General features: G+C 39.0%; 30 protein-coding genes and 1 pseudogene. 16 read left to right on the top strand and 15 right to left on the bottom strand.

Going from position 1 to position 40,540, the window contains the following annotated elements:
• Window positions 1-121: 121 nt before the first annotated feature.
• Both IQ247_RS06055 and IQ247_RS06060 read right to left on the bottom strand, forming a co-directional pair.
• Window positions 122-3,073 (bottom strand): cation-translocating P-type ATPase, encoded by a 2,952-nt coding sequence (locus tag IQ247_RS06055; RefSeq protein ID WP_193918044.1) that lies wholly within the window; start codon window positions 3,071-3,073, stop codon window positions 122-124.
• A gap of 116 nt (window positions 3,074-3,189) precedes the next feature.
• Complete coding sequence (locus tag IQ247_RS06060) at window positions 3,190-5,316, bottom strand: serine hydrolase domain-containing protein (RefSeq protein WP_228059515.1); 2,127 nt, start codon at window positions 5,314-5,316, stop codon at window positions 3,190-3,192.
• Window positions 5,317-5,680: 364 nt separating this feature from the next.
• Here IQ247_RS06060 and IQ247_RS06065 point away from each other — a divergent pair, with 364 nt between their 5' ends.
• From IQ247_RS06065 to IQ247_RS06075, 4 genes are all read left to right on the top strand, one after another.
• Window positions 5,681-6,112 carry a peptidoglycan-binding domain-containing protein gene (locus tag IQ247_RS06065; protein ID WP_228059516.1) on the top strand — a complete coding sequence of 144 codons (432 nt, stop codon included), beginning with the start codon at window positions 5,681-5,683 and terminating at the stop codon, window positions 6,110-6,112.
• Between the two features lie 639 nt (window positions 6,113-6,751).
• Complete coding sequence (locus IQ247_RS33065) at window positions 6,752-6,883, top strand: hypothetical protein (RefSeq protein ID WP_265579668.1); 132 nt, start codon at window positions 6,752-6,754, stop codon at window positions 6,881-6,883.
• A gap of 157 nt (window positions 6,884-7,040) precedes the next feature.
• Window positions 7,041-7,811 (top strand): fasciclin domain-containing protein, encoded by a 771-nt coding sequence (locus IQ247_RS06070; protein WP_193918047.1) that lies wholly within the window; start codon window positions 7,041-7,043, stop codon window positions 7,809-7,811.
• 96 nt (window positions 7,812-7,907) lie between these two features.
• Window positions 7,908-8,849: an amidohydrolase family protein gene (locus IQ247_RS06075; RefSeq protein WP_193918049.1), complete on the top strand. Its 942-nt coding sequence runs from the start codon at window positions 7,908-7,910 to the stop codon at window positions 8,847-8,849.
• Between the two features lie 281 nt (window positions 8,850-9,130).
• Here IQ247_RS06075 and IQ247_RS06080 read toward each other — a convergent pair whose 3' ends face one another.
• On the bottom strand, window positions 9,131-9,466 hold the full coding sequence (locus tag IQ247_RS06080; protein WP_228059517.1) for a hypothetical protein: 336 nt from the start codon (window positions 9,464-9,466) through the stop codon (window positions 9,131-9,133).
• A 394-nt stretch (window positions 9,467-9,860) separates the two neighbouring features.
• Here IQ247_RS06080 and IQ247_RS06085 point away from each other — a divergent pair.
• Window positions 9,861-10,045, top strand: a pseudogene (locus IQ247_RS06085) (IS701 family transposase); the annotation flags it as partial.
• Between the two features lie 129 nt (window positions 10,046-10,174).
• Here IQ247_RS06085 and IQ247_RS06090 read toward each other — a convergent pair.
• The 3 genes from IQ247_RS06090 to IQ247_RS06100 form a co-directional block, all read right to left on the bottom strand.
• The gene (locus tag IQ247_RS06090; protein WP_193918053.1) at window positions 10,175-10,798 is read right to left on the bottom strand and encodes a DUF5132 domain-containing protein; all 624 of its coding nucleotides are present in this window, start codon (window positions 10,796-10,798) and stop codon (window positions 10,175-10,177) included.
• Between the two features lie 312 nt (window positions 10,799-11,110).
• On the bottom strand, window positions 11,111-11,800 hold the full coding sequence (locus tag IQ247_RS06095; RefSeq protein WP_193918056.1) for a DUF5673 domain-containing protein: 690 nt from the start codon (window positions 11,798-11,800) through the stop codon (window positions 11,111-11,113).
• A gap of 119 nt (window positions 11,801-11,919) precedes the next feature.
• Complete coding sequence (locus IQ247_RS06100; RefSeq protein WP_193918058.1) at window positions 11,920-12,336, bottom strand: GerMN domain-containing protein; 417 nt, start codon at window positions 12,334-12,336, stop codon at window positions 11,920-11,922.
• Between the two features lie 1,153 nt (window positions 12,337-13,489).
• Between IQ247_RS06100 and IQ247_RS06105 the strand changes: the two genes are divergently transcribed.
• The 5 genes from IQ247_RS06105 to IQ247_RS06125 all read left to right on the top strand — a co-directional run bounded on the left by IQ247_RS06105 (window position 13,490) and on the right by IQ247_RS06125 (window position 18,200).
• A complete protein-coding gene (locus IQ247_RS06105; protein WP_193918060.1) occupies window positions 13,490-14,611 on the top strand; it encodes a methyl-accepting chemotaxis protein in 1,122 nt (373 codons plus the stop codon).
• A gap of 800 nt (window positions 14,612-15,411) precedes the next feature.
• Entirely contained in the window at window positions 15,412-16,002 is a 591-nt protein-coding gene (locus IQ247_RS06110) for a YtxH domain-containing protein (protein WP_193918062.1), read from the top strand.
• Window positions 16,003-16,046: 44 nt separating this feature from the next.
• The gene (locus IQ247_RS06115) at window positions 16,047-17,327 is read left to right on the top strand and encodes a hypothetical protein (RefSeq protein ID WP_193918064.1); all 1,281 of its coding nucleotides are present in this window, start codon (window positions 16,047-16,049) and stop codon (window positions 17,325-17,327) included.
• Window positions 17,328-17,772: 445 nt separating this feature from the next.
• Window positions 17,773-17,976 carry a hypothetical protein gene (locus IQ247_RS06120; RefSeq protein ID WP_193918065.1) on the top strand — a complete coding sequence of 68 codons (204 nt, stop codon included), beginning with the start codon at window positions 17,773-17,775 and terminating at the stop codon, window positions 17,974-17,976.
• A 5-nt stretch (window positions 17,977-17,981) separates the two neighbouring features.
• Window positions 17,982-18,200 (top strand): hypothetical protein, encoded by a 219-nt coding sequence (locus tag IQ247_RS06125; RefSeq protein WP_193918066.1) that lies wholly within the window; start codon window positions 17,982-17,984, stop codon window positions 18,198-18,200.
• Here IQ247_RS06125 and IQ247_RS06130 read toward each other — a convergent pair.
• Together IQ247_RS06130 and IQ247_RS06135 are read right to left on the bottom strand one after the other, a co-directional pair.
• Window positions 18,197-19,099, bottom strand: coding sequence for a UbiA family prenyltransferase (locus IQ247_RS06130; protein WP_193918067.1), 903 nt, complete (start codon window positions 19,097-19,099; stop codon window positions 18,197-18,199). The genes IQ247_RS06125 and IQ247_RS06130 overlap by 4 nt on opposite strands.
• Before the next feature lie 14 nt (window positions 19,100-19,113).
• A complete protein-coding gene (locus tag IQ247_RS06135) occupies window positions 19,114-19,863 on the bottom strand; it encodes a hypothetical protein (RefSeq protein ID WP_193918068.1) in 750 nt (249 codons plus the stop codon).
• 407 nt (window positions 19,864-20,270) lie between these two features.
• Here IQ247_RS06135 and IQ247_RS06140 point away from each other — a divergent pair, with 407 nt between their 5' ends.
• The 3 genes from IQ247_RS06140 to IQ247_RS06150 all read left to right on the top strand — a co-directional run bounded on the left by IQ247_RS06140 (window position 20,271) and on the right by IQ247_RS06150 (window position 23,153).
• Window positions 20,271-21,464: a site-2 protease family protein gene (locus IQ247_RS06140; RefSeq protein WP_193918069.1), complete on the top strand. Its 1,194-nt coding sequence runs from the start codon at window positions 20,271-20,273 to the stop codon at window positions 21,462-21,464.
• A gap of 81 nt (window positions 21,465-21,545) precedes the next feature.
• Window positions 21,546-22,409 (top strand): HAD family hydrolase, encoded by an 864-nt coding sequence (locus IQ247_RS06145; RefSeq protein ID WP_193918070.1) that lies wholly within the window; start codon window positions 21,546-21,548, stop codon window positions 22,407-22,409.
• 141 nt (window positions 22,410-22,550) lie between these two features.
• Window positions 22,551-23,153: a DedA family protein gene (locus IQ247_RS06150; RefSeq protein WP_193918071.1), complete on the top strand. Its 603-nt coding sequence runs from the start codon at window positions 22,551-22,553 to the stop codon at window positions 23,151-23,153.
• 219 nt (window positions 23,154-23,372) lie between these two features.
• Here IQ247_RS06150 and IQ247_RS06155 read toward each other — a convergent pair whose 3' ends face one another.
• The 4 genes from IQ247_RS06155 to IQ247_RS06170 all read right to left on the bottom strand — a co-directional run bounded on the left by IQ247_RS06155 (window position 23,373) and on the right by IQ247_RS06170 (window position 30,861).
• Window positions 23,373-25,484, bottom strand: coding sequence for a hydantoinase/oxoprolinase family protein (locus IQ247_RS06155; protein WP_193918072.1), 2,112 nt, complete (start codon window positions 25,482-25,484; stop codon window positions 23,373-23,375).
• Entirely contained in the window at window positions 25,444-25,812 is a 369-nt protein-coding gene (locus tag IQ247_RS06160; protein WP_193918103.1) for an Rpn/YhgA-type helix-turn-helix domain-containing protein, read from the bottom strand. Before IQ247_RS06160 ends, IQ247_RS06155 begins: the two co-directional genes overlap by 41 nt.
• Before the next feature lie 236 nt (window positions 25,813-26,048).
• Window positions 26,049-29,681, bottom strand: coding sequence for a pyruvate:ferredoxin (flavodoxin) oxidoreductase (nifJ, locus tag IQ247_RS06165; RefSeq protein WP_228059518.1), 3,633 nt, complete (start codon window positions 29,679-29,681; stop codon window positions 26,049-26,051).
• Window positions 29,682-30,294: 613 nt separating this feature from the next.
• Window positions 30,295-30,861, bottom strand: a complete 567-nt coding sequence (locus tag IQ247_RS06170) for a peptidoglycan-binding domain-containing protein (RefSeq protein WP_193918074.1) — start codon at window positions 30,859-30,861, stop codon at window positions 30,295-30,297.
• Window positions 30,862-31,763: 902 nt separating this feature from the next.
• Between IQ247_RS06170 and IQ247_RS06175 the strand changes: the two genes are divergently transcribed.
• Complete coding sequence (locus IQ247_RS06175; protein WP_193918076.1) at window positions 31,764-32,609, top strand: SDR family NAD(P)-dependent oxidoreductase; 846 nt, start codon at window positions 31,764-31,766, stop codon at window positions 32,607-32,609.
• Window positions 32,610-33,137: 528 nt separating this feature from the next.
• Here IQ247_RS06175 and IQ247_RS06180 read toward each other — a convergent pair.
• Both IQ247_RS06180 and alaS read right to left on the bottom strand, forming a co-directional pair.
• The gene (locus tag IQ247_RS06180) at window positions 33,138-33,647 is read right to left on the bottom strand and encodes a hypothetical protein (RefSeq protein WP_193918078.1); all 510 of its coding nucleotides are present in this window, start codon (window positions 33,645-33,647) and stop codon (window positions 33,138-33,140) included.
• A gap of 128 nt (window positions 33,648-33,775) precedes the next feature.
• Complete coding sequence (gene alaS, locus IQ247_RS06185; protein WP_193918080.1) at window positions 33,776-36,418, bottom strand: alanine--tRNA ligase; 2,643 nt, start codon at window positions 36,416-36,418, stop codon at window positions 33,776-33,778.
• Between the two features lie 431 nt (window positions 36,419-36,849).
• Between alaS and IQ247_RS06190 the strand changes: the two genes are divergently transcribed.
• Together IQ247_RS06190 and IQ247_RS06195 are read left to right on the top strand one after the other, a co-directional pair.
• The gene (locus IQ247_RS06190) at window positions 36,850-37,053 is read left to right on the top strand and encodes a heavy-metal-associated domain-containing protein (protein WP_193918082.1); all 204 of its coding nucleotides are present in this window, start codon (window positions 36,850-36,852) and stop codon (window positions 37,051-37,053) included.
• Between the two features lie 1,257 nt (window positions 37,054-38,310).
• Entirely contained in the window at window positions 38,311-39,444 is a 1,134-nt protein-coding gene (locus IQ247_RS06195) for a diguanylate cyclase (RefSeq protein ID WP_193918084.1), read from the top strand.
• A 196-nt stretch (window positions 39,445-39,640) separates the two neighbouring features.
• On the opposite strand, the gene IQ247_RS06200 is transcribed toward IQ247_RS06195, so the two are convergent.
• The gene (locus IQ247_RS06200) at window positions 39,641-40,351 is read right to left on the bottom strand and encodes an ATP-dependent Zn protease (protein ID WP_193918086.1); all 711 of its coding nucleotides are present in this window, start codon (window positions 40,349-40,351) and stop codon (window positions 39,641-39,643) included.
• Window positions 40,352-40,540: the final 189 nt, after the last annotated feature.

The raw sequence follows: 40,540 nt of genomic DNA on the forward strand, positions 1-40,540 counted from the left end.
TATTTATGGTGATTTTTTGGCGTTGATATGGGAATGATTCAACATTAATCCTAAAATCTCTGCGTTCCTCTGCGTATCACTCCGTGTCCCTCTGCGTTGAAAAAATGTAATTAGGGACAACTTATAAACTACTGCTACTAGTTTTTGTACTTTCATTGATGATTAAAGGCAAACCAGCACTACTAGCAATTACCAACCAATCAAGAGGATCGAGAGGAGCTAGTTGCAATAGATTACCCAATCCTGGAATAAACAAAGGTAAAAGCTGTAAAGCAGCTGAACCGACTACTGCTCCATCTACATAGGGATTATCCGGTAGTCTTTCGCGATCAAAAATACTATGGGTTTCGGAACGACAGCTAACCGTATGCAGCACTTGTGCCAAAGTTAAACTCATAAACAAGATTGTGCTGGCTTGGGGTTTTTGTCCATATTTGAGCAAACCATAACTATAAGCAGTTAGTGCGCTAGTGGAAATTACTCCCGATTCTACGGCAATACGTTCAAAGTCAGACCGTTTAATAATCGGTTGATCGGGGTTGCGGGGAGGACGGTTTAAAACTTCTGGTTCTGGAGCTTCCATTGCTAAAGCTAGTCCGGGAAAAATATCCGAAACTAAATTCAGCCACAGCAATTGCATGGTATTGAGAGGTTCTCCCAGTCCTAAAGCAGTTGCTGCTGTAGTCACAATGATTTCACTAAGATTAGTAGAAAGCAGGAAATGAACGGATTTTCTGATATTGCTATAAATGGTTCGTCCCCGACTAACGGCATTAATTATCGTTTCTAGTCGGTCATCTTCAATAACTACATCGGCAACCTCCCTAACTACATCGGCTTTACCCGAACCCATTGCTACTCCGACATCAGCTGCTTTTAAAGCGGGGGTATCGTTAATACCATCCCCAGTCATAGCAACAATTTTACCTTTTCCTTGTAATGCTTGGACGATTTGCAGTTTATCCGCAGGACTAACACGAGCAAAGACATCTACCTGTTGGCAAAGAGCTTGTAACTTTTCTGACCCAACTTCAGCGAGGTCGGAAGAATCAAGGATTTCTAACTTATGGTTGCGGTTGAGATTTAATTTTTTGGCGATCGCATAAGCTGTAGGACTTTGATCTCCGGTAATCATGACTGTATCGATTCCCGCCTGATGGAATTGTTCCATTAACTGGGCTACTCCTTGCCGAATTGGGTCTGCCATTCCGGTTAAGCCAAGCCAAATTAGGTCGTGTTCGGGGTTTTCATTCCCGTTATCCACATAAGCATAAGCAACTCCTAATACCCGTAGTGCTTTACCTGCCATGCGCTCATTTTCTAATTCTAAAGCTTGTTTATCTTCTTGTGTTAAGCTTACAACTTCACCATTTTTACTCACCCTGGTGCAGATTTTGATTACTTCTTCGGGACTACCTTTAACCGCGATTAAGATTTGCTCACCTTCGGTTTTATGAACCGTAGTCATAATATTGCGGTTTTCGGTGCGGGGATAAGTTTTAATTAGAGGATGTTTGGCTTTGAAAGCTGGAATATCCATACCCGCAGCTATTGCCATGTAAATTAAGGCATTTTCGGTAGCAGAACCTTTGACCTCGTATTTTCCATCTTCTCCTGGAATTACTTCAGATTCGCTACAGAGAACTACTACCTGTAATAGTTTAGACAAAGCTTCAGATTCCGATGGATTAAATTCTATATTATTATTATTGTTATCTTTAATAAAACCATTGTCAGATAGGGTAATAATACCAATATCAATATGCACCTCGGCAACTATCATTTGATTTTGGGTAATCGTTCCCGTCTTATCCAGACAAATAGTCTGAACCGAACCCAGCGCTTCTACCGCATTCAAACCACGAATGAGAATATGACGCTTTCTCATATCATGCATTCCCAAAGCGAGAGTAGTAGTTGCAATGGTTGGTAAGCCTTCGGGTACCGAAGCCACAGCTAGGGAGATAGCAGTTTTGAGCATCGGTAAAAAACCATAACCCCGCAGCACCCCAAGAGCAAAAGTAAATCCGCAGACTCCGCTACAAAGCAAAACCAATTGGGAGCCAACTTCATCTAATTGTTTTTGTAGGGGAGTTTGACTCGATTCCGCTTGACTAACCATCCCCTGTATTTTTCCCATTTCGGTAAATTTGCCCGTGGCTACCACTACAGCTTTTCCTTTACCTGCGGTTACAAATGTTCCTTTGTAAACCATATTGGTACGTTCTCCCAAAGGAATATTCTCCCCTGTAAGAGTTTCCGTATTTTTACTAACGGCAATACTTTCTCCTGTTAAAGCTGATTCATCTATACTCAGATTATCGGTTTCAATGAGCCGAGCATCGGCAGCGATATAACTGCTATTCTCGATAATTAGAATGTCTCCAACAACTATTGCTTCAATCTCTATTTTCTGCTGTTCGCCATTTCTAATAACTAATGCTGATGGTATTTCATCGCTTTGTAGAGAATTAATAATTTTTTCTGACTGGCTTTCAGTAATATAGCCAATCACAGAATTGGTCAAAATTACTCCAGTAATCGCGACTGCATCCGCAAATCCTCCACTAATAAGAGAAATTCCCGATGCTACACCTAGTAAAGCTACGGGTAGAGATTGAAACTGGTCAGCAAATATACTCCAATCAGAACGTGATTTGGATTTAACAAGGGCATTTCTACCGTATCGTTCTAGATTTTGACTAACAGTATCGCTATCTAATCCAGAATCTTGAGAAGATGAGAATTTTTCTAAAACTGAATTTGAATCTAGTAGATGCCAATTTTCTGTGGGCTGTTCTTCTGCTTCAAGAGCTTTTTGGCGCGATTCCGGTTTTTGTTGTTGATAATTAGCAATGCTTTTTTCAATTAGAACCGCAATTTCCGCATCTGATTTATCGGGCTTAAATTTAACCAACAAGTTACCCGTCAAAGAGCTAGCTGTTACCCCGATTATTTCTGTATATTGGGAAAGCGATCGCTCTAAATATTTTTGCAGCGATACCGAACGATAAAGTTCTCGAACATAATATCTCGCCCTTCCTTTAATAGAGGTATGTATTGCTTGTACCATAAAAAATCTTTGAACACTTTTACCGAATCTTTGGAAGCGTTTAAAACAGCTATGTCTATATTAATGTTTTTTCACTGGTTTGAATTTAGATGCGTTTGCCCTATACTCAACGGCGATTAAAACTTGAACCCCAACAAATTCCAATAGTTCAGAACTGGAATGAAAATCACTGCGGCTATAGTAACTATAGAGTAGAGCGATCGCCCCCAGAAAGACCAAGAGCGGCTTGTCCAAGCTAGGACGGTAAATACTAACAATCCTACCGTCACAAAGGCGGATATCAACGGAAGACAAAGTAAAGCCACAACAACAGCTGGTACACCATACACAAGCTTCCACAAGCCTATTATCCACAGTGATAAAGGCAAGCCAACGATGAATACTAGATTTAAAGTACCAACTAAACCTGCTATTGCCCATGCAGTATTATGTCGCCCATTAGGAAGAAAAGACTTTCCTCTGAAACGACGAATCAAAGGGCGTATAGTCCAGATGATAGAAGCTAACAAGAAAACTATTGTACAAAAGGCAATAATTCCCAACTGCATCCAAGTAGTTTCATACCAATGAACTTTCTCATAAGCTCCTATTTTAGGCCAAACTGGATTAAATGCAAATGCGATTTTACCATCAACTGCACCAAAAGCAGTATATGCATCATCATCAGACCGCTTAAATAACAAAGGTTCTACAGGCAATAACCGTATTTTTGAAGGAGATGTTAGAAAAAACAGACTGGGTGACGAAACCACCAAAGCCCCCTTACCATCTTTCTTGATATTAAGATGCTCAAATGGTGCAGATACTTTAGCGAGGGTATGGTGGGGGTACTCTAAATCCCAATAAGTTCCTGTAAACTGATTGAGTTGTTCCTCAGTCAAGGAAATAGTTTTCGGAGGAGCAGGTTTTTTAGCAACAGGGAAATAGGTGTCTAAAAACGGAGTGAGGAATTCGCTACTCACCCCAGTAAAGCTATTAGTAGCAATAAAAATACCAATATTTTGGTCGGGCATCAAAGTTAAAGAGCTAGAATAACCACGCAAACTGCCCAAGTGTCCTATCATCCGCATATTGTTTTCTAAACGTTCCCGAAAACTATAGCCAGTTCCAGGTAGTTTGGGATGGTGGGTGAAGTGCTGTTCGTGCATCAATCGTACAGTATCTTCCTCAAGTATCCGTGAATTTTCAAAACGATCAAGAAGTAGATGGGCAATCATAAAGTTAGCCATATCTGTAGCCGTCGCACTCATTGCTGCACTAGGAGCAATATTCAAATAAAGATACGGAACGGGCTTTAATTGACCGCTTTGATACTGATAACCTACAGCTAAATCATCCGCTAACTCTGGGGGCGGTGGCTGAAGGAAAGTGCTGCGGTTCATGTTAAGCGGCTGGAAGATGTTTTTATCAATGTATTCAACAAAAGGTGTACCAGAAATTTTTTCTACTAAGTACCCTAACAAGGCAATACTATGGCTGCTGTAGCTGTATAATTCCCCCGGTTGCCAGATTACAGGTGGCATATATTTTGCCAAGTAATCACCTAAAGGCATCATTTCGGTTTCAGTGCGAGCTGCAATGTGAATGCGTCGTTTCGTGGTACCGTCGGTATGAGTCATCATCCTTGCAGCGGTGACTGGCTCCGGGAAGGGATTATCTATCTGAAAATCTGTTAAGTACTTGTTGACATCAGCATGCAAGTCCAACTTTCCCTGTTCGTACAATTGCATTGCTGCTGTACTTGTGAAGAGTTTGGAGAGGGAAGCAACGCGAAAGAGCGTTTTATCTGCAACAACTGGAATCTTTTTGTCTACATTGGCATAACCGTAGCCTTTGGCGAAAAACAGTTTCCCATCTTTTACCACTGAGATAACAGCACCAGGAATACGGGCTTTTGATACCTGTTCATACATGATATCGTCTACAAAAGCCTCAAATTTCTTTGGATCATTTAATTCCCGTGCAGGTAAAGGTGTTTCCGGTGATTCAGGCGGATCAATGGGTTCCTGCTGCTGGGGTTGTGTCAGAGGGAATTGAGAGCCTGCATCGTTTTGAGCCAGAATCGGTAGACCCGATAGTGATAAAAATAGAACAAACCCGATTAACCCAGCAATCAAACGTTTTATCCACAACATATCACGACATATAAATTGTGATTTAAATAGTACCGCCCGAACGCGATCTAAATATCTAACTCTCGGACTATTTGTTGAAGGTCTTTCTTGAATTTTAAAACGAAACAACCTGTAGGCTGATCTCTAATATGTTTCGTTCGGTTGTGGTCAGCAACTGTGTCTCAAGTTTTATGTACTTTTATATATACATCATACATATATCCCCTAATTGGAGGAAAATACCCAAAGCAGCAATATTCAATCAGGACGGTTATTAGCAATCAATAACTCTGACATATGATTGATGTTTTCTTAACAATGCCTTCATAACATTGAAATATAACAAAACACAAAGCAAGCACCACAAGCTAGTTGAGTAACTATCAGGGTGGTTTCAATAACAGCCACTTGCTCCCGAGGTACTTTCACAAGTTTGAGCGAATTGTACCTGTAGAACTAAGCCATTAAATGGAAGTTGGATTTTCATTATCTAATGGCATCAGTTGTGGCTTGTTTTGAATTGATTTTGTTGTGTTGTTACCAAGAGGTTTTTATCATCATGTCTACTAACTTTCTCCGTTCTGGTCTTATTGCACTCGGAGCCGCTTCTTTCCTAGGTGTAGGTTCAATATTTATGGGCGGTTTACCAGCCAAAGCTCAAATCCTAGCTGACGGTAGTCTTGGCGAATATAACGCTGCGACAGCCCCTACATTAGAGTATGGTGAAGTGGGCCCAGCTGTTAGAGATGTTCAACTTTTCTTAGAAAACGCCGGATACTATGACGGTCCTATTGACGGTATCTACGGTCAACAGACCTATGGAGCTATCCAAAAATATCAGCGAGCAAATAACCTTGTAGCTGATGGCATCGTTGGCGAAGAAACTTGGGGTTGGTTTGAGAACGAAGAGGACGAGATTCTGTAAATAACGTTCTTAAATTCAACTAATTTGTACCAGTGCCGTATTGCTTTATGATATGGCACTGATATTTCTAGTATTTCCTAAAGCTACAACTCAGTACTGTTGGGTCATTTTGTCTTTGGTTATTCTAAACTTCTACCAAGACAAAAATGTCCTCTATCTATCAATCAATAACCTTTAAAAGTGTATTATATGGGAGAAAACTACGGCGAACACGAGCGTACAAAGGCTGATCCAAAATCAATTGAGAAGACTATTTGATGATTAATAGATTTAATAAGCTCTGTATTCCCAAACACCACCAACTTAATCATGATGACTTAGTTGAGGCTTTTTGGAAGACTAGCGGAGCAATTGCTCTATAGTTTTTTACGCTAATTCTTCCTGCATGCAACTCTTCAGAGGGTCCCGAAGCTGGTACAACTACAAGCGATGTCGCTCAAGAAGTAGGTGCCGACCTTATAGGCGAAACAGTCACTATTAGTGGTGAAGTTGGAAGAGTGATTAGTCCAAATGCTTTCACGGTCGTATCTAATGAGTTCTTGAACAATCAAGCTGCGTTAGTTGTGGGTGTTATTCGGAGTTTCCATATTTGCACTCCAACCGAATACCCTCGTCCGCGTAACAGGTACTGTCCGCCAATTGGTTATAGCTGAGATCGAGAAAGAGTACGATCTAGATTTATCTTCCGAATTGGAAGCGGAATTGAACAATAGACCTTATATTGTTGCTTCAGCAGTAACAGTTGCCGTACCAGGAGCAGCAGCACCGTAGCAACCGCAGCAGCAATAGCAACATTTGCATTTACTACAAAATTCCACAAACCAGAAATGGTTGCGTCAGTAATCCCCTTGCTCCCGATTCATCTTTGTATCGTTCATTTTTCTTACATCCTTAAACAACTAGTCAAAGCATAGAGGAGATAATCCATATGAAACTGTCACTTAAATTATTTGCTGGTCTTGCTAGTGCTGTAGGTTTTACATTTGGAAGCCAGATTCCTACCCTAGCTCAAGTTATCCCCAGCCCAAATCAAGTTACTCCCAACCCAACTCAAGTCAATCCCAGCCTAAACCAAGTTACCCCTACCCCTGGAGCTGTTCCTACTCCTAATATAAATAATGCACCTGCATCCACCCTCCCCTTCTTCACCAGTGCAAACACTATTGTTATACCCCGTGATTCCCAGTCTATGACTGCTGCTGAGGTTGTGTCCTTAAGTCCATCATTCGAGATGCTCAACTCTCTTTTGCGAGTAGCTGGACAAAACTCCGATCTCATCTATGAATTTAATAACGATGATGATTTTTACAGAGTTTATGCTCCTACCGATGAAGCTTTTGCAGCTCTGCCAATCGGCACTATTAAGCTTCTAGTACAACCGGAAAACCGAGATTTACTCAAACAAATTCTCTCTTATCATATTAGACAATCAGAAGGAGAAGCAGAATTTGAACAAGTTGGTATTGGAGACACTTCTACAGCCTTATCTCAAGAGCCTGGATTAACCGGAGAAGTGAATGAAGGGTTAGATGCACAGACCTCTGAGGAGTTAGTCAGGTATCAAGCTCGTGTCATTGGTGCACCCGTTGGAGTAGATAACGGTGTGATCTACCCTATTAATCGCTTGCTGATCCCACCCGAACTGCAAACTCAGCTGAATTTAAATACTGTAAATACTCAGCCTACTATGAGTAACTAGATTTCTTCGTAGTTTAGGGCGATTACCGTAAGGCAATCGCCCTAAAAATGTTAACTCTCTATCCGAGTTTGTTTCCAACAATTCAATAAAATTAAGATGTCTTCATCTAAATATGTTATCTTCGATGCCCATTTACATGGCGTTAATTTTATTCAGCAAACTGACGGCTTTGACGCTTTACTTCGAGAGATGGACAAAGCACGTGTAGAAAAATGCATCGTTTTTGGATTGCCAGTTTCTAAACAATGGCCCGAGTGGGAGAATGAAGAACCAACCTACTATCTTTCTAACGAAAGTCGTTGTTATTATTACTCGCTTACAGATGCAATTATTGCTCAAGCATACATGAATCTAACTGCTGAGAATAGGAAGCGTATTATTCCTCTCATATGTGGTTTTTCGCCTGTAGATAGGTATGCAATTAAACATATTGAACGGATTATGGACTTGTATCCTAGCGTTTTTAAAGGCATTGGTGAAATTCTTTGCAGGCATGATGACCTGACTAATCTAACCTATGGACAACCAGCACGCGTTAATCATAAAGCTTTGTTTCCGATATTTGACTTTGCAGGTCAACATCAGCTTCCTATTTTAGTTCATCAAAATGCCACATCGGTTGGTCGTACAAATCAACTATCTTATACTGATGAAATTATTGAAATGCTGGAGGCTTTTCCTCATACCACGCTAGTATGGGCACACTGCGGCGTTTCTCGTCGGGTGAGGATAGAAAAATTACATGAAGTCATAGACAACCTTTTATGCAAGTATCACAATCTTTATGTCGATTATTCCTGGCTGGTTTTTGACCATTATATTTGTCCTCAAGGACAACCTGATGAGAATTGGCTCAAATTAACAGAAAAACATAGCCACAGAATTTGTTTAGGTTCAGATATATTTGGTCATTTTGAAAGCCTTGGAGAACGTTTAGGAAGATATACACCATTCCTTGATTGTTTAAGCAAAGAAACTTGTGAAAACGTTTGTACAAAAACTGCTAATCGGCTTTATGCATCTGTGTTGCCTGTGTAGGCTTTATTTTTAGATGCGGGCAGAGAAATATTTTTTCTAAATATTGTTTCTAAAAAGCTAAAAAAGTACTGTTTTGTCACCCAGACAAATTATCGTCTGGGTGACAAATGTCATGTTCGCTAATTTTTTCCTCAAAACCCCGCAATATGGTCTGAAAAGGCTTGATTCTTCGTGATTGGATTGGCATTTTTTAATGATGAAGTAGCAGAGTATTAAACCCTAATATGACAAGTCTTTTTAGCCCACCTTGCAGAAAAGATACAAGGTTCTCGGTTAAATACCTAATAGGTTTCATTGGGGTAATCACGGTATGGTGCTCCCATCACACCTGGAGTTCCTGTTTGTGTCGTTCTGGTGCGAACATCATCAAGTAGTTCAAGGGTAGCTAGTCGCTGAGTAATGGTATTAGCGGGACAAGCCGCAGGAACCACAACCCTTTGGCTATAAGGTCTTTCGTACCATATGCTTGGGCAAGGATTGCGTGGGTAGGGCGCAAGGTCAGCTACTCTGATTTGCGATAACGGTAACACTGCACGTATATTGGAAGTATTCTGCCGCACAGGTAATTGAGCTACTGTTTCAGCAGAAGCAGCATGGGGAACGGCTGAAATACCCATGACGATGCTACCAAGCGCTGTTCCAATTAGCCCCGCATATTGTGTCAATTTCTTGATGAAAACCTCCTATTGTCGTCAATTGATGGTTGCAAAACAAACTTCAAATCAGTTTTTCTTTAACTGATTTCACTGATTTTCAACAGCTTGCCAAACATTTAGCTTGAAAACGAATAATTACAGTTGTTAACTGTTAATTCAATGCTGCTTTCATTTCTTGTGTTATGTTAATTCAAAGATAAATGATTTCATTCACTTTCTTCCTCATGCTATGGAGTCATAAGTCAATCTACCCCAAGGAAGAAGAGCAAGCAGGCTCACACAGGACTTAAACAAAAAATCAAGTAAAAACACGGTATAATGCTTTGCCAAACCAGGTTTTACGTTAAAACACCCTATGAAAGAGACAACCCCCGCAGCAATACCACCATGTTTTGAAAAATTGTGTCAACAGTTTGATGAAGCGTTTACGCATAAAGCCCAAAAAAAAGGGTTTAGGAATTATTTAGGGGAATTATTGGGGAAAGTGAGCGAAAAAAGCTATATCAGATGGCAGAGAACGCCATAGGGGTAGAATACCATATCTTTGGAAGCGTTTAGAACAGCTATGTCTTTTCGCTTTTTTGATTGGTTGACTCATAATTGTGACGTGTTTGCAGCTTATAAAGCCAGTTTGGGTTACATTTGGGCTTAATTTTTGTTTAAGTTCCACTAATCGTTATCGTTAGCAATTTCATCTTTTCTTGACATCTTAACAGGTGTTAAAGCTTGTCTTTCTTCACCTAGCCATTGCGACTTGGATTCTGGTTGATTGAGCTTGTTAAAACTATCAAAGGCATACCAAGCTAAGTTATACCAGGGAATTTTATCTAATTGCGGTCCTTGAGTTATCAATTGTCCTAAAGCTAGAGTTCCCAAACCCAAAGGCATCAATAGCCGTAAATCCACATAGCCATTAGTAAGCCAGCCAACTTGGTAATTCAATTCTGACACTGCATCAAGCATTTCCCCCGCCACTTCCGATGTTCCTTCCGAGACATGGGTGTGATATCTGGAAGAATGGGGACGAAGAGGTTCTGAATCTAACTCTGGCTGTTGTTCTTGGTCTAATTCTGCCTGTGCTTCTGCTAAAACGTCTTCAAATCGCTCTTTGGCATCGGCTACTGCTTCCTTACACCTTTGAGAAAAGGCGATCGCTTCTTTAACAGTTTTTTTGGCTAATGGCTGATTAATCCCAGCAGCCAGAGGTAGCACTAATGGTGCAACCATAACTGCCGTCAGCCCTTCGAGGATTTCTGATACTTCAATCTCATCCCAATCAAATTCTGCTGCCATTTTTTTGCCGCCGATAATCGTTGCTATCGATTCTATAGATTACTCTTTATCTAAAAATTATTCTTCTTTCTTTAGACAGGTACAAGTAAACAAAATCAAATCCCAATAAATATCAGGAATGGCCGCAACTGGCATATTAAACTTGTAGAGTGCTGTGACACTTAATTAAATTTTTAACGCAATAATATGGGTTGTGGTGTAACGCACCACCCGTTACTTGTGACAATTGCGGCTATTCCTAAATATAAATCCTGCTGCTGTCGTTGTTTAAAAAATAATAAAATAAGAATAGATTAACTGTCTGCAACTTCCTTAAGACAGATGTTCGCTTAAAATGGCTTCAACAGCAGCTTTCTTACTAAGGGGAATTGGTAAAATTTTAAAATTAGGAAGCCCAAGAAATCGCTTTTTCAGCCAAATTGTAAGGATATTTTGTTGTTTCCCTTCCCATTTATAAGATTTTATCTCATCCCATCTTATAACTGCGGTCATAAAACAAATAGCTTTTTCTCGCAACTCTAACTTAGATAGTCCACTTACTAATAACAAGATAGCTAAAGCCCAATTAATAACTAAATTAAATAATAAAATATTATTGTCTTCAGAAAAAAACTCAGATGTCTGAGTAATTAATGTGTAAGTTTGTCCAACTGCTAACAAAAGAAAAATTATCCCAGTCCCCAATATTAACCAGTGACTGCGAGTTCGTCCGACATTTAACAATAGCGAACCAGTCTTTTGTTTGCGCCAAAACCAGATAACAAGGCTACCTATTATAAAGATAAGTGATAGAACTGCTAGGACAAGCAAGAGAAATTCTATATTGGACAAATAATAACCCGAAAACGCTATTAAAACTCCTATGAAAACACCAATAGGAAGAACACTTCGTAAGTTTCTTTGAGCAGCTTCCTTGCCGACAATGAAACTGGCAATAAAGTAACCAAAACCTAAACCAATAATAGCTGCTACCAAAGTGCCCACAACAACGAACCAATTCATCAGCTTTTCCCTCGCCACTCGGCTTTATGATAATTTTGTATATTCATTCTTCAAATTACGTTATCTAAAATCGAGATAAAGATGCATCCAAGCAGCGAAATATATTTATGCTTATAATATTAGCTTAAACACAAATTTCTACCGCTTGCATCCTTGAAACAATTACCGTTTTTATCCAAAATTACTACTTGATTTACTGTAGAAAATTGTGCCAAAGTTTTGTTAATAGCAGTTTTTATCCGGGCATCATCTCCGATTCCTGCTGTCGGAACATTACGGCAAAATTGTAATATTGCAACTCCAGAATTAATAGAAATCTGGAAATCTTGTCCGCAAGTTGATTCTCCTGTGAAATCGAGTACGTCAGTCAAACCATTTTGTTTTTCGCTGTTGGTAGGACCTGCGATAAGTTGATTAATAGCAAAGCGAGCAACAGCTAAATTATCAGTTGTCCTAGTTACTACTTGAGCAGAACTAAATCCAGAAATACCAGTAGTAAGCCAAAGTAAACTGCCAAAAATAGAAAATTTAATCATTGTTTGAAGTCAAAATAATTAAAATCATCGTGCTTGTGTAAGTCCTGAGTCCGTCGGGGAATGAATTCCCCGGCTAATAGCCTAAGTCCTCTTCTTTAGGACTAAAATGCAACTCATCATAATTAATGAAATGGACTACTAGTGGTCCACCACATTAATTTTGAGGAGTTAAAATACCTCTTCGTAGGTTGGGTTAAGCGTTGGCGAAGCCTGTCCGACAGGACATAGCGCAACCCAACGCGGGTGCCGAGGCTCCACTACGTTTTGCTTCGCAACGCTTGCGCGAACAGCCCAACCTACAATATTACATTGATTACCCCTCATAACTTATGTGGCGGAGTACTAGTGGTCCACCACATTAATTTTGAGGAGTTAAAATACCTCTTCGTAGGTTGGGTTAAGCGTTGGCGAAGCCTGTCCGACAGGACATAGCGCAACCCAACGCGGGTGTTGGGCTTCATTACATTCAGCCCAACCTACAATATTACATTGATTACCCCTCATAACTTATGTGGTGGACCACTAGTACTCCGCAATTTTGAATGGTTAGTTTTTCCCAAAATTGTCTAGAGACGTTATACATAACGTCTCTACAGCACGTCGGTAGACGAACAAACCCCTTCTAACTTGTGTGGTGGACTACTAGTTCACCACCTTAATTGTGATGGGTACTTGGTCTAGATTTTCTGATTGATTATAAATCCGTCTAAAATATCCAAATTATTCCTACAAAGGCGGAATTGGGACACTAATGATTGGTTCTATTGTAGTTTTGAACAATTGGATGTTACATCTTTCAGGTGTAAGATTATATTCTGTTTTATGTCTATCAATAGTTAGATTTATTTATTTGATTTCTTATTGGCACAATTTTCCCCACAACGGGTACTTAACAAAGCCAGAACCAAAACCGTGCAATATTGGCTTCTGAGAATTTCCTGGTGGTCTTTTAAAGAAAGTGCTTTGCACAGACTGCTTTGTGGCAATTCCGTAAGTCTTGCTAAATTCAAAAATTATCACTTGGGATAGAGCGTTTAATTGAGTATGTCTGACTTTAGTACAGTTTAGAAATTATCTGTAACCGTATGATAAAAGTATACAAACAATTAACTCAACTAGGCATTAAAGCTTTTTGATTCAGGAGACAATTGACATGATTGAAAGTAAGCAGAATCTGGATAAACAAAGTTTAAATAACAACGATAAGAGTATAAGTCAACCTCATAGTGATTCTTTAAATACAAACCCAAGTGTTGATGTATATAAAGTCCAAAACGATAACTCTGTGACCACAACTCAACCATTAAATCGTTCGGTAGGTACAAACACAAGTGTTGAGGAATCGAAGGAATTTAGGAACGAAGTTCGTTCTTCAATTCCAAATACAGGTGTTAAGACTACAAATGAGTCCCAATCCGGTGATGGTTCTTCACAAAAACAATCCCAATCCAATGGTGGTTCTTCACAAAAACAAGGGATGAATTCCACATTGGGTAGAGCATTGATAGGTGGACTTGTTGGTGCGACATTAACAACATTAGTTGGCGCTTTGGCTAGTAAAAGAACATCTCAGGGGATGAACCATTCTTTAAAAGGTTTAAAAGGTGCTGCAAAGTCTGTAGGTGAAGGTCTTAGCCAAGCAGGAAAAGGTGTAGGAGATGGAGCCAAGAGTGTTGCTGAGGGTGTTGGTTATGTTGTTGTAGGTGGTACGATAGATGCCGCTAAAGGTATTACTCAAGGTGTTCAGCAAACTGCAAAAGGTGTATTGCAAGCAGCAGGAAATACAACGACAAATCTTAACCAAGTCGTACAAGGTGCAACAGAGATGGTTAAGGATACAGCCAACAATCTTGCTGAAGGTGTTGAGCAAGCCGCAACAGATACAGCCCAACGTATTAACCAAACTGTAGAGAATGTAGCTGATAATACTAAGCAGACTAGCGAACAAGCTAACCAGGCTGTACAAGATGCAGCCGATACAGCCAAGAAGAAAACCGAAGATGTTAACCAAGCCGTACAAGATACAGCCGAAAAAGCCAAGAATCAAGCTGAAAACATGAAACCTTCTGACGATGGGGAAAACCAAAGTCAGCAGCAGACGATTGCAGACAACGAGCAAGATCATGATTATGAAGTTAAGATAGCTAGTACTCCGATAGTCTACGCTTCACCCTCTGACCCCACAGAACAATCTGTTGTTAATTCAACCCTACCAGATGTCGATCCTAGTCTGGCAACAAATCAAGCAGATCCGTTTAAAGAAGAAATTATTTGATTAGATGGCAGTCCCAAGTTATCACTTTTGACTAAAAAAACTGATCGCTAATAATTTGCCGTGTAACTAGTACTCCACCACATTAATTATGAGTGGTAATAAAGGTTCGTAGTAAGTGGCTCAGCCCTTAATTTCAGGATTAAAGTCAAAACGAAAACCAATCATAATGAATATGGTGAACTACTACTACTTGACCACACAAGTTTTGAGGTGTAGAGGTAGTGCGACCCGAAAAAGTCGCTAGCTACTACCAGCGAGCGAGACCCGAACACTACGAACGCATTACCCATCAAAATTAATGTGGCGGAGTACTAGTAGCCCTTTGCATTAGTTCTGAGGGGTAATCAATGTAATATTGTAGGTTGGGCTGTTCGCGCAAGCGTTGCGAAGCAAAACGTAGTGGAGCCTCGGCACCCGCGTTGGGTTGCGCTATGTCCTGTCGGACAGGCTTCGCCAACGCTTAACCCAACCTACGAAGAGGTATTTTAACTCCTCAAAATTAATGTGGTGGACCACTAGTAGTCGATTGCATTAGTTCTGATGGGTTAAATATTTGTAGTGCGTTAATCTCACCCGGAGGGTGAGATTAACGCACTACGAATTACCAATTTATTACCCCGCATAACTAATGAAAAGTACTACTAGTTGTTAGCAAAAAGCTAGATCCGGACACTACAAATATTTAACGAGAGCATAACTAATGAAAAGGATTACTGATTTAACCAACCCGTAGCAAGAGTTTTAGGCAGTAAAATCACTACTTATTCATCACCACGAATTTTGATATAAAGGACACAATTATGGTAAATGGGAACCAGGAGCATTCGGAGCAACCTGATAATTATCAAGCAGGTAGCGAAAGTAATAATGGGTTATCTAGAGTCGCAATTGGAGCAGTTATTGGTGCAACATTAGGTGCGATCGCTGGGGCTTTAACTACTAAAGGTACAGCCCAAAAGGTTAATCAAACTGTAAAAAGTGTAGGAAATACGGTAAAAAGTGGAGCCCAGAATGTTAACCGAACTGTAGAAGATGTGAGTAACTCAATAAGGATAATAGCTGAAGGCTTTAACGATACTGCAAAAGATGTAGGGGATAGTGTTAGGAATACAGCCCTAGGTGTTAACAACTCTGTAACAAATGCGGTAGATGCGATGACAGCTACAGCAGTAGGAGTTAACGACACCATGACCAATACAGTGGATGTTGTTCAAGGTGCAGCTCAAGGTATTAATCATAACATCCAACGTAAAGTCAATATAGCTACAAGTGCAATTGAGAATGTCCAGCCGTCTGAAAATCAAAGCTCCAACATCGTTAAGATAGGTAATAGTCAAAAGGCTTATATTTTAGTTCCAATGGAAGATATGCCAATCGAAAACCAGGAGTAAAGTAGAGGGTGGTAATCCCCACCCTACTGTAACAGGATAGTATTATGAGCGAAAACAAGCAGCCTATTGATGAATGTGAGGAAAAGCCAGATCATAATCAAGCGGGAGCAGATCGAACAGGCTCTTCTGGTATAGGTGGTGGATTAGTTGGAGTTGCAATTGGTGGTTTACTCGGTCGCCGAGTTGGAGGAATTTTTGGTGCTGTGGTGGGCGCAACAGCTGGCGGTTTGGTTGGCAGAGGTACGGCTGTGTGTGTTAACCGCACTGTAAAAAGTATAGAGAACGCAGCTAATAGTGTATCTGAGACTGTTAACCACAATGTTAACAGTGTAGGCACTGTTTTAAAAGATACGATACAAGAAATCAAGCCCTCTGTAATCAGTGTATTAGATGCAGTAAAAGATACGGTTGATGAGGTGAAGCCCTCTGTAGTAGGTACAGCCAACAATGTAGCTGAAGGAGTTAACTATAGTATCCACGGTGTCAATAATGTAGTGGATACAGTAAAAGATACAGTTGATGAAGTAAAGCCTTCTGTAATCGATGTAGTAGATACAGTAGTTAATACAGTAAAAGATACAATTGAGGAAATAAAGCTCTCTGTAGACAGTGATGAGGACACTACAAAAGATACAGAGAATCAGGCAAAGTCATGCGATCGCGACAATAGCGATTTAGATCAAAAGTCTGTGGTAACAGAGCCGCCTTTGACAACCCAAGCAACTAAACTTGAAAATAAAAATATTCAACCAACCCCAGAAGAACTTGAAACTGATAATCAAAAAACTGCTCAACAATTCGAGCCAGAAAAGCCACAAAGAATTGAATTCCAAATTGGCAAAATCCCAACACTCATAGGAGCAATTATAGGAGCAGTTGCTTTCATTTCTCTAGGTTCAATCTCCGGATTTAGTCCAAAAGAAAACTATGAAGTAATAACATTAAGGCAACCAGCATCTAATCAAAGTCTAACTTCAACAGGAGAAATTGCCGATGGGTGGATTTTTATAGGTAATATCAACAATACCTCAACGCCAGCATTTTCTGGAAAGTCTTTAGTTAAAGGTTCGCAATCTACCGATTCACCTATTGTTCCATCAGTAGGGACGATAGTCACTGTCAATGTTGAACCAGGCTTGACTTTGAGGGAGAATGTACCACAAAAACCTAACTTCTCTTATCAAGAACAAAAAGTTTTAGATGTTCTTCAGCCTCCAGAGAAGCTAAAGATTCTTAAAGTAGAATTTATTACATCTTCTAGAACCACTAAACCTGTCACATCCGTTTGGGCGAAAGTTTACAGATGTGGTAGCGGTTGTTATTAATACTATAACCCCTCTCCAAACCTCTCCCCTCAAAAAGGGAGAGGCTTTTTTATAGTTTTCATTTAGTAATATTTTTAGCTTTCATTTTGCGATTGTATACATCTAACTAAAGTAATAAATTATTTTTCTATCACTCGAAGTATACACAATATTTTTATTTAATTTTAAACGGCAATTTTGTTTACATAATTCAACAGTTCAATATACTAATTTGAAAATTTTTTATATAAATCTGATGAATATTTATTTTTGTTTTTGCATATTATTATGTAGTGTGTTGAATATTTTTGAAATCATCCAAAAATATTTAATTATGACTTTGGATAGAAACCATGTAATTCATAATTGAATAGCATGAATACAAGCAATTGAAGTAAGTACTAAAAAATTGCTTTAATTCCTTAATTAATAGAAAGTTAGAAATACTTTACTGAGAAGAATGTAAATGAATCAACTAAAAAGTACGGTAAATTTTCCTTTAACTCTAAAAAAAGGAATTTGGATTTTTGGTACGAGTTGTTGGTTATTTGGTATTAGCGACCGTATACTTGCTTCCTTGGCTGATGGTTATTTATCTGCTATAGATATCATTCAGCTATTTACTGCCTCATTTTTCTTTGTTAGTTGGTTGTTTTTGAAGCCAGAGTAATATTTATGAGTGTTAATTGTCTTACTAAACCCAAATTTCGTCAGCAACAAAAAGTTTACTTTATTGGTGGTACTGGCAAAATTAAAAAACTTCAAAAAGAAGTTCATACCTGGATTTATACTGTTGAAATGAATATGGGTCCGGAACCCGATTTTGGGCGAGTAGGTGCAGAGACAACTATTCTTTTGGAAGAACAAGACATTCGCATAGAAAATGCCAATTAAAAAATAGTTGCAATCGCCCAGTTTGCTAAAAGTGGTACGAATAAACATCCCTCAATCCAAATACTGTAAACCGAACGGGGTGTTTCTGCTTTAACCGCCCAGATATAGCTGATAGTAACTGCTGTAGCCAGGATTATTTCTGGATGGAAAGTCATTGTATCGGTTATCCATGCACTAATTATTATTAGCAACATCAATAGGTTAATAGTAGTCAAAAGAGTTTTTGTTCCCTTGATTCCGACCATAATTGGTAATGTAACTACACCCTTTTCGCGGTCAGATTCTATATCCCGAATATCAAAAACATGGGCATTAGAAACAATAAACACAAACATAAACAAAGTTGTGAATGCTGCAACAAGATTAAATTTCGCTCCAGCATAAGCTAAAGGTAAAGCAATAACCGCATAGGTTAACGTGCTACCAACAATCCAGGCTTTTGAGCCGGGGATATCCTTCAAGCGATACCAATGCAGTCCCGATTTAGTTTTCCAGGGAAATAAAGGCGTACCATAAACTAAGGGAATAATACCAGCAAAACTTACATAACGGACTCTTAAAGGCGCATAGTAGAGTAATGCAGCAGTCGCTGCGATCGCTGAAAATAATAAAACAAAAATATAAGGTTTTCGGAAAAATAACTGCGCTTGAGCTTCGGGTATTTCCTGTATGTAGGAGTCAAAAATGCGGTCTAAATTGTAAGGAATTAAAGCAGTGACAAATATAAAAGCAATGGGTTGCCAATTATCCCCCAATTCTAGTACCCTCTGGGTAAACATTCCTAAAGATGCAATCCCCGCAGCAACCCAAATACTAGGATAGATAAAAAAATTCAAAAAAAGTTGGTACAGCCATTTAGAAACAGAAAATTTTCCTCGTTCAAGGTGGTTAAATGTCATTACAAAAATCAAAATTATTGTGTTCTTATTGCAATAGTATAAGAATATCTTTGTTTTGCTTGTCGCCTGCTTTTCACTAAGCGAAAATCATTATCTATATATAAATGCTCGAATTGAGGAGTAGCGCCCAAAGCCGTTTGATATTTTTTAGCAGTACAACTATCTAAGTTTTTCAATTCCACTTGAGTAGAAGTATTTGTTGTTTCGCCAGTCTGTTGAGAATAAGATTGAACTACTTCCGTAAACCAGCTATCTGCTTTTTCAATCGTTAAAGGAATTCCTTGCCATCTTAATGCTTGTTTGATACTAATATTTTCAATCAGCCATTCACCTTCTTTGATTTGATACTTTTGTACAATCATCAGGTCAAAAGCCAGTAATACCGATGCTATTTTTTGCAACCAGCCTAATTTAAGCTTATTACCGGGCGCATAGCGAGCGATATTTGCATAAAACCCATCATCATGAAATATTTGATAAGATTGCCAGGGTAAACGTCCCGGTAAAGTGTCTTGAAAGGGAATTGTGGACCAAACGGGTTTCCAGACACCCAAAATCAGCGGTATTTGCTCTTCTGTTTGAGGAAAAGGATTGCGCTGGCTTAACTCGGTGAAAATCGGTGCTAAACAATCTTGATAAAATTGTACTTTTTGCTTCAGTGGTTGAATATCTTTGTCTTGAGTCACTTGCAATAATTCTTGCTTTAATTCTTCTGTAGTTTTTTGATTTAGTTCTTGGGGATTTAATGGTGTATTTTTAATCATAAAAAATAGTTCCGTGTATTTATGAGAATAAAAGGGAATAGGGAACAGTAGAAGATCAGGTTAATAATTCATATTTTACACCTGCCAGGAAGTAACTATGGTTGGTGGAGTTGCAATGATGCAAGTATTTAAGTAAATTACGACCGGATGGTGCCTCTAACCTAAGACATAGCTGCTTGAATAGTTTTTCTTTGCCGATAATCTATTGATTGATAGATGTAATTATTTTTCAAAATAGATAAGTTATAAATGATTCGCATCGATTACGGATAGTGAAAGGGAGTTTGGCTATTTTTTTAGTGCAGGTGGTGGGTGACGCGACAAAACTTATAATTACGTACAACATTTATTGAAACATTAGCCAACGGCAATAGTTATTAAAATTACATTACAATAGGCTTAAGTTTATGCAAGGTTTTCGATTAGGTTCCCTTTTTGGGTTTGAGATTCGTATTGATTTATCGTGGCTATTAATTTTCTTTTTGATTTTATGGACATTGACAGTAAATCTATTTCCAGCTAATTATCCTGGTCTTTCTGGAAGTACCTATATATTTATGGGTATAACGGGTACTGTATTATTCTTCGTTTCGCTAGTGTTGCACGAGTTGTCTCACTCACTAGTCGCTAGAACAAAAGGAATTCCGGTTGAAGGTATTACTTTATTTGCCTTTGGTGGAGTATCGCGGACTAGAATGGACGCTGAAACCCCTGGTGATGAGTTTCAAATTGCGGGTATTGGACCATTAACGAGTCTAGGGCTTGCTGGTTTATTTGGGTTGATTTCCTATATTGGTGAAGGTGCTGGCTGGAGTGTTGTAGTAACTGGGATTGCAGCTTATTTGGCTTGGATTAATATCATCTTGGCTGTGTTTAATCTGCTCCCTGGATTTCCCCTTGATGGAGGACGCTTGTTTCGTGCCACTCTTTGGAAATTTACCAATAATCTGAAAAAAGCCACTCGTATAGCCTCTATCGGTGGCCGTTTATTAGGATTTGGACTGATTACTTGGGGATTCTTACAACTGTTTAGTCCCGTTCCCGATTTTATCGGCGGACTGTGGTTAATTGTAATTGGATGGTTTTTAAATAATGCCGCAGAGTCTAGCTATCAAGACCTACTTATTCGCTCAATGTTAGAAGGATTGCGAGTGCGGGAGGTAGCAACATTTAATCCAGAAACTGTACCCGCAAATTTGACTCTGCAAGAGTTGATGGATGGATACTTTTTCAACCGTAGTTATCAATCATTTCCAGTTATGGAGAACGATCGCCCTATCGGTTTAGTCACTTTGAATCAGGTGAAGCAGATTCCGCGAGACGAATGGAATCGACGCACCGTCAGAGACATTATGCTTCCCGTAGGGATGGGAATTACCGTTCATCTTGGTGACAACATGATGCAAGTTGTAGAAAAAATGAGAGAAGCGCGATCGCAACGTTTGCTTGTTACTAATAATGGCAATTTACAAGGAATTATCTCAGCTACTGACCTTGCCAACACTTTACAGCGACAGCGCGAGTTTGGAGAAGATATTCCTCGTCCAAACACTTTTAGCGAGCAAGCAAGGAATAATTTTCGTCAAGAAACCAAGGTTTGATTTAGTAGAGACGTTGGGCTGCAACGTCTCCAGATATTTTAATTTATATCGATAATTTTGTGAAACTGTCCTTAAAATCCTATGACTAAAGCAACCAAGCATTTCTCTAACCGGATTGCGATTGTATTTGATTTCGACGATACCTTAGTACCCGATAGCTTTGACAGCCTTCTAGAAAGTTGCGATATTAATGCTCATCAATTTCGGCAACAACGAATCCAACCTTTGATTAATCAAGAATGGGACAAAATTTTAGCGCGATTTTATGCATTAATTGACGAATCAATTAAACAAAATAATCAGATTACTCAAGAATATCTCTGCTGTTTCGGTAAATCTTTAACTCCTTTTGAAGGAGTATCGCAGATGTTTAAAACTTTGCGAGAAAAGGCTCGTGTTATTAACCCCAAGATAGAAATCGAATATTATTTAATTACTTGCGGTATGGCAGAAGTCGCCCGTCACAATCCTATCGCATCAAACTTTAGAGCAATATGGGGTTGCGAATTTGATTATAACAAAGATGGCGGTATTCATTTCATGAAAAAGCTGGTCACTCATACTGAAAAAACTCGGTATCTTTTTCAAATAGCTAAAGGGATTGACCAAGTGGAAGATGACGAAAAAATGTTTCTTTTTCGCGATATACCGCAAGAGGAAATGCACATTCCTTTGTCTCAAATGATTTATGTCGGTGATGGTGCGTCCGACATACCTTGTTTCTCGGTGTTGAATGAAGAAGGAGGAATTGCTATCGGCGTTTATAAAGATAGCAGCACCCCTGAAGAATGGAGTAAACAAGTAAATATTTTTCGTAACCAAAGAGTAGCAAATATAGCATCTGCTAACTATAGCGAAAACTCAGAATTAATGCAATCTTTGAAGTTAGCAGTAGAGGGAATTTGTAAGAAAATATCGTTGTATCAGTTAAGTGTTGGTGAATAGTTGAATTTAACGTATTGCACGTTACATGACTTAAATTATTAATGATTTAGTTTTTGATATAAATCTCTCTAAATGTTGCACAACGATTACATTTAGTTTATATTAAATATTTATTTGATTTGACCAAACATAATATAATATATGCTCAATTGGATTACTAACATAATTTCTTCATTGGGTTACGTGGGTATTGCTTTATTAATGTTTTTAGAAAACCTCTTTCCACCAATACCTTCCGAATTAATTATGCCCTTAGCGGGATTTACAGTAACCCAAAGTAAGCTAAATTTACAGGCTGTAATTTTAGCAGGTACCTTGGGTTCCGTTTTAGGTGCATTACCTTGGTATTACATCGGTAAACTTGTGAGTGAAGAACGTTTGCGAAACTGGATAAATAAACATGGAAAATGGTTAACTTTATCAACTTCGGATATTGATAAATCAAAAAGATGGATGAGGAAATACGGAAAAGCAGTAATATTTTTTGGTCGTCTTGTTCCCGGTATTCGGACTTTTATTTCTGTCCCCGCTGGTTTAGATAAAATGCCTTTGATACCGTTTATACTATACTCTTTTGGGGGTAGTTTGTTATGGACAGCAATTTTAACTTATGCAGGTTTCATATTAGGAAATAATTTTCAATTAGTAGAAAAATATGTAGGTCTGTTATCTGGAATTATTATTGCTGCGATTATTCTTTTTTTAATAATTTCATTCATTCGTCGTAAAAGCAGACAGAATTAGACTCTTAGGTTTGTAGTCAGCAATAAATCTCTGAATACAAACCGAAAACATCATTTAACAGTTATCAGTGATCAGTTATCAGTTATCAGTCACGTTTATACAATAAAAGTTTAAGTCCCCCACCATCATAGAGGTGGGAGCGCGTTGGTGGCGGGTTTAAATAGAACACCATACTAGGATGTTCACTGTATGACGCTGCGTGCTTCACTGTTCACTGTTTTAAACCCGCTCCAAAATCAAATGATTCTGCTCGGTTAACTTCGCATCCCAATTTGGCTCAACTACAATCGTACTAATCTTTTCCACAATAATTGCAGCACCTTTAATAACATCCCCCGGTTGTAAATCTTCCCTTTGATAAACAGGTGCAGAATACCATTTATCATTAGTAAACATCCTCACCGTTTCTACAGGAATTGGAAATAGATTTAAATCCCGAATACGACAAATCAAAGCTTCTTCTGGAGTATCCATTTTCTGAACAACTTCCACAGAAACCGACTCCACAATCAAATTTTTCTCAGCTTGAACAAAACCATATCTTAACTGATGCTCCCGCTCAAACTCTTGCCGCATCATTCCCACATCAGCAACAAAATCAACTCCTAAAATAGAATCAGTCCCCTCATACTTCATATTCACCTTCCTCACCACCTCTTTGCGCTCCTCTGCGTTTACCTCCGCGCTCCTCTGCGTTTCTAACTCACCCCTCCCTTGAACTTCCAAACCCTCCATCAACCCCCGCAATTGCCCCACCAACTCTTGATCCAAAACCTGCTCCACACCCGCTTCTCGAATAGCACTCACATCAGCCAAACCCATACCATAAGCAGAAAGCACCCCCGCATAAGGATGGAGAAAAATCTGCTTCATTCCCAAAGTATCAGCGATTAAACAAGCAACCTGCGCTCCAGCACCCCCAAAACAACAAAGTACGTAATTGGTAACATCATAACCGCGTTGTAAACTGATTTTTTTAATTGCATTTGCCATACTTTCCACAGCGATCGCCATAAATCCAGCGGCAACCTGTTCTGGTGTACGATGATTTCCACTAACTGTTTCTATATCCTGAGCTAGCTGGATAAATTTTTCGGTAACAACATCTTTATCCAAAGGTAAATTCCCATCCTTACCAAATACCGCAGGGAAATATTGGGGATGAATCTTACCCAACATCACATTAGCATCCGTCACCGCCAACTTACCACCGCGACGGTAACAAGCAGGGCCAGGATTTGAACCAGCAGAGGAGGGCCCCACACGGTAACTCGAACCATCAAAAGATAAAATCGAACCACCACCCGCAGCGATTGTATGTATTGCTAAAACCGGAACCCGCATTCTGGCTCCAGCAATTTCGTTTTCTAACTGTCGTTCGTACTCTCCTTTAAAATGAGCTACATCAGTACTAGTTCCACCCATATCAAAAGTAATTACTGAGTTGAAACCAGCCCTCAAACTAGTTTGTACTGCACCAACAATACCCCCCGCAGGCCCGCTTAAAATGCTATCTTTACCTTGGAATTGTTGAGCATTTATTAATCCGCCATCGGACTTCATAAACATTAATTTAACACCGGGTAATTGACTAGCTACAGAGTCAACATAGCGACGTAAAATAGGAGTTAAATACGCATCAACAACCGTTGTATCTCCCCGACTAACTAACTTGATCAACGGACTAACTTGGTGAGAAACCGATATTTGCGTAAATCCGACTTCACGGGCAACTTTAGCTACCTGCTGCTCATGTTGCGGATAATTATAACTGTGCATCAACACAATTGCACAGCTACGAATTCCCGTATTATAAACTGCTTGTAAATCTTTTCTTACTTCTTCAATCTCTACCGCGATTAACTCATTACCTTTGGCATCATATCGCTCGTTTACTTCAATTACCTGCTCGTACAGCATACTTGGTAAAACAATATGACGAGCAAAAATATCGGGACGATTTTGATAACCAATTCGCAACGCATCTTTGAATCCCTTGGTAATTACAAGTAAAACGCGATCGCCTTTTCTTTCCAACAGCGCATTTGTCGCGACAGTAGTACCCATTTTTACCACTTCAATTTCTGCGGTGGAAATAGGTTCGTTTAATGAAAGTCCAATAATATCGCGAATACCTTGAATTGCTGCATCTTGATAACATTCGGGATTTTCGGAAAGTAACTTATAAACGATTACCCATTGTTGATGAGGAAGAGGAACAATTAAAAAGCGCTGGGGATGATTTGCGAGTTGATTAATTGTGGCTTGATTGTCAGTAACAGCGACAATATCAGTAAAAGTTCCACCCCTGTCTGCAAATACTTTTAACATAATTTTGGTTTTTGGATGTTGTAGAAGTAGGTTTTATCAAAGAATAGATGATGTAGAGAGGCAAGGGTATCGCGTCTATATAAGAGTTATCGTTATTTAACAAACATTTTACGGGAAGGGGGTATTTTGTATTATTGTAGGGTGTGTTAGACGCACGACTATATGGTGAATTATTGACTTTTTCAACTGATAGTCCGGTTAGTTTTGCAACTAAAGTTAAATCGATTCCTTCATATAACATATTTTCTGCAACTTGGATTAATCCTTGTTGCAAACCTTGTTCCCATGCTTCACGTAACGTTTTAGCTTCGATTACTCCCTCAGACATAATGTTTTATTGTTTGTGTTCTGTTTTTATATTAGCTTGAGAGATGAGGAGTTTTATCAAGCAGCTAAAATGGCTTGTATAGCTTTACACAAGACAATCAGCGATGAAAATTAAAGCGGTAATATTTTTATTATTTCCAGCTTCACGAAAAATATATCAAACTTCATAACAAAACAAAAATGGTGCCGTACTTTTCTACTAACAGCACCCTACAAAAATCAAAAATACAATTGGTGTTAAAAATATTCTTCTTTCTCAACTTTCCTCGCTGCTAAATATTCGTACATCTTCCACCGCTGATTTACTTCTACCTGTGCTTCTTCCATCAACTTTTTGGCAATTTCCGGGTTACTTTTTTTCAACATCTTGAAGCGATTTTCTTTGTACATCGATGCTTCTGGAGAACTTTTCGGTTGAAGCATATCCAATTGCAACGGATTTTTACCTTGTTTAACTAAGTCGGGATTATAACGATAAAGTAACCATCTTCCCGATTCCACTAAAGCTTTTTGATTGCTCATTGCTGTCGTCATATCTATTCCGTGAGCAATACAATGACTATAAGCAATAATTAATGATGGTCCCTCATATGCTTCCGCTTCTAAAAATGCTTTGAGGGTATGTTCGTCTCTGGCTCCTAATGCAACACTCGCTACATAGATATTCCCATAAGTCATAGCCATCAATCCCAAATCCTTCTTCGCTGCGGGCTTACCACTAGCGGCAAATTTAGCGACTGCCGCTTTAGGAGTAGATTTCGATGATTGACCGCCAGTATTAGAATACACCTCAGTATCCATCACCAAAACATTAACATTGCGACCGCTGGCAAGTACGTGATCCAACCCTCCAAAGTCAATATCATAAGCCCAACCATCACCCCCAACTATCCAAACACTCTTCTTAACCAGATAATCAGCAAGCGATTTTAGATTTTGGATTTTGGATTTTAAACTGTTACTCCCAAAACCCTCTTTACCTCTTACCTCAGCGCCCTCAGCGTCTCTGCGGTTTTTTAATCCTTCCTCCAACCATTCCTTTAACAACCCAACCCTTTCCCTCTGCTGCCAAATATCAGCTTCGTTTTTCTGAGATGCATTCAAAATCGATTCAACTAAACCAGGAGCAATCAAACCTTGAGCAGCTAATTCTCTTAACAACTCCGCAGCATATTCAGCTTTCTTATCCACCGACAACCGGAAACCAAACCCGAATTCAGCATTATCCTCAAACAAACTATTAGACCAAGCCGGACCTCTACCTTCAGCATTTTTCGTCCAAGGAGTAGTCGGCAGATTCCCCCCAAAAATAGACGAGCATCCCGTAGCGTTGGCAATAATAGCGCGATCGCCAAATAGTTGGCTAAGTAATTTTAAGTAGGGTGTTTCGCCACATCCAGCACAAGCTCCGGAAAATTCAAATAAAGGCTCTTGTAATTGCTGTTGACGAATTTGAGTTAATTTCAGCTTGTTTCTATCAGGATTGGGTAAATCAAGAAAATAATCCCAGTTTTCTGTCTCCTGCTTCCGTAAAGGCAATTGTGGTTTCATATTAATTGCTTTACGTTCGGGATTATTCTTATCTTTAGCGGGACAAATATCAACACAAATAGTACATCCGGTACAGTCGGAAGGTGCTACTTGAATGGTAAATTTCTCTCCTGCAAAGGCTTTATCTTTAACATCAGTAAATTTAAAAGTTGCTGGAGCATTACTCAATTCACTTTCCTGATAAACCTTAGCGCGAATCGCAGCATGAGGACAAACCATGACGCATTTAGCGCACTGTACGCAGACATCAGCTTCCCAAACGGGAATCTCTTGAGCTACATTACGTTTTTCTAATTTGGATGTACCAGTAGGAAAAGTACCATCAGGGGTTAATACGCTTACGGGTAATTCGTCTCCTCTTCCAGTCATCATTTTTTGCAGCGGAGATTCTGGAAGACGTAGCATTGCTACGTCTCTACATTGAACAACGTCAAATTTATTAACCTCGATTTTGTGCAAATTCTTTAGGGTATTATCTACCGCTTGCAGGTTCATCTCAACGACTTTATCGCCTTTTTTACCGTAAGTCTTTTTAATCGCGTATTTAATCTTTTGTATCGCTTCATCTTGCGGTAAAACACCTGCCAAAGCAAAGAAACAGGTTTGCATTATCGTGTTAATTCGTCCATTCATACCGCTTTCACAAGCGACTTTATTAGCATCAATAACGTAAAATTTCAGTTGCTTGTCGATAATTTGCTGTTGTACTTTTGCGGGAAGATGTTGCCATGTAGTATCGGCATCGTAGGGACTGTTTAATAAAAATGTTGAGCCAGATACAGCATTTTTCAAGACATCAACTCGTTCTAAAAACGTCCATTGATGACAACCGATAAAATTTGCTTTATCAATTAAATATGTAGAACGAATTAACTGAGAACCAAAACGCAGGTGAGAAACCGTCATCGAACCAGATTTTTTGGAGTCGTAGACAAAATAGCCTTGAGCGTAATTGTCTGTTTCCTCACCAATAATTTTGATAGAGTTCTTATTTGCTCCTACTGTACCATCGGAACCCAAGCCGTAAAACATTGCTCTAACAACGTTATCCGGCTCTGTCGAAAAGCTGGCATCATAAGTTAAGGAACGATGAGTCAAGTCATCATTAATACCAATTGTGAAATCAGATTGTGGTTTTTCCTGAGCTAAATTATCGTAAATAGCCCGCACCATTGCCGGGGTAAATTCCTTAGAAGAAAGACCATAACGACCATTGACGATTTTAGGAAAACAGGACTTATCCCAAGCTTGATAAATAGCCGTCACAACATCCAAATACAACGGTTCACCAACACTACCAGGTTCCTTGGTGCGGTCGAGAACGGCAATTGATTTTACCGTATTAGGTAAAGCTTTAACAAATAACTCCGCGTCGAAAGGACGGAACAACCTGACTTTGACAACCCCTAATTTTTCTCCACGAGCATTGAGATAATCGATAGTTTCATGTACCGTTTCGCAACCGGAACCCATTAACACTATTAACTGTTCCGCATCGGGAACACCATAATATTCAAATACACGGTAATACCTACCAGTGCGTTTTCCAAATTGATCCATTACCTGCTGGACAATTCCCGAACAAGCATCATAATAAGGATTAATTCGTTCGCGGGCTTGAAAATAAACATCGGGATTTTGTGCGGTACCTCGCAAAACCGGATTATCGGGAGTTAAAGCGTGGTTGCGATGGGCAAAGATTAATTCATCATCAATTAAAGCCTCTAAATCTTCTTGTTGTAAAAGTTCTACCTTTTGAATTTCATGGGAAGTGCGGAAGCCGTCGAAAAAGTGCAGAAATGGTACTCTGGCTTTAAGAGTTGCAGCTTGAGCAATCAATGCAAAATCGTGAGCTTCCTGTACCGAAGCCGAACACAACAAAGCGAAACCCGTCCCACGAGCAGCCATGACATCACTTTGGTCGCCAAAAATCGACAGAGCATGAGTAGCTAAGGAACGAGCTGCAACATGGATGACAGCGCTGGTGAGTTCTCCAGCAATTTTGTACAAGTTGGGAATCATCAAAAGCAATCCCTGAGATGAAGTAAAAGTGGTAGTCAAGGAACCCGTTTGTAAAGCACCGTGTACCGCAGCCGCAGCACCACCTTCACTTTGCATCTCCACCACACTCGGAACAGTACCCCACAAATTGCGTTTGCGGAAGGCAGCGGCTTCCGCATCGCCCCCTGCACACCAAGTATCAGCCCATTCACCCATTGAAGAAGAAGGAGTAATCGGGTAAATCGCAATCACTTCATTCAAGCGGTAAGCAATGCGAGCCACCGCTTCATTTCCATCGATAGTTGCAAATTGTGGCATAATTTTTTCTATAAATACAGGAATCTAATTTGAGGGGAGTAGGGAATAGAAAAAGTGATTCTAAATTCAAAGTTTTAATTAAGTTGTCGCGCATTTAATTTGTATTTTTCTAGCGGGCTATCGGGGCCGCACTACAAGACTTTAATAAAATTTGAATATACAAATTAAACGTTTTTTAGCTTACCCTGTCAAATAAACCCTGATATACCACTATCTCATCCGGGATTAGAAATTTCTCAAGACTTATTATGTGATGTACTCAATATTAAAAAAACTTAGAGATTCAAGGGTTTATAAAGGGTTTATAAAAGATTTATATAATTAAAAAAAAATATCGGGGTAGAGGTTCGGGTTAATCGGTGGGGTAAGAAGTCGGGTTTTTATGACTATGAAAGTGGGAATTACGGATATTTCTGTGAAAAACCCGACTTCTTTGATTGTGATTTTGGAGTAAAAAAATACGAGAGATTTATCCAAGCACATCAAACGCGATCGCCCTAAAGGGCGACGCTAAAAATAGTCCACGAAGGTGGACTTTGTTTGTGTAGACGCGGTAACAAAGCGCCGGTTATAATCAACTACCTTGAGGATAATTGAGGAATTTTAATCGTGATTATTCAGGTAATTCAAATTTAGGAGAACCAATTTCTTCGGAAATTCGCTCGATTTCAAAATTTTCTATATTGCTTTCAAAACGGTTAAATGTAACTCGAATTTCTTCATAACCAATCGCACTAGAAGCTCCTCTTGGAGTACTACACTTAACTTGCATCAAAGTTTGAAAACCACCAAATTCATCGTTAATATAAAATCTGCGAGTACAATCATAACCAATAAAGTTTTCCAATGCCAATTGATTAAGCGCAGCTACTCCCATTCGGCTATCAATTAATGATTTAATTTCATCAATTTCCTGTTGGGGAGTCATTTTGCTCCATTTATTTTTAGACATATTATTACCTAACATTTCATTTAATTTAGACCAAGTTTTTGTACCAACAATTCCATCAGCAACTAATCCTTGAGCGCGTTGAAATTTAATCACAGCATCTTTAGTTGCACTTCCAAAAACACCATCAATCGCACCCGAATAAAAATTTAGTTTTTTCAAACCTTCTTGCAGTTTGACAACTTCTTGTCCTCTAGAACCTTCTCTAAGTACTGTGGACGCAGCATTCATAGTTTTCTCCTTGATAAATTTATTTCTATTTTGTGTATCTGTATTTAGAATCACTCCCCAGTTAGTTGATTCCGCATTTTCAACTATCAGTTTTTATAAATTTATTTGTAGTACGTATAGATTGTTTGGTATAAAATATGACGTGACGACAGAGCGATCGCTGTCAGTTGCAGGTGAGGTGATTAATTTTTCCAGAGCAGGTGGTTGAAATTCTCGATCCAACGCGATTTATCGCACCTAATTTCTAGTTTAAATTGGGCTGGAGACTGAGGATGGATATTAGGAACTTTGATTCTCAATATCACTTTTTTCATAATTAATAATGATATTGTTGATTTCATCCGCAGTTATACCAGCTTGTTCTGATTTAGTATAAATAGTTATAAAATAGGTTCTTCATTACTTGTTATGCTCAAAACTCCTATAAAACAGCTCATATTCCTTGCTAGACAAGAAAGATAGCTTTTAATCTTGGCTTTTGAGACTTTGATATGAAATCAAGGTTATAAATACCTGAAAGCCTTGATGTTAAAAACAAATATCTAATTTTAGTTGAAATTTCAGCATAACACCTACGGAAGAACCATAATCTTTTATTCGGGAAAGTCATCAAAAGCAGGTAGGTTGGGTTAGACACGAAAATAAATTTGTTGATTACGAGTAAATGGTTTTATCGTGTCGTAACCCAACATCGGTGTTTTGGGGAGACGATAAATATTGTATTGTTAATTTAAAATGTAAAACTGCTCACAAATTATGATGTTGGGTTACGACGGAATCAAATTCTCTACATTTATACCAATATTGATTTTCCGTCTAACTTAACCCGAAACTATAATATTAGGAAATAAAAACAAGGTTGTTATCTTAGTTTTGATTATAGTAGGAATCAGGAGAAGAACATGGATTTCAACGGTAAGACAGCCATTGTCACTGGTGCAGGTAGAGGGTTGGGACTGGCTTACGCTCGAACCCTGGCAGACTTTGGTGCTAATGTCGTAATCAGCGATCTAGGTACGGATCGTGCGGGTGCAGGGATTGACGACTCAGTGGCATCCAATGCTGCGCGCGAGTTGCAGGGACATGGTAAAAACGTCATCGCCCATTGCGGCGATCTATCTAAAGAATCGACTTGTCGCGAGCTGGTAGAACTGACGATAAATTCTTTCGGCAGCCTTGATATCCTTATCCATAATGCAGGGTGGGTAGGCTATCAAGCTATTGAGGAAATAGAGGTCGGTTTTATACAACGTGCCATTGACGTTAATATCCTCGCGACAACCTGGATATGTAAGCACGCCTGGAAATATCTAAAACAATCATCGGCACCACGAATAGTTTTGACCACCTCTGATCGTGCCATGTATCAACAATACGCTCAGTCTGGATTGACAGCCTATGCTGCTGGCAAGATGGCTCAGGTTGGCATCATGAATGCACTAAGCATGGAAGGCTTGGAACACAAGATTCTTGTCAATGCGGTATCTCCTGTGGCTAAAACTCGAATGTGGGGAGAAACGAGTACGCCAGCCAATCTTAAGCCCGAATGGGTTACTCCTGGGGTCATTTACCTAGTCAGTGACGCTTGCCAAGATACCGGATTTATTCTGCGTGCGAGCAATGGACAGTTTACGGCAACACGTTTTGAGGAGAACTCAAGGGTTGACTACCCGATAAATCTGGCGCGGGTCAAAGCTAGCAGCGCAGAAGAAATTGCCGAATTGTGGGAATCCATCAAGGAATGTTGATATACCTGCTCAGGAAGAACTGCGTAAGTTTGCCAGCATCCGTGCCGATCTTGGAGAAAGCCCAGTGCGTAGGTTGGGTTAGACACGAAAGTAATTTGTTTTGTAACGAGAAAATAAATTAATCGTGTCGTAATCCAACAGCGATATTTTAGAAAGATAATAAATATTGTACTGTAAATTTAATATGCAAAATTACCCACGAATTATAATGTTGGGTTACGACGGAATTCAATTATTTGCGTTTATGCTCAATATTATTTATCCGTCTAACCCAACCTACCTTCTAAGTCTTATTACTCTTTCCCACTGCCGACTGCCCGGCTTAGAAGTCAGAGGACGGAAAGACAAAGTATAAATAAAAACTTTAGTATTATGGTGAAGTCTCAGCAGCTGCTATTTCCTGTCTTACCATTGGCGCTAATTACTGAATTTGTCCGCAGTGAAGCGAACCTACAACTAAAAAAGGCGACTAAGACGACTTTTATAGGTGGAATTAATCGCTAATTGTGATTGTCCGTCTAACCCAACCTACCTTCTACCTTCTTGCTTAGAAAATTTATCTACAAAATCCATAATCAGATTCAAAGCTAAATCACGAGAGTCGTCAAATAGTAATTGCTTCGCTATTTCCTCAAATCTGTCTTTCTCTTCGATTTTTGAAAAATATATGCAGAGTCGTGTGTTATCACGATGAACACCTAATGACCAAAGCTGATCGCAAACACCATCTTCCCTTCCTTCAGAGTTTAACCGAGCAATAAATACAACATTATGTAGAGAAAATTGCCTGAATTGAAATGAATTAATAACATATTCTTTTTGCTTTCCTTCAAGTAGTTCTTTTGCCTCTTCGGTTGTAATAATTGGTGCTTTCCTAATTTCTGGTTCGAGAGCATTGTGCCATGTGTGAGCAAAGCGTTCAAGAGCTTTTCGTTCATCCATTTTTCGTCGGATATCCGAGTCTTCTCCAAAAATACGTGCATCACCACCTCTTGCATGGTAAAGTTTACTTCTGGTATGAATCTTTTCTTCAATCATAGTTAGTAATACTTAGAATACTCTAATTATATTGTAACTAAAAATTTTTTTGTATACGTAACTAACTAACCAATCCAATAAACATAATTAAAAATATAAAAAGCGGGCAAAGATAGCCCGCACTACAATCAACCCAAACTAGCTTTCAAATCCCCCTTTGCTTTCTCCAATGCTTCCGGTAATTTACTCGCATCTCTTCCCCCAGCTTGGGCTAAGTTTGGTCTGCCACCACCCCCACCACCGCACATTTTAGCGACAGCACCAATAAATTTACCTGCCTGTACGCCTTTTTTGTTAATATCTGCGCCGAATGCTGCTACTAAGCTGACTTTTCCGTCTTCAATTGCGGAACCCAAGACTACAGCTGCATTGTTACCGATTTTCTGCTGCAATCTTTCGGCTGCTGTTTTTAAGGATTCTGCGTCAACTCCTTCCATTTTGGCGACGAGATATTTATATTCGCCTATTGATTCAACCGTTTCTAATAAACTGTCGGATTTAGCGATCGCCATTTGCCCTTTAATCTTCTCGATTTCTTTCTGAGCGTTTCTCAGTTCGGTTTGTAGGGTAGTAATTCGATCGGGGATTTCTTCGGGTTTAATTTTGAATCTCTCACTCAAATCTTTGACTACATTATCCCGTACATTCAGGTAATCTAATATTGCGGGTCCAGAAACGGCTTCAATCCGCCGCACGCCTGATGATATACCCGCTTCGGAAATTATCTTAAATACTCCTATTTCCGCAGTATTACTTACATGAGTCCCGCCACAAAGCTCCATTGATACGCCCATAAAGTCGATAACTCGCACTGACTCGCCGTATTTTTCGCCGAACATGGCAACCGCACCTCTAGCTTTTGCTTCTGCTAAAGGTAAAGTTTCAACTTTTGCAGCATGAGCTTCGGCGATCCAATTATTAACTTGTGTTTCAACAGCAAGGACTTCTTCAGGTGTCATGTTGCGGGGACAGTTGAAGTCAAAGCGTAATCGATCGAAGTTTACCAAGGAACCTGCTTGAGAGATACTCTCATCAACGATTTTTTTTAATGCAGCTTGGAGTAAGTGAGTTGCGGTGTGGTTAGCTTGAGCGCGACGACGACAAGCGCGGTCGATTTGAGCAGTTACAGAATCTCCTACTCGGATTGTACCGCGTTCGATGCGTCCGAAGTGAACAAAAAAGTCGGATTCTTTTTTCACGTCTTCAATTCTCACCACAATTCCATCACCGCTGATATAACCGCGATCGCCAATTTGTCCTCCGGATTCAGCATAAAATGGGGTTTTGTTGAGAACAATTTGCACCTGGGTTCCGGCTTCTGCTGCTTCTGTGGAAATCCCTTCAACTAATATTGCTTCCACAATAGAAGTTGCTGTAGCTTCGGTATAGCCAACAAATTCGGTAACTGCGATATTTTCTGCTAATTTATCAAGTGCGCCTTGGACAGTTAAATCGATGGTTTCATGGGCAGCTTTAGCGCGTTCGATTTGTTGCTTCATTTCGGCATCAAAGCCCTCACCATCAACCGTCAAACCTTGTTCTGCGGCAATTTCTTGAGTTAATTCTAAAGGAAAACCATAAGTATCATAAAGTTTAAAAGCATCTTCACCGCTAATAACAGTTTTACTTGAGTGCTTCAACTTAGTGATAACTTCCTCAAGCAGCTTTTCACCACGTTCTAAAGTTTTGAGAAATTGAGATTCTTCTCGTTGTAATTCCGCCTTGATGGCGTTTTCGCGTACCCGCACTTCAGGATAAGCACCTTCAGAAAGCGCGATCGCCGTTTCTGCAACTTGAGTAGTAAATTCCCCTGCAATTCCAATTAATCTACCGTGACGTACCACCCGACGAAGCAACCGACGCAAAACGTAACCTCTCCCCACATTAGAAGCGCGGATTTCATCAGTTATCATGTGTACCACAGCACGGATATGGTCGCCAATTACTTTTAAAGAAGTTTTAGTTTTTTCGTCACTTTTACTATAGTTAATTCCCGCAATTTCAGCAGCCTTTTCAATAATTGGAAAAATTAAATCTGTTTCATAATTATTAGGAACTTGTTGGAGAATTTGAGCCATTCTCTCCAAACCCATCCCGGTATCAATATTTTTATTCGCAAGGGGAGTTAAATTACCATCTGCATCGCGGTTGTATTGCATGAATACCAAATTATAAAACTCGATAAACCTGGTATCATCATCTAAATCTATATTGTTATCGCCGCGTTCGGGGTGAAAATCGTAGAAAATCTCAGAACAAGGACCACAAGGTCCCGTAGCACCAGAAGCCCAAAAATTATCTTCATCCAAGCGTTTAATTCTGGCTTCTGGTACCCCGATTTTATCCCTCCAAATAGCGTAAGCTTCATCATCTTCGTAATAAACACTGACAGCGAGTCTTTCCGGGGGTAAATTAAAGATTTTTGTCGAAAGTTCCCAACCCCAAATTATCGCTTGTTCCTTAAAATAGTCCCCAAAGCTGAAATTACCCAACATCTCGAAAAACGTGTGATGTCGCTTAGTAACACCCACATTTTCAATATCATTAGTCCGGACACACTTTTGAGAAGTCGTAGCACGGTTAAATTCTGGAGTACGCTGTCCGAGAAATATCGGTTTAAACGGAAGCATCCCCGCAATCGTCAGCAATACCGTGGGATCTTCCGGTACTAAGGAAGCACTGGGGAGTAGTTGGTGTCCCCGTTTTGCGTAAAAATCAAGAAATTTCTGCCGAATTTCGTTACCGCTGAGGTATTGGGGATTTACAGACATAGGTACTAACCTCGATGGTGATTAAATAAAAGCTAAATGAAATAATTAAAACTATAAAATACCAAATATCAAAATATATCATTATTTGTCAGTTCATCCCACCGGATTCTTTAACAGTTGACAGTTCTAGTTCCCTGGATGGTGAGGGGAAGTAGAGTTTGGAGGCTCTACCTCCGATTATGACAATTAGTGCAATAACTTGGGTTACTTATCAAGCTGTAGCGCTTCCAAACCAACTTGCATCCTTTTAAAGATATCTTAACCATATCTTTACAATTGTCATGGCTTACAATAATCAATCGGGCTTGCCATCGAACTTAAACTAGGTTAAGACAAATCAATCTTATGCCTTTAGGATATGCTTTTTTTCTTTAAGAGTAGGTAAAATTCCAAAAGAACAATCAATTGAAATCTAGAAAGTGAGGTAGTTAATGGCGCTTGAATTAAAAGTTTCCAATATGAAATGCGAAGATTGTGCCGCAAAGATTAAGGAATCTATCAAGGTTGTGGAACCCGATGCCAAAATTGATGTGGACTTAGATTCCAAGACAGTTACCGTGGACTCTGATGCTTCTGGTGAATCAATAAAGCAAGCAATCGTTGCTGCTGGTTATCACATTGAAGGCTATCAGTAAGTATCCCCGTTATCTGATAAATAAAGTATCGCTCTTAAACTCCCCCAGAAGACGGCATATTAGGATTGAGTTTTATTGATGGAACTTGTGTAACAACATGGGACAAAGCCTGTTTCCTAAAAACTTGCTAATTATGTAAAAGCTGTTATTTCGTCGGGTGAGAAGTCGGGTTTTTACGATGATTGTCTTTCATCACAGATATTTAATCTAAAAACCCGATTTCTGATTGTAGTTATGACTGTGGGATTATATTTGTCGTAGTTGACGTAACTGAAGGAGTACTCACGTTAACAAGATGCCACAAACCCGGTTTTCTAAAAACTTGCTAATCATGTAAACGCTATTATTTCGTCTCATGGGAAACAGAGTTTCTTGCCATACTATTTGACTCAGACTTGATATAGTTACAACGTATATTTACTTAAGTAAATTCCGAATCCTAAAATTACTACTTAAGTGAATATACGTCCGTAAAACGAAATTTTATTTAAGTAATTTTGATGAATTTCAAATATTTCTAGCTAGGAAACATTCCATTAGCAAATTTGATTTACATTTTTACTTTTCCCAATTTCTTCATATTTTCAGAACCATGATTTAGAAAATATTAAAATTTTCTAGTGTCGGTACGTATATGAGTTATTAAATATTGAGTGAAAACCGCATAAATCCCTTGGAGTTGTTATCAATCATCTAGAAATTCTACTGAGTCAATGATTTTATTCAGCGTGACAATCGGTTCTGCATTATTTATAAATACTGAGAAGTATTTAAAATTACTTAATTGGTGGAAACTTGGTGGAAATCACAGTGCTATTTAAAGACTTATCCGGATGATTCCGTGTTTTTACTGTTTGAAATATATGTCCATAGGACAGAAATTAGGGATCGGGAATATTAGTTCTAAATATTGTAGTTAGAGATGCAGTAAAAAGAGGAGATTAACTTGGAATTTGGTTAAGCAGTTAACGAGATAAAAAAAAGCAAATGCGGGGTCACACCCCCTTGGCATAAATCGATTTCTATTGAGTAATTAGAAAGTTCAGCAGGTTTGATTGAGGTTTTACCTTATCCCTCTTAGATCACTATCGGAAAACAAGTATTGACTTCAATTGAAGTAATAGCTTTTTTGTTATGTATAAATTGTAATTAATAGCTTATTTAGAGCCAAACATTGATTGCAATTATACTTGAACAATCCCAACTGATAAAAGAGGGTAATTAACTTGAAGCAAATAACAATTAAAATAAAAAATCATGAACATTTCCATTTTGGTTTTTGGAAATGAGGAATTCCTAGCCACACTACCAGAGCAAATTCGAGAAGCAGGTACTTTCAATTTAGAAGCGATTACGAACCTGCAAATGGCTGTGTCGCGCATTCAAAGTAAACCTCCTGACATCATTCTCGTACAATCGAGCCAGAATGATAGTATGCAACTGTGCTGTTGGTTAAAACAGCAGACAAAACTTTCTTGGATATACTGCATTCTTTTAGAAGATAGTCCCCAACTAATTAGCGATCGAGAAAATCAAAGTTGGGAGTGGGAATTAGAAATGACATCGAGAGCGCTTAGACTTGGGGCTGATGCTTATATTTGGTATGGAGATGTGGAAAATTCCCAGTCAATCCGACAAAGAAAAACAGATTCTGCTGTTAAAAATTTAAATCCCAGCCATCGCTTGCTGCTGTCTCAGCTGACTGTAGCTTTGCGTAAAGCCCATAAATATCGCGATTTGATGAAAACAAATGATTTATTATCAACAATTGCTTTGGCTGATTCCTTAACAGAATTAAATAATCGTCGAGCTTTGGAGTGGGATTTACCCAGACAAATCGAAAAAGCTCGTAGTAATAATTCTCCTTTGAGTTTGATTATTTTAGATGTAGACTATTTCAAAAAAGTCAACGACAACTACGGACATTTAGTTGGGGATAGACTATTAAAATTATTGTCTAGTCGCATTCGTCATAATTTGCGGGTTCAAGATACTGCATTCCGTTACGGTGGAGAAGAATTTGTGATAATTCTCAGTGATACCACCACCGAAGACGCAAATTTGGTAGCTCATCGACTCAACAGCATAGTTAAGGATAGTCCCTTTGCGATTGACAGTACATTAACTATAAATGTCACCATCAGTTTAGGAACCGCTTGTTTACTTCCAAACGATGATAAACAAGGTTTAAGTTTACTACATCGCGCAGACACCTTATTATTAAAGGCAAAATCTGAGGGACGAAACCGTGTAGTGAGTTGTCACAATACAATAGATAACAATTCCTACCTACCAAATGAAGTTAATTGTAAAGATATAGTGCAAAGTAATAGCTATGTTTTCCATAACCTTGCATTACAGCCATCGTATTTAAAAGTTTCCGCAGGATAAAGTCAGGAGTTATGAGTGATAAGCAAGTTACCTTTACTTTAGCCCTCTTGTGTCACTCTCCGGATTAAAATCAGAAATTAGCCAAATTACCCAGAAGACATTAAATTAGAAGATTAAATCCAACTAACTTTCTTAGGATTGGGAAAAAGACTTAACAAGGGATATTTTTAATTATTTAATTATTTTCATTTCTCCCTTAAGAGACATTGGCTGTTAACTTTTCACTCTTAACTCCTTGTTTTATCAGAACTTTTCCGCATTCTTCCACTGTTGCACGTTCTCGCATCATATCAACTAAAGCTTGATATGCAGACCAGTTATTTTCTAATAGAGTTTTTGCTTGGAGAATACTAAAACGCTGTTTTTGTTCGCAAGTAGACTTAGAACAACCTAAAGACTTCAAGACTCCCATCATTTTATTTTTATCATCTGCACCACCTTTATAATCCTTATAAACCAAATTTTCTGCTGCAATTCCAGCCATCCAAATTGTATAGTAGCGTTCTAAAATTCGAGTAGTGATCATACCTTTTTCAAATTGAGATAATAATTCCACATCATCAAAAGTCACACCACCAAGTCCCTGTTGTTTTTGCTTAAGTGCTTCCCAAGCACTCAGACTATAACCCGTCACCGGAACCCCTAAAATATAGGCTACAAGGAAATGTCCCGCTTCGTGATGGAGAATACGTTCCCGATATTCACTCGAAAATCCACCAATCAAATCTAAAAATAACGTTCCTCCCCTACCTTCCAGACTCCAAGAATCAAAAGTTGTGATCGCCAAAATGGCAAAAGTAGCAACAGCAGGAACCGCAGGTGATAAATGAATCAAAGGACCGAGCAGTATTGAAAACGTCATCAAAAATATTGATATCGCCACCAAATTTAAAGTTGTTTTATTCATATATTTGCTAAATATTTTTAAATAAACTGCAATCTTTCTTAATTATGTAGCAAAGAATAGAGAATTGGGCATTGAGTTAGGAGTTAGGAGTTAGGAGTTAGGAGTTAGGAGTTAGGAGTTAGGAGTGAGGAGTTAGGAGTTGTACAGACGTAGCAATGCTACGTCTGTACGGGAGTTAGGAGTTAGGAG

This window comes from Plectonema cf. radiosum LEGE 06105 (genome assembly GCF_015207665.1).
GTDB lineage: Bacteria > Cyanobacteriota > Cyanobacteriia > Cyanobacteriales > Nostocaceae > Rivularia > Rivularia radiosa_A.

Excerpts from the sequence above, each read along its gene's own strand:
- IQ247_RS06075 (WP_193918049.1), top strand. The coding sequence starts at position 7,908 with ATGTCTTCATCTAAATATGTTATCTTCGATGCCCATTTACATGGCGTT.
- IQ247_RS06105 (WP_193918060.1), top strand. The coding sequence starts at position 13,490 with ATGATTGAAAGTAAGCAGAATCTGGATAAACAAAGTTTAAATAACAAC.
- IQ247_RS06200 (WP_193918086.1), bottom strand. The coding sequence starts at position 40,351 with ATGAATAAAACAACTTTAAATTTGGTGGCGATATCAATATTTTTGATG.
- IQ247_RS06130 (WP_193918067.1), bottom strand. The coding sequence starts at position 19,099 with ATGACATTTAACCACCTTGAACGAGGAAAATTTTCTGTTTCTAAATGG.
- IQ247_RS06055 (WP_193918044.1), bottom strand. The coding sequence starts at position 3,073 with ATGGTACAAGCAATACATACCTCTATTAAAGGAAGGGCGAGATATTAT.
- nifJ (WP_228059518.1), bottom strand. The coding sequence starts at position 29,681 with ATGCCACAATTTGCAACTATCGATGGAAATGAAGCGGTGGCTCGCATT.
- IQ247_RS06080 (WP_228059517.1), bottom strand. The coding sequence starts at position 9,466 with ATGGGTATTTCAGCCGTTCCCCATGCTGCTTCTGCTGAAACAGTAGCT.
- IQ247_RS06145 (WP_193918070.1), top strand. The coding sequence starts at position 21,546 with ATGACTAAAGCAACCAAGCATTTCTCTAACCGGATTGCGATTGTATTT.
- IQ247_RS06120 (WP_193918065.1), top strand. The coding sequence starts at position 17,773 with ATGAATCAACTAAAAAGTACGGTAAATTTTCCTTTAACTCTAAAAAAA.
- IQ247_RS06150 (WP_193918071.1), top strand. The coding sequence starts at position 22,551 with ATGCTCAATTGGATTACTAACATAATTTCTTCATTGGGTTACGTGGGT.
- IQ247_RS06090 (WP_193918053.1), bottom strand. The coding sequence starts at position 10,798 with ATGGCAGCAGAATTTGATTGGGATGAGATTGAAGTATCAGAAATCCTC.
- IQ247_RS06070 (WP_193918047.1), top strand. The coding sequence starts at position 7,041 with ATGAAACTGTCACTTAAATTATTTGCTGGTCTTGCTAGTGCTGTAGGT.
- IQ247_RS06140 (WP_193918069.1), top strand. The coding sequence starts at position 20,271 with ATGCAAGGTTTTCGATTAGGTTCCCTTTTTGGGTTTGAGATTCGTATT.
- IQ247_RS06125 (WP_193918066.1), top strand. The coding sequence starts at position 17,982 with ATGAGTGTTAATTGTCTTACTAAACCCAAATTTCGTCAGCAACAAAAA.
- IQ247_RS06155 (WP_193918072.1), bottom strand. The coding sequence starts at position 25,484 with ATGTTAAAAGTATTTGCAGACAGGGGTGGAACTTTTACTGATATTGTC.
- IQ247_RS06115 (WP_193918064.1), top strand. The coding sequence starts at position 16,047 with ATGAGCGAAAACAAGCAGCCTATTGATGAATGTGAGGAAAAGCCAGAT.
- IQ247_RS06180 (WP_193918078.1), bottom strand. The coding sequence starts at position 33,647 with ATGATTGAAGAAAAGATTCATACCAGAAGTAAACTTTACCATGCAAGA.
- IQ247_RS06195 (WP_193918084.1), top strand. The coding sequence starts at position 38,311 with ATGAACATTTCCATTTTGGTTTTTGGAAATGAGGAATTCCTAGCCACA.
- IQ247_RS06175 (WP_193918076.1), top strand. The coding sequence starts at position 31,764 with ATGGATTTCAACGGTAAGACAGCCATTGTCACTGGTGCAGGTAGAGGG.
- IQ247_RS06095 (WP_193918056.1), bottom strand. The coding sequence starts at position 11,800 with ATGAATTGGTTCGTTGTTGTGGGCACTTTGGTAGCAGCTATTATTGGT.
- IQ247_RS06065 (WP_228059516.1), top strand. The coding sequence starts at position 5,681 with ATGGCATCAGTTGTGGCTTGTTTTGAATTGATTTTGTTGTGTTGTTAC.
- IQ247_RS06160 (WP_193918103.1), bottom strand. The coding sequence starts at position 25,812 with ATGTCTGAGGGAGTAATCGAAGCTAAAACGTTACGTGAAGCATGGGAA.
- IQ247_RS06170 (WP_193918074.1), bottom strand. The coding sequence starts at position 30,861 with ATGAATGCTGCGTCCACAGTACTTAGAGAAGGTTCTAGAGGACAAGAA.
- IQ247_RS06110 (WP_193918062.1), top strand. The coding sequence starts at position 15,412 with ATGGTAAATGGGAACCAGGAGCATTCGGAGCAACCTGATAATTATCAA.
- alaS (WP_193918080.1), bottom strand. The coding sequence starts at position 36,418 with ATGTCTGTAAATCCCCAATACCTCAGCGGTAACGAAATTCGGCAGAAA.
- IQ247_RS06100 (WP_193918058.1), bottom strand. The coding sequence starts at position 12,336 with ATGATTAAATTTTCTATTTTTGGCAGTTTACTTTGGCTTACTACTGGT.
- IQ247_RS06190 (WP_193918082.1), top strand. The coding sequence starts at position 36,850 with ATGGCGCTTGAATTAAAAGTTTCCAATATGAAATGCGAAGATTGTGCC.
- IQ247_RS06135 (WP_193918068.1), bottom strand. The coding sequence starts at position 19,863 with ATGATTAAAAATACACCATTAAATCCCCAAGAACTAAATCAAAAAACT.